General features: G+C 60.3%; 49 protein-coding genes, 1 pseudogene and 1 riboswitch (2 of these 51 cut by a window edge). Of the genes and pseudogenes, 4 read left to right on the forward strand and 46 right to left on the reverse strand.

The features are described from left to right. Window positions 1-122, reverse strand: the start of a protein-coding gene (locus tag ASH01S_RS06245; protein WP_067925236.1) for a hypothetical protein. The gene continues 172 nt to the left of window position 1, outside the view; 122 of the gene's 294 nt are visible here — the first part of the coding sequence; its start codon is at window positions 120-122; its stop codon lies off the left edge, out of view. A gap of 112 nt (window positions 123-234) precedes the next feature. Between ASH01S_RS06245 and ASH01S_RS06250 the strand changes: the two genes are divergently transcribed. Then, complete coding sequence (locus ASH01S_RS06250) at window positions 235-1,308, forward strand: CotH kinase family protein (protein ID WP_067925238.1); 1,074 nt, start codon at window positions 235-237, stop codon at window positions 1,306-1,308. Window positions 1,309-1,335: 27 nt separating this feature from the next. Here ASH01S_RS06250 and ASH01S_RS06255 read toward each other — a convergent pair whose 3' ends face one another. The 12 genes from ASH01S_RS06255 to ASH01S_RS06310 all read right to left on the reverse strand — a co-directional run bounded on the left by ASH01S_RS06255 (window position 1,336) and on the right by ASH01S_RS06310 (window position 12,993). Next, the gene (locus ASH01S_RS06255) at window positions 1,336-2,004 is read right to left on the reverse strand and encodes a GntR family transcriptional regulator (RefSeq protein ID WP_067925241.1); all 669 of its coding nucleotides are present in this window, start codon (window positions 2,002-2,004) and stop codon (window positions 1,336-1,338) included. A 186-nt stretch (window positions 2,005-2,190) separates the two neighbouring features. Further along, window positions 2,191-3,618 carry an MFS transporter gene (locus ASH01S_RS06260; RefSeq protein ID WP_217996301.1) on the reverse strand — a complete coding sequence of 476 codons (1,428 nt, stop codon included), beginning with the start codon at window positions 3,616-3,618 and terminating at the stop codon, window positions 2,191-2,193. Window positions 3,619-3,623: 5 nt separating this feature from the next. Then, complete coding sequence (locus ASH01S_RS06265) at window positions 3,624-4,826, reverse strand: cytochrome P450 (protein WP_067925244.1); 1,203 nt, start codon at window positions 4,824-4,826, stop codon at window positions 3,624-3,626. A 166-nt stretch (window positions 4,827-4,992) separates the two neighbouring features. Further along, entirely contained in the window at window positions 4,993-5,391 is a 399-nt protein-coding gene (locus ASH01S_RS06270; RefSeq protein WP_067925247.1) for a 5-carboxymethyl-2-hydroxymuconate Delta-isomerase, read from the reverse strand. 18 nt (window positions 5,392-5,409) lie between these two features. Further along, on the reverse strand, window positions 5,410-6,153 hold the full coding sequence (locus ASH01S_RS06275; RefSeq protein WP_067925250.1) for a fumarylacetoacetate hydrolase family protein: 744 nt from the start codon (window positions 6,151-6,153) through the stop codon (window positions 5,410-5,412). Then, window positions 6,150-6,995, reverse strand: a complete 846-nt coding sequence (locus ASH01S_RS06280; RefSeq protein ID WP_067925253.1) for a fumarylacetoacetate hydrolase family protein — start codon at window positions 6,993-6,995, stop codon at window positions 6,150-6,152. Before ASH01S_RS06280 ends, ASH01S_RS06275 begins: the two co-directional genes overlap by 4 nt. Then, complete coding sequence (locus ASH01S_RS06285) at window positions 6,992-7,330, reverse strand: Rieske (2Fe-2S) protein (protein WP_067925256.1); 339 nt, start codon at window positions 7,328-7,330, stop codon at window positions 6,992-6,994. Before ASH01S_RS06285 ends, ASH01S_RS06280 begins: the two co-directional genes overlap by 4 nt. A gap of 50 nt (window positions 7,331-7,380) precedes the next feature. Beyond that, window positions 7,381-8,268, reverse strand: a complete 888-nt coding sequence (gene hpaI / locus ASH01S_RS06290; protein ID WP_157067023.1) for a 2,4-dihydroxyhept-2-ene-1,7-dioic acid aldolase — start codon at window positions 8,266-8,268, stop codon at window positions 7,381-7,383. A gap of 125 nt (window positions 8,269-8,393) precedes the next feature. Then, window positions 8,394-9,395 carry a 3,4-dihydroxyphenylacetate 2,3-dioxygenase gene (gene hpaD, locus ASH01S_RS06295; RefSeq protein WP_067925259.1) on the reverse strand — a complete coding sequence of 334 codons (1,002 nt, stop codon included), beginning with the start codon at window positions 9,393-9,395 and terminating at the stop codon, window positions 8,394-8,396. A 10-nt stretch (window positions 9,396-9,405) separates the two neighbouring features. Next, entirely contained in the window at window positions 9,406-10,884 is a 1,479-nt protein-coding gene (gene hpaB, locus ASH01S_RS06300; RefSeq protein ID WP_067925262.1) for a 4-hydroxyphenylacetate 3-monooxygenase, oxygenase component, read from the reverse strand. Window positions 10,885-10,905: 21 nt separating this feature from the next. Next, a complete protein-coding gene (gene hpaE / locus ASH01S_RS06305; RefSeq protein WP_067925265.1) occupies window positions 10,906-12,402 on the reverse strand; it encodes a 5-carboxymethyl-2-hydroxymuconate semialdehyde dehydrogenase in 1,497 nt (498 codons plus the stop codon). Between the two features lie 99 nt (window positions 12,403-12,501). Next, entirely contained in the window at window positions 12,502-12,993 is a 492-nt protein-coding gene (locus tag ASH01S_RS06310) for a flavin reductase family protein (protein ID WP_067925268.1), read from the reverse strand. A gap of 320 nt (window positions 12,994-13,313) precedes the next feature. On the opposite strand from ASH01S_RS06310, the gene ASH01S_RS06315 reads away from it, so the two are divergent. Next, window positions 13,314-14,078 (forward strand): IclR family transcriptional regulator, encoded by a 765-nt coding sequence (locus ASH01S_RS06315; protein WP_067925271.1) that lies wholly within the window; start codon window positions 13,314-13,316, stop codon window positions 14,076-14,078. A gap of 110 nt (window positions 14,079-14,188) precedes the next feature. Here ASH01S_RS06315 and ASH01S_RS06320 read toward each other — a convergent pair whose 3' ends face one another. The 17 genes from ASH01S_RS06320 to ASH01S_RS06400 all read right to left on the reverse strand — a co-directional run bounded on the left by ASH01S_RS06320 (window position 14,189) and on the right by ASH01S_RS06400 (window position 37,210). Next, complete coding sequence (locus tag ASH01S_RS06320; RefSeq protein ID WP_245628955.1) at window positions 14,189-14,998, reverse strand: sirohydrochlorin chelatase; 810 nt, start codon at window positions 14,996-14,998, stop codon at window positions 14,189-14,191. Continuing rightward, window positions 14,998-16,257 (reverse strand): uroporphyrinogen-III C-methyltransferase, encoded by a 1,260-nt coding sequence (gene cobA, locus ASH01S_RS06325; RefSeq protein ID WP_067925277.1) that lies wholly within the window; start codon window positions 16,255-16,257, stop codon window positions 14,998-15,000. Before cobA ends, ASH01S_RS06320 begins: the two co-directional genes overlap by 1 nt. Before the next feature lie 47 nt (window positions 16,258-16,304). Then, window positions 16,305-18,134, reverse strand: coding sequence for an NADPH-dependent assimilatory sulfite reductase hemoprotein subunit (locus tag ASH01S_RS06330; protein ID WP_067925280.1), 1,830 nt, complete (start codon window positions 18,132-18,134; stop codon window positions 16,305-16,307). 33 nt (window positions 18,135-18,167) lie between these two features. Next, entirely contained in the window at window positions 18,168-19,352 is a 1,185-nt protein-coding gene (sat, locus tag ASH01S_RS06335) for a sulfate adenylyltransferase (protein WP_067925283.1), read from the reverse strand. 28 nt (window positions 19,353-19,380) lie between these two features. Then, window positions 19,381-20,160 carry a sulfite exporter TauE/SafE family protein gene (locus ASH01S_RS06340; RefSeq protein ID WP_067925286.1) on the reverse strand — a complete coding sequence of 260 codons (780 nt, stop codon included), beginning with the start codon at window positions 20,158-20,160 and terminating at the stop codon, window positions 19,381-19,383. A gap of 163 nt (window positions 20,161-20,323) precedes the next feature. Further along, window positions 20,324-21,022 carry a phosphoadenylyl-sulfate reductase gene (locus ASH01S_RS06345; RefSeq protein ID WP_067925290.1) on the reverse strand — a complete coding sequence of 233 codons (699 nt, stop codon included), beginning with the start codon at window positions 21,020-21,022 and terminating at the stop codon, window positions 20,324-20,326. 265 nt (window positions 21,023-21,287) lie between these two features. Further along, window positions 21,288-21,869 (reverse strand): acetate uptake transporter, encoded by a 582-nt coding sequence (locus ASH01S_RS06350; RefSeq protein WP_067925293.1) that lies wholly within the window; start codon window positions 21,867-21,869, stop codon window positions 21,288-21,290. 15 nt (window positions 21,870-21,884) lie between these two features. Next, window positions 21,885-23,840 (reverse strand): acetate--CoA ligase, encoded by a 1,956-nt coding sequence (gene acs, locus ASH01S_RS06355; protein ID WP_067925296.1) that lies wholly within the window; start codon window positions 23,838-23,840, stop codon window positions 21,885-21,887. Between the two features lie 231 nt (window positions 23,841-24,071). Next, window positions 24,072-26,393, reverse strand: a complete 2,322-nt coding sequence (gene yicI, locus ASH01S_RS06360; RefSeq protein WP_067925299.1) for an alpha-xylosidase — start codon at window positions 26,391-26,393, stop codon at window positions 24,072-24,074. Between the two features lie 125 nt (window positions 26,394-26,518). Continuing rightward, window positions 26,519-27,676 carry a xylose isomerase gene (gene xylA, locus ASH01S_RS06365; protein ID WP_067925392.1) on the reverse strand — a complete coding sequence of 386 codons (1,158 nt, stop codon included), beginning with the start codon at window positions 27,674-27,676 and terminating at the stop codon, window positions 26,519-26,521. 87 nt (window positions 27,677-27,763) lie between these two features. Further along, window positions 27,764-29,320, reverse strand: a complete 1,557-nt coding sequence (xylB, locus tag ASH01S_RS06370; protein ID WP_157067024.1) for a xylulokinase — start codon at window positions 29,318-29,320, stop codon at window positions 27,764-27,766. Window positions 29,321-29,421: 101 nt separating this feature from the next. Beyond that, window positions 29,422-31,062 carry a glycoside hydrolase family 9 protein gene (locus ASH01S_RS06375; protein ID WP_067925305.1) on the reverse strand — a complete coding sequence of 547 codons (1,641 nt, stop codon included), beginning with the start codon at window positions 31,060-31,062 and terminating at the stop codon, window positions 29,422-29,424. Between the two features lie 79 nt (window positions 31,063-31,141). Beyond that, window positions 31,142-32,116 carry an ABC transporter ATP-binding protein gene (locus tag ASH01S_RS06380; protein WP_067925308.1) on the reverse strand — a complete coding sequence of 325 codons (975 nt, stop codon included), beginning with the start codon at window positions 32,114-32,116 and terminating at the stop codon, window positions 31,142-31,144. Continuing rightward, the gene (locus ASH01S_RS06385; RefSeq protein ID WP_067925312.1) at window positions 32,103-33,092 is read right to left on the reverse strand and encodes an ABC transporter ATP-binding protein; all 990 of its coding nucleotides are present in this window, start codon (window positions 33,090-33,092) and stop codon (window positions 32,103-32,105) included. The genes ASH01S_RS06380 and ASH01S_RS06385 overlap by 14 nt, the downstream gene beginning before the upstream one ends. Continuing rightward, entirely contained in the window at window positions 33,089-33,982 is an 894-nt protein-coding gene (locus ASH01S_RS06390; RefSeq protein WP_157067025.1) for an ABC transporter permease, read from the reverse strand. The genes ASH01S_RS06385 and ASH01S_RS06390 overlap by 4 nt, the downstream gene beginning before the upstream one ends. 49 nt (window positions 33,983-34,031) lie before the next feature. Then, the gene (locus ASH01S_RS06395; protein ID WP_067925315.1) at window positions 34,032-34,994 is read right to left on the reverse strand and encodes an ABC transporter permease; all 963 of its coding nucleotides are present in this window, start codon (window positions 34,992-34,994) and stop codon (window positions 34,032-34,034) included. A gap of 158 nt (window positions 34,995-35,152) precedes the next feature. Further along, window positions 35,153-37,210 (reverse strand): peptide ABC transporter substrate-binding protein, encoded by a 2,058-nt coding sequence (locus tag ASH01S_RS06400; protein ID WP_067925318.1) that lies wholly within the window; start codon window positions 37,208-37,210, stop codon window positions 35,153-35,155. Window positions 37,211-37,722: 512 nt separating this feature from the next. Between ASH01S_RS06400 and ASH01S_RS06405 the strand changes: the two genes are divergently transcribed. Further along, window positions 37,723-38,340 (forward strand): polysaccharide deacetylase family protein, encoded by a 618-nt coding sequence (locus ASH01S_RS06405; RefSeq protein WP_067925320.1) that lies wholly within the window; start codon window positions 37,723-37,725, stop codon window positions 38,338-38,340. A 151-nt stretch (window positions 38,341-38,491) separates the two neighbouring features. After that, on the forward strand, window positions 38,492-39,118 hold the full coding sequence (locus ASH01S_RS06410; protein ID WP_067925323.1) for a YesL family protein: 627 nt from the start codon (window positions 38,492-38,494) through the stop codon (window positions 39,116-39,118). A 164-nt stretch (window positions 39,119-39,282) separates the two neighbouring features. Here the strand turns inward: ASH01S_RS06410 and ASH01S_RS06415 are convergent, their stop codons facing one another. The 16 genes and pseudogenes from ASH01S_RS06415 to ASH01S_RS06490 form a co-directional block, all read right to left on the reverse strand. Beyond that, the gene (locus ASH01S_RS06415) at window positions 39,283-41,040 is read right to left on the reverse strand and encodes a methyl-accepting chemotaxis protein (RefSeq protein WP_067925327.1); all 1,758 of its coding nucleotides are present in this window, start codon (window positions 41,038-41,040) and stop codon (window positions 39,283-39,285) included. A 135-nt stretch (window positions 41,041-41,175) separates the two neighbouring features. Next, a riboswitch (cyclic di-GMP riboswitch) is annotated at window positions 41,176-41,260 on the reverse strand. Window positions 41,261-41,418: 158 nt separating this feature from the next. Next, window positions 41,419-42,711: an MFS transporter gene (locus ASH01S_RS06420; RefSeq protein ID WP_169794190.1), complete on the reverse strand. Its 1,293-nt coding sequence runs from the start codon at window positions 42,709-42,711 to the stop codon at window positions 41,419-41,421. 121 nt (window positions 42,712-42,832) lie between these two features. After that, a complete protein-coding gene (locus ASH01S_RS06425) occupies window positions 42,833-44,284 on the reverse strand; it encodes a UbiD family decarboxylase (protein WP_067925333.1) in 1,452 nt (483 codons plus the stop codon). 304 nt (window positions 44,285-44,588) lie between these two features. Beyond that, a complete protein-coding gene (locus ASH01S_RS06430) occupies window positions 44,589-45,329 on the reverse strand; it encodes an IclR family transcriptional regulator (protein ID WP_245628957.1) in 741 nt (246 codons plus the stop codon). Between the two features lie 80 nt (window positions 45,330-45,409). Then, window positions 45,410-45,967 carry a UbiX family flavin prenyltransferase gene (locus tag ASH01S_RS06435; RefSeq protein WP_067925339.1) on the reverse strand — a complete coding sequence of 186 codons (558 nt, stop codon included), beginning with the start codon at window positions 45,965-45,967 and terminating at the stop codon, window positions 45,410-45,412. A 384-nt stretch (window positions 45,968-46,351) separates the two neighbouring features. Then, window positions 46,352-47,902, reverse strand: a complete 1,551-nt coding sequence (locus tag ASH01S_RS06440) for an extracellular solute-binding protein (protein WP_067925342.1) — start codon at window positions 47,900-47,902, stop codon at window positions 46,352-46,354. A 32-nt stretch (window positions 47,903-47,934) separates the two neighbouring features. After that, window positions 47,935-48,792, reverse strand: coding sequence for a carbohydrate ABC transporter permease (locus ASH01S_RS06445; protein ID WP_067925345.1), 858 nt, complete (start codon window positions 48,790-48,792; stop codon window positions 47,935-47,937). A gap of 11 nt (window positions 48,793-48,803) precedes the next feature. Continuing rightward, window positions 48,804-49,763 (reverse strand): annotated as a pseudogene (locus ASH01S_RS06450) (ABC transporter permease). Between the two features lie 140 nt (window positions 49,764-49,903). Continuing rightward, a complete protein-coding gene (locus ASH01S_RS06455; protein WP_067925348.1) occupies window positions 49,904-51,145 on the reverse strand; it encodes a hypothetical protein in 1,242 nt (413 codons plus the stop codon). A gap of 94 nt (window positions 51,146-51,239) precedes the next feature. After that, window positions 51,240-51,944 carry an enolase C-terminal domain-like protein gene (locus ASH01S_RS06460; RefSeq protein ID WP_067925351.1) on the reverse strand — a complete coding sequence of 235 codons (705 nt, stop codon included), beginning with the start codon at window positions 51,942-51,944 and terminating at the stop codon, window positions 51,240-51,242. A gap of 60 nt (window positions 51,945-52,004) precedes the next feature. Continuing rightward, window positions 52,005-52,706 carry a GntR family transcriptional regulator gene (locus ASH01S_RS06465; RefSeq protein ID WP_245628952.1) on the reverse strand — a complete coding sequence of 234 codons (702 nt, stop codon included), beginning with the start codon at window positions 52,704-52,706 and terminating at the stop codon, window positions 52,005-52,007. Window positions 52,707-52,708: 2 nt separating this feature from the next. Then, on the reverse strand, window positions 52,709-53,785 hold the full coding sequence (locus tag ASH01S_RS06470) for a Gfo/Idh/MocA family protein (protein ID WP_067925354.1): 1,077 nt from the start codon (window positions 53,783-53,785) through the stop codon (window positions 52,709-52,711). A 19-nt stretch (window positions 53,786-53,804) separates the two neighbouring features. Beyond that, window positions 53,805-54,968 carry a Gfo/Idh/MocA family protein gene (locus ASH01S_RS06475; RefSeq protein ID WP_067925357.1) on the reverse strand — a complete coding sequence of 388 codons (1,164 nt, stop codon included), beginning with the start codon at window positions 54,966-54,968 and terminating at the stop codon, window positions 53,805-53,807. Window positions 54,969-55,184: 216 nt separating this feature from the next. After that, on the reverse strand, window positions 55,185-56,198 hold the full coding sequence (locus ASH01S_RS06480) for an endo-1,4-beta-xylanase (RefSeq protein ID WP_067925360.1): 1,014 nt from the start codon (window positions 56,196-56,198) through the stop codon (window positions 55,185-55,187). Window positions 56,199-56,252: 54 nt separating this feature from the next. After that, complete coding sequence (locus tag ASH01S_RS06485) at window positions 56,253-57,239, reverse strand: NAD(P)-dependent alcohol dehydrogenase (protein ID WP_169794191.1); 987 nt, start codon at window positions 57,237-57,239, stop codon at window positions 56,253-56,255. A gap of 100 nt (window positions 57,240-57,339) precedes the next feature. Continuing rightward, on the reverse strand, window positions 57,340-57,671 hold the 3' end of the coding sequence (locus ASH01S_RS06490; RefSeq protein ID WP_067925367.1) for a glycoside hydrolase family 3 N-terminal domain-containing protein. It continues 2,023 nt past the right edge of the window; the window shows 332 of its 2,355 coding nt (coding positions 2,024-2,355); its start codon lies off the right edge, out of view; the stop codon is at window positions 57,340-57,342.

Consider the following 57,671-nt stretch of genomic DNA (forward strand, 5'->3'; position numbering starts at 1 on the left):
TGCCCATGGCCGCCGCTTTTGGTCTGGTGACCCTGTTTCTCCAATCCCCACAGCCGTTGCAACTCCTCACGGACGATCTCTCGGATCGTCTCCTGCAAACGGCTTTCCCGCCGAGTCGCCATTGGGGTACCTCCTACATACAATTTGGTACCACACTATGTCACGGAGACACGGGGGGAATGGGCAGCTGCGGGCGAATGTGTGCCCTATGTGTACGCCATGGAGGTGTTCAAGATGGACCTCCCTATCCGTCGGCTTTTCGTCTGGAGCGACGATGTCAAACGACTTCAAGCCCAACGCGGACAGACCAGATTTGTGGACGGCGTGTTGATTCGCGATGGCTACACCGAATCGGTCCGAGTGAGTTACCGTGGCAATCGCACACGACACGCCCCGAAAAAGTCCTATGAAATCCGGCGCCAATCAGGGACCCTACACTACAACGCCGAATACGACGATCCATCCTTAGTCCGGAACGCTCTCTCCTTTTGGTTCTTTAACCGAATTGGCCTCATTGCCCCCCAGACGCTCCACTGCCGACTCTATTTCAACGACGACCTACTCGGCGTGTACCTGGAAATCGAGGGCGTCGATGCGTCGTTTTTTCGCAGACGCAACCTCGCATGCCGAAGCCTGTTCTACGCCGTGAACCACGACGCCGATTTCAGTCTTTTTACAGGTGATGATACCCGCCGGCTCAAACCATCCCTGTTTGACGGATACGAACGCGTGATAGGCACCCACGCCAATCAAAAGCGCTTTGAGCGGTTCGTTTTGGAATTGAACCTGCGAGACGGTGAGGCGCTGCAACACCTGATCGCCCGACAGCTAGATATCCATCAGTATCTCCAGTGGCTGGCAGCGACAGTGTGCATTGGCCATGCGGACGGGCTCACACAAAACTATGCGGTCTATGAATTGTCAGAGGATGGACGATACCGATTCTCCCCATGGGATTGTGAAGGCACGTGGGGGCGGAACTGCTACGGTGCGCTCTGCCCCGCAGACACCGTCGACCCATTTGGTGAAAACATCCTTACCGCCAAGCTCATGCAACTACCGTCGATAAGGCGAGCGTATCGGATGCGGCTAAAGCGGCTTCTCAATACTACTTTCAGTGACGCGACCATCGTGCCCGTGGTACGGGAATGGATGCATCGCATCGGTCCTGCAGTGCTTGCGGAACCTACTCGGCGCATCCATACATCCCAGTGGATGAGCGAGATCGACGTTTTTCGTCACTACGTGCGTGAACGCCGTCAACTCCTCAGTGACGCGCTAGCCAGGGATGAGGCTGAAGACGAGTGACAGATGAGGGGATGGCGGTACCCCCTGCTACTCTCTCCGCGTCTTGCGCCAGCGTCGGAACGCCTCCAGCGTGGCCAGCTTGTGCGCGCGGGCAAACGACTCAATTTGGTCCGCCCCCGCTCCATCGGCCATTAACCGAATGAGTTCCTCATGCTCTGCGATGGAATCGGTGGTCCGGTGCGGGATAAGCATGAACACGGTGGCCCGCACGGTGTCCATCCGTTCTTGAACCGACTTGAGCTGATTGACCAAATAGGTGTTCGGGCAAGCCCTCCAGATGCGCTCATGAAACTGCTTGTTCAGGTTGCTGTACTCCTCCAGGGCAAACGAAACGCGCGCTTGTTCCATCTTGGTATTGATGGTGCGCAGCGCTTCCCAATCGTCTTCGGTCATGTGTGGAGCGGCCAGCGCCGTCGCATATCCCTCCAAGAGAGCGAGCACCGACAAGGTCTCCACATAGACCTGCTCATCAATGCGGGTGACCCGCACCCCGCTGAACCGCTCCACCTCGACGAGTCCCTCCGCCTCCAACCTGCGGACGGCCTCACGAATCGGAATGGCGCTGATGCCCAACTCCCGCGCCAATCTGTCAATTACCAATCGGTAGCCGGCGCCAAAGGTTCCGTCCATAATGCGCGATTTAATCCACTCATACGCCTGTTCCTGTTTGTTCGGACTTGCAGCCTGTGTTTTCATACATTTTATCATATATGGATACGAGGGGGCGGTCAATTCCGGTTCTTTCGGCTGGACACCATCCGGCTGTCGATCCGCACCCTGCAAGCAGCCCAACCGCTGAAGCGGTGGAACGGGCTGCCGGTGCCGACGCCCATGGCGTTGAGCTCAGTACCCGGCAGCCCGGTATATTGAGCCCCTGTGGCCTTACGGCGATATCTCTTCCAAGGTGCGGTCCTTCGTTCGCACCCCGAACAGTGCAATCACGGCCGCCACGAACAAGAAGCCGCTGATGAACAGGAACCCTTTCAACGCGCCAAGCGGCGCCACCAAGGGCGCGATGGCCCAGATGCCGATGCCGGCTCCGATGTGGCCCACGCCGTCCACCAGGGCAAAACCGCTGGTGCGGGCGCGCGCCGGGAAGTTCTCTGAGGTCCACGCGTAGGCGATGGGCACCCAGAAGTTTTCACCCAGGAACAGAATCACAGACCCTACCATCGCCAGCGTCAGATTGCTGCCGGCCAGACCGATGAGGACGCCACCGAGAATCGTCGTCAAGGCGGATAGGATCAGCCACACCTTTCGCTCCAGGCGTTCCCCAAACCAGTACGCAAACACAGCGGACAAAACCATCCCGAACACACCCACAGCGGTAATCATTCCGGCCTCGCCCTCGTCGTAATGCAGGCCAACCAGGAGCGAGGTCATGCCACCCGAAAAGCCGTACACAGTCACGTAACTGAACAGCCACACGCAGAACAGCAGCACAACACGACGGATGTACGTGGCGTTGTTTAGGATGTCGCCGTACGGATTGGGTTTCGCGGGGACCCACTGCACGGAGACGGAGACGGGTTGGGGCAGTGGCGCATGCCGCGCGGCTGTCGCCTCCATCTCGGCCACCACGCGCTCTGCCTCCTCGCCACGGTCCACGGCCAGCAGCCAACGCGGCGACTCGGGCAGGCGGAAGCGCATGAGGACCGCAATCAGAGCGAGCACCGCGCCAATCCAGTACATGATGCGCCACCCGTACGGAAGACTGGCGCCCAAGGCAAACGGCAGTCCGGCCGGGAATGGGGCTGCGGGCGTCGTCAGCCACAGCCCAATCCACACCGCCACGAGCGCTCCGAGCGCCGAGAAGATGAAAATGAGGGCAGTATACTTCGCTCGCGTTTTGGTCGGCGCCACTTCGGCGATGTAGGTGTTCACGACAGCTAGGTCAGCGCCGATGCCGATGCCGGTAATGCCTCGGAACACGACGAACGCCCAGTAGCTCGTGGTGAACGCGGTGCACAATGAGCCCAATCCGGTGATGAGCATGGTGATGAGAAGCATGTTTCTGCGTCCGATTTTGTCCGAAATCGGGCTGAGTACCAGAGTGCCGACCACATACCCAAGCAGGTTCATGAGTATCGGCATGCCCAGGTACTGCCCAGCCATCTCTGACTTGAAGCCCGGGATGATACTGACACAAGTCTGGATAAAGGATACATTGCTGTCGAAGATATCATAAAACGTGAACAGGAACCCAAGGCCAATCACCAGGATGAATTGATACGGCAGCGCCCATACCGGGATGCGCTCCAGACGCGCCACGGTTTGCCGCCAAGTTTCTGTATTCAGTCCCACTTCCACGCCAATCACCTCTCCCTTTCCCAACGGAGATTGAGTTGCACCGGCCCGCGAAACACCCAGCCGCGGATGATGGGCGGCTGGTCCAGGTCCAACTGCATCCCCGGCAGGCGCTCAAACAGCGCCGGCAGGGCGGCGTGCGCCAGTTCCTGTCGGGCCAGCCACGCCCCCAGGCAGTAGTGCGGGCCTGTGCCAAAGGCCAGGTGGCTGCGCGGCCGCGGGCGGGTGATGTCGTACTCGTCCGGTCGTGCGAAACGACGTTCGTCGCGGTTCGCGGAAGCCACCAGCACCGCCAGCTTGTCGCCCTTTTTCAGCGGTATTCCAGCCAACACCGTATCCACCGCCACTTCCCGGGGATACATCCCCAGCGGCGCCACCTTGCGCAGCGACTCCTCGACCGCGGCCGCAAACAGCTCAGGTTGCGCCCGGACCTGCGCCAATACGTCCGGGTGTGTCAGCAGGTCCCACACAGTCAGCGAAATGCCGTCCCTCGGCTCGTTTAAGCCACCACCGATGATGAGCTTGACGTTGGCGCGAATTTCTTCACGGGTGATGGCAGGACCCTCCACCTCCGTGTGCACCATGCTCGAGATAATGGTCCCGTCCGGCTGCCTGCGCACCCGCGTGAGGGCCAGGTCCACCGCCTCGTCAATCTCAGCCGCCGATTTCCGTGCCCGCTCCCACACCGACTCATCGTCCGCATAGTTGGACGTCCCGTCCATCAGGTCGCGCGTCCAACGCTGCATGTCCCCGTCGGTCGCGTCCCGGAGCCCCAGGACATGCTTCAGGCAGTGGGCCGCAAACGGATCGGCAAAAGCGCTGACCAACTCCACCTCCCCATCGTCAGCAAACTGATCAATCAACTCATGCGCCGTTTGCAACAAGTGCGGACGCCAGCGTTGGGCAACAGTGCGCGGCTTCAGCGGCTCTTCGCAGGCTTGACGCAGACGGGCGTGTGCAGCCCCGTCTAATCTCAGCATGGTCACCCCCATCACACGGGTTTGTAAGGAAGCGGTTTCACGCGCGGTGAACGTCTCGGGATGAGTGTCCACGTAGGCGCACTCGTCATAGCGCGTGACAAACCAGCGACCCGCACATGGCACGTAGCAGACCGGGGCTTCCTGCCGCAGTTTGCGGTAGATCGGGTAGGGATTGACGTTCAATTCATCGAGTGTGATGCTGGCTCCCAAGTCTGCCGCGAGAGTTGTCATAACCGTTCACCTCCAATTTCACTGTAATTCCATCAGCTCATGTTATTCGATATCATATATGATCAACTATATTTATGGAGCAGTTAGTACATCCCCCAACCCCGGCCCGGGTCGGGCCGCAGGTGTCCTGCGATCCGCCTGGGCTTCCTGGCTGCCACCCGCTGCCCTACGGCGGCGATGCGCCACGCAGCCGCTGGTGGATGTTGTTGTGCTTGTACGTTCCCATCTCGCTGAACTCAGCAACCTCCATCGAGAGCGCCAGGTATCGGCGCGCGTAGAGGTCGGCAAAGTGGTCCTTGATGACGGCAAACAATTCGTCCCCGACCTTCCGCTTCACCTCCTCCGGACGCCCACGGCCTATCTTCAGCGTGGCGTGCACGAACGCGTCATCGGCCAATCCATCCGCAACCCGGTACTGATGCAGCTCCATGGCGCGCGAGCGGATGCCGCCGGCGGGGAACACGTCAGGGTGAGCCAGCAACACGTCGTGCACCTTCTTCAGCAGACCCGCGATGTCCGCCTCGTCACGGATGTTGTCCGTGTATTCGACAATGAAATGCGGCACCTGATTAGCCTCCTCTCCTCACCCGTCCGCTGCGACGAAATTGACCAAGCGGCCGATTCCGTCAATTTCGGTCACCACCTCGTCCCCCACACTGACCGGCGTCGCTCCCCGCGGCGTTCCGGTGAGAATCACGTCCCCAGGCCGAAGCGTCAACCACTGGCTGATGTGGGCGATGAGGAACGGGATGTCGAAAATCATGTCCCTGGTGCACCCCTCCTGCCGCAACTCGCCGTTGACGTACGTGCGCAGACTGAGGTTCATCGCATCCGGTATGTCGTCCTTATCCACCAGGCAAGGTCCGATGGGGGTCGAGGCATCCCGGTTTTTCACACGCAGGTTGGGACGGTAAAAGTTTTCCAGGTAATCGCGAAACGCGTAGTCGTTGGCCACCGTATAGCCAGCGATGTGGTCGTACGCCCGTTCGCGCGAGATGTGCTTACCGCCGCGCCCGATGACCACCGCCAGCTCACACTCGTAGTGCATGAATGTGACGTCCCTTGGCTTGACCGTCTGGCCGCGATGACCGACCCAGGTGTTGGGGCCCTTCAGGAACACCAAAGGCTCCTTGGGCGGATGAAACGCCAGTTCTCCGGCGTGATCAGCGTAGTTCAACCCGAGCGCGAACGCCGTGCCCGGCGTAAACGGCGGCAACCAGACCACCTCCTCTTCTCCCACCAACCGACCGTCGGGCAGGCGCAGGCGTCCCTCCTCCACGATGGCGTAGTGAATCGCCCCCTGGTATGCGACACGTGCCCGTCTCACGGCAACCACCTCCCATCCGGCGGCAGGTCAAAGACTGGGGGCCGCGCGTCGGCCGCGGTATAGTGCGCGGCGGCCTGGGACTCGGCCACCAGTGGGTTTTCCAGCACACCTACTCCTTCGATGGCCGCGCGCACCCGCTGCCCCGCTCGTACCAGGGGCGCATCCGCCGGTACACCCGCCAGCAGCACATCGCCCGGATAGAGCGTCATGAAACTGGTCACCTCGGAAATCAGCCTCGGCAGCGTCCGCACCGCGCTAGCGGTCGAATGGGCGAGGCGCCGCTCCCCATCGACGAAAACCTCAACCCGTAGCTGGTTCGGGTTGGCGACCGCCGTCGACTCGACAATCCACGGCCCAATCGGACAGAACCCGTCCCGGGCTTGCTCGGCCACGGCCGGCCGGTACCAGTCCTGACGTGGGACGCTCACATCCAGCACGATGGTGTACCCGAGCACGTATGCCAAAGCCTCCTGCTCGTCAACGCGTGCGGCCGTCCGGCCGAACACGGCGCCCAGCGCCGGTGCTACCGTCAACTGCTCGACTCCGTCTGGCACGGGAATCGGCGCGTCCGGGCCAATCACCGTGTTCGCCGGCTTGATGTACAGCACCGGCGCCTGCGGCGGCCGGTTGTAGGGCGGACCGTGGAACACCGCATCCAGCCGGGCCAGGGCCTCGGCGTCGTTCAACGCAACACCGTACACTGTGCCGGAGACCGGGGCAGTCAAGGGTAGTTCAAACGCCGGGATGCGCCGGCCCTGCCACATGAGCTCCGTCGTACCCGGGATCACCTCGACCTCCTCGTTCCACGCCCATCCGTTCCGTCTCAGCCACGCCCGCGTCACGCCGTCCCCTCCTCATGTCCCGCACCGTCACTCTGTATCCAGACTCGACCGTCCTCCACCTTTGCTCGATACGTCGCCACCGGCCTCTTAGCTGGCGGGTTCAACACCTCTCCGGTACGCAGGTCAAACTCGCTGCCGTGGCACGGGCAAAGGATGGCGTGCCCGTCCATCATCCCTTCCGACAGCGCGCAATCCGCGTGGGAACACCGGTTGTCCAGGGCGAACACCTGGTCGCCCACCGCAGCCAGCACGATGTCCCGGCCATTTACGCGGACGGCGCACAAGCCCTGGCTGCGCAGGTGGTCAAACGCCAAACACTCGACCCAGCACGGCATGCCACCACCCCTTTGTTTCGCCACTGCCACCATCGCTCTCCCTTCGTCCACTACAGCAAGCCATACCGGCCTAATACCGCCCGCAGCCGGGCCTGCATATCATCCCCCGGCAGCGCTAAGGGTGGGCGCACCACCGGACGAATCTTCCCTTGCATGGCTAGACACGCCTTGAGCGGGCCTGGATTCGTTTCCCAGAACAGGGCTTCGTTCAGCTCCAACAACTGATAGTGCAGGTCCATCGCCCGCTTCCACTCACCTCGCTCCACAAGGTTGTACAGCTCCGCCACTTCGCGAGGCATCAGATTGGCAGTGGCGCTGACGTGCCCAGCTCCACCCAGGGCTAACATCGGGTAGCATAACAGTTCAATGCCCGAGTAGACGAGAAAGTCCCGACCGCACTGATGCAGCACGTGGCTGACCTGCTCGAAGTCCTTATTCGACTCCTTGACACCCACGATATTGGGACAGTCGCGGCGCAGCCTGGCCATCGTCGCCGGGAGCATGTTCACCCCCGTACGGCCGGGAATGTTGTAGATGATGATGGGGATGCGGACCGACTCCGCCACCGTTCGGAAGTGGCGGTACAGCCCCTCTTGGGACGGCTTGTTGTAATACGGGACAATCACCAGCGCGGCGTCCGCCCCGATGCGCTCCGCATGCTGGGTCAGGCGCAGCGTCTCCGCCTGATTGGTCGATCCGCTCCCCAATACGGTGGGCACGCGCCCGCGCACAGCGTCGACGGTCACCTCCATCAGGTACTCCCGCTCTTCGGTCGTCAGAGAACTGGGTTCCCCGGTCGTCCCGCAACAGGAGATGCCGTGGCTACCGCTGTCGATCTGCCACTCAATCAGCTCTCGGTACGCCTGCTCGTCAATCTGTCCATCGTCCCGGAACGGGGTCACCATCGGGACGATGGAACCGCGCAACTCTTTGGCCAAAGTGTGCTCCTCCCTCGCTGTGCCGAGGACCGCACTGCGCCGCAAGCGGTGCAGCCGCCGGCACCCGCGGCGCCCGCCCGGTGCGTCTCCGACAGCCGCCGGGTCCTCGGCGTTTGGTCATTCGCCTATCGAATAAATTCCTTCCACCGCGACGCCGCCGAACTCGCAGGCTGGACGGACACGCTCCGGCCTGTGGCCACGTCCAGCACGGGCGAGGCTTCCCGCCACCAACTGTCGGGAGTCCGGTGCCCCCACAGCGTCTGGCGTCTCGGGTCGGAAGCGCTCCAACGAATCGGCTCCAGGTCTGGATCGAGCGTGAGATAGTCGCAGGTGTACAGCTCGATGCGGTGTCCGTCCGGATCGCGCAGGTACAGGAAAAACGCGTTGGAGATGCCGTGGCGGCCTGGGCCGCGTTCGATGTGCTCATGCATCGCGGCACCGCCCAAGATGTCGCAGACATGGATGATGCTCATCATGTCGTCCATCCAAAAGCCGAGGTGGTGCACCCGCGGCCCTGGGCCCTCCATGATGGCCACGTCGTGCACGTTGGGCTTTCGGTGCAACCACGCGGCCGTCTTGCGGCGCGGGGCGTCGTCCGTCTCGACGTACTCGCTGAGGCGAAACCCGAGCCCCTCCGTCCACCAGGAGAACGCCGCGTCAAAGCCGGGCACAAACAGATTGAAATGGTCCATCCGCCGCACTGCTCCGCCCTTGTGCAAGTGATACAACTGGTGATGGGAGGGCGCCGCATCCATGGCGGCGAAAAACTCGAGCGGAAAACCAGCCGGGTCCACCACGCGCAGAGCCCGGCCCTGGCCCAGTTCCTCCCCGGCTTCCAGCCACACGGTGCGCAGTCCTTGGTCCTGGCATTGCCCGGCGATGAGGTCCAGGTCCGCCTCCGACGCGACGCGCAAGCCCAGGTGGTGAACCGCCGCCCTCTCCCCTTCCGTCAAGACCAGGCTGTGATGCACGCGCTCCTCCACGCCGCGCAGGTACAACCGTCCCTGGGTTTCCGCCGTGACGACGAAGCCCAGCACGTCCACGTAGAACGGCTTTGCTTTGGCCAAGTCGGTCACGACCAGCTCCGCGTGGGCGGAGCGCAGGATGTGAAACGGATGTTGACCCATGCCTCATCCCTCACTTTGCTTCCATGGTCGCGCGAGACGTCGGTTCACCACGGTGCAGCAACTCCTCCACTCGCGCCAGCATCGCCGTTTTGTCGTACGTGTTGTAGTAGACACCCGCCATGCGTACGGGATCGCCAAAGAAGAAGCGTTCATACAGCACCTGTCGCGATCCGAAAGCGCTGAGCGACGCGTCCCAAGCCAGCCGGAACAGCCGCAGCCGGTCTTCGGCCGGCAGATTGCGCGCTACCAAGTACTCGTCGATCTGCGGGCGAATGGGACTCTCCAGGTCGGCCTCGCTCGGTATGGCCATCAGGCCGCTGGCGCCCAATTGCTGGATGATTTCCACCAGACGCGGATACGTCTTGGGAAAGATGTGCCTGGCGGCGTTGAGCGGCGCCCAATCTGGGCACATCACCCCCCACTCGTCCACGGCTGCATCCGCCTCCGCCGCCTTTGTAAAGGCTTTCATCGTTTCCACGGCGAGGATGATCTCGGACAGCTTCTCCTGCACGTGTTGGAACTGCCCGATGCCAATGGCCTGCACGATGCTCTCGGCGATGCCGAGCAGAAACTCAGCTTTGGCGATGTTTTTCTGGACCACCTGATGGGTCATGTGGATGGTCGCGTGCGTAGCCATGTGCAGATTATTGCACAGATGCGCGTTCTCCAGCAGAAACACCCTGTCCCAGGGTACCAATACGTCGTCAAACACGACGACCGCGTCCATCTCCTCAAACCTGGATCCCAGGGGGTGATCGAAGTGGCTCTTGCCGTAGTCGAACGTCTCGCGGCAGATGTAGCGCAACCCAGGTGTGGAGTTAGGAATCGCGAAGGCGAACGAATACGGGTTGTCTTCCTCGGTGCCCTTGAGCACGGTGGAGGGGAAGACCATGATCTCGTCCGCAATCGGGCCCTGCGTCGCCAGCAATCGGGCGCCGCGGATGACCACCCCGCGCGGATTCTTCTCGACCACGTGCGCCGCCACGTAGGGATTCGCCTGCTTGGCGGTCGAGAGGGCGCGGTTGACCTGCGGATTGATCAGCGTGTGCGTGATGGACAAATCATTCTCCCGCACGTACTGGTAGTAGGCGCGGATGTTCTCCCCATAAGCTGGATTGTCCTGCGCAAAGTAGTCGGCCGCCTGGCTCATCGCCATCAGCGCGCTGTTCATGTAGTCGGGCGTGCGGCCCATCATGCCGCCGCTGTAGTCGGCCCAGCGCTTCATCGCCGTTCGCCGCCGCGCCAAATCGGCCCGCGTTCTCGGCACAAGGAACGAATTGCCATAGCGCACGCCGTCTTCGACAAACGTCATCTCTTCCTTGGTGTCCGCGTCGTGCTGCATGTCGTAGAGCGCCGCCATGCTGGCGATGACATTCTGGAACGCCGGGTGCTCCGCAATCGGCCCCTCCACGCGTTCTCCGCCAATCCATACGTCCCGCGCTTCCCGATTCAACCGGTCGATGTACTCCTGTCCGTTCCTGGCTCCCATGAGTACGCCCCCTTTTCCCGTTTATCGCCCGCGTCCAAACTTGGGAATCGGCTGTGCCCCCAGCGAAACGTGGACCGTCTGCAGCTCGGTGTAAAACTCGAAGCTGTAGTGCCCGCCCTCGCGGCCAATGCCGCTCATCTTGGCGCCGCCAAACGGCGTGCGCAGGTCGCGCACGTTCTGCGAATTGACCCAGACCATCCCCGACTGGATGCGCTGCGCCACCCGATGCGCCCGGGTCAAGTCGTTGGTCCATACATACGCGGCCAATCCATATTTCACGCCGTTGGCCAAGCGTATGGCCTCTTCCTCCGTACCAAACGGGATGGAGACCAGCACCGGGCCGAAAATCTCCTCCTGGGCGATGCGCATCTCGTTTCGCACATCGACAAACAGGGTCGGCGGCACGAAGTTTCCACCTGCCAGGTGCTTTGGCACCTCCGCCTGTGCGGCGATGCGCGCACCCTCCCGCACCCCCTGGTCAATGTAGGCGAGCACCCTGTCCCGATGCTCCGGGTGGATGAGGGCGCCCACCTCGGTCTGTGCATCCGCCGGGTGGCCCACGCGGATGCTCTTCACCCGCTCCGCCAGTCGTGCCTCGAACGTCTCCCGGATAGAACGCTCCACCAACAGGCGCGATCCGGCCGTGCACCGCTCCCCGTTCAACGAATAGACGCCGAAGATGACGGCGTCCACCGCCTTGTCCAGGTCCGCGTCCGCGAACACGATGACCGGCGACTTGCCGCCCAACTCCATCGAAAACCGCTTCAGACCGACTGCCCCAGTGCGCATGATCTCCTGGCCGGTCGTCGTTTCCCCGGTGAACGAGATGAGCGGCACATCCGGGTGGCGCACCAACGCGGCGCCTGCGGTCTCCCCGAAACCGTGCACGACGTTGAACACGCCGTCCGGCAGACCCGCCTCCTGCAGGAGCGCGGCCAGGCGCGTGGCGGTCAGCGGCGACCACTCGGCCGGTTTGAGGACCGCCGTGTTGCCCGTCGCGAGACAGGGAGCAATCTTCCAGGTGGCGAGCATGAGCGGGGTGTTCCACGGCGTGATCAGCCCGGCCACCCCCACGGGTCTACGCACGGTATAGTTAAGGAACATGTCGTCCACAGGGTACGTCTCCCCGGTCAGGCGCGTCGCCATCTCCGCGAAGAAGCGGAAGTTGTCGGCCGCCCGCGCCGCCTGCCCACGCGCCTGTGCAATCGGCAGCCCGGTGTCGAGCACCTCCAGTTGAGCCAGTTCATCCTCATGTCGCTCGATGGTGTCCGCGATGCGGTGGAGCAGGCGAGCCCGGTCCTTCGCCTTCATCGTCCGCCACGGGCCGGCCTCAAACGCTTGCTTGGCAGCCGCCACCGCACGGTCGATGTCCTCCGCCTGTCCGTCCGCCACCGTGGTCAAGACCTCGTTCGTGGTCGGGTTGACGGTTGCAAACGTCCGTCCCGACACGCTGTCGCAGAACTCGCCGTTGATAAAGTGTTGGGCCGGTCTCACAGTAACTTGTGATGACTCTGTCATGGTCGTCCTCCTCACCGCTTTCCGTCCTGAAGCCTAACCGCCCTTACTAACCTATCTAAAATCATATATGATTTGAGATAAAATACACAAGACCTTTCGCTACACTCCGACAGCATTCACCGACAAGTACCCGCCCTTCCAGAACAAGAGCGGACGCAGCGGTCGAGGTTCCACGTAGAGTCGCCGCACGTGCGCGAGCACAATCCCATGGTCGCCCCCTTCCATGACGTTCTCCACTTCGCAGGCCAGGGTGCACAGCGTCTCCTCCAGTCGAGGTACCCCCGCCCAATCGCGGAAGCCGAACTCAGGCCGGTCCCGGAGCCCACCGGCAAAATACCTCGAAAGGGACTCCTGCCCGGCCGCCAACACGTTGACACCAAACGAAGCACCCGGCTGCAGGAGTGTGCTCATTCGGCAACCGCGGCTCAAACACACGAGGATGAGCGGCGGATCCAGCGACACCGACGTAAAGGCGTTGGCCGTCATGGCATGCGCACGCCCGTCCACCCAGGTGGACAACACCGTCACGCCCGTCGCAAACATGCCCAGCGTTTCCCGAAAGCGTTTACTTTCCGACGGAGAGTATTCCATTCCCGAGCAACCTCCTCCTTGTTGCAGCCCGCGTTGTATGCGGACTGCGCCCTCGCTTTTACTGCCCAACCCCGTTCCTGGAAGGCCAACCTGCCCACACGGCGACTCGTTCGCTCAAAGAGTGAGCAAATGAATTCGTTTCTTTCTTGCACCCTATCCTACGCGGTGGCGCCCACGAGTGTCAACCCATTTTCTCTGAACCTTCCCGTCCGTTCGGTTATTGACGGCCACGGTGAGGGGTCGGCTATCATGGAGACAAAAGCGGGTTCCGCTTAGGCCGAAGGACGGCGAAAGGAGCCACTGCATTGAGAGAGCTGCGCATGACATCAATACGAGCGATTGACCGCGCCGTGGATGTCCTCAACGCGTTCAACCACCAGACACCGGAACGAGAGATAGATGAACTGTGCCAGGAGGTCGGCCTGCCCCGACCTACCGTGTATCGCATCCTCTACACCCTGGAGCGGCGAGGACTCATCCTTTACAACCCGGACACACACAAATACAGGTTGGGATACCAATTTTTGTACTACGGGGACCTGGTCGCGCACGCCCTGGATCTGCGTCGGGAAGCGGAAGACGTGCTGCTGGAATTGCACCGGCAGACCCAGCAGACCGTTCTCATGTCGGTGGCGCGGGAGGACACGCTGACGTATGTGTTCCGAAAAGAGGCACCGGAAGGCCTGAAGGTCTCCACCTTTGAAGGACCACGCCGGCCCATCACGTTTGGCGCCTTTGGCTGTGTCACCATGGCCTACATGGACGCAGACAATTTGGAGCGGTTGCTGGCCCAACCGCTGCCTGCTTTCACACCGGGGACGGTGACGGAACCGGATCTAATTCGTCGGCGCCTGCACCAGATTCGAGAGGACAAGGTGTTCGTGGAGACGCAGGAAGGGTACGTCGGGGTGACTGGCATCGCTGCCCCCGTGTTCGACGCCCGCAATCATTTTGTTGCCGCTGTCGGCGTCAACGGTCCAACCGTGCAATTGACCGGGGAGCGCCTATCCCAGGCCACTGCCGCGGTCCGCGACGCGGCCCTACGGATATCGGGCCGTCTCGGCGCGGGCCCGAGGCGCGGGTGAACCGGGGAACGCAAGCAGATACGCCTGGGCCCCGTCCAGGCAGTATACATCCAGCGTGGCCGTTGCGGCCCGACGAACGTAAAACCGCGCCTGACAGCCGTGCTCGGATATCAGCCACCGCCGCCGAGCAAGCGCGTCCGGATGCGCTCGCTGATCACCCTCACCAGTTCATCGTCCACACCCAGGTGGCGGCTCACGTGCACAGCAATTCCGGGGTGCCGCTCCCGCCAGGACTGCACCTGCGCGGGCAGCGCCTTGCTGAGCAAGCCGGTGAACCACAGGTACGGCATCACCGTGATGAGCCTCGCCCCGGTGTCGGCCGCGGCATCGAGGGCAGCTTCAAGTCGGCTGCCCAAACCGGTCAGAGAAGCGGGAATGACCGGGCGCACACCGCTGTACTCCTCAACCCGCCGGGCGACGGTGACCAGGTCTTGCCAGGCGTTCGGATCGTGGTTTCCGCGGGACAACAACACCGCTGCCCCGCCACGCCCATGGATGCCGGCCGGCGAGGCGTCGTGAATGCGGCGGGCTGCCACTTGGGCAAACCGCTCGTCGACGCCTACCGCCGGCATCACCTCAAATCGCAGGTCGGCCGCCAGGTGCTGTAAGCCCTGTTTGGCGGCGGCAAGCTGGGCGGGAATGTCCCGGCGCATATGACCGGCTGTGAACAAGAGCAGTGGACAGACCAGAACGCGGCACACCCGCCGTTCGGCCAGAGTACGCACCGCCGTTCCAATGTCCGGCGAAGTCAGTTCCAGAAAGGCGGGCTCAATGGAGAGCCATGGCCGCTGGAACGGCAGGCGGTTGCGTACCGCCTCCATGAACTGGCGCGCCTCCGCCGCCCCTTCTGGATCCCGGGTTCCGTGCGCAATCAGCAGCACACCGGTCTCCTCCCGGACTCCCGCTGCCCTCGTTTCCATCACCGCGCCGCCCCCGTCGGCTGGCCGCTGTACGCGAGAAACTGCGCCACTTTCTGCGCATCCGCCAGCACAGGCTGGACCGGGCCGGAGGTTTCATCATCGCCAGTGGCAGGGCGCATCCACAGCACCGGCACCCCGGCTACTGGGATGCCCATCGCCTGCAGTGCACACAGACAGCGAGTGGACTCCACCCAGACCGCATCCAGCGGGTATTCAGCCGTCTCCCTGCGCAGGGCCTCCCACACTCCGTGGACGGCAGCCTCGCCCTGTGCGGAGCCGTCGACGAACGCGCCGGCCGGCGGCCCAGCGCTCTCCACCTCGCGGCCGGATGAGACGTCCCCGCAACAGCCATTGGCAGGCAGTCTCTGACTGGACACGTGCTCGAGCGAAACCTCGTACACCTCGGCGCCCAGGTCTTCCAGCTCGTCCGCACGGTCGGTGGCCAACTCACGCGTCTCCGCCATCACCAACAGCCGTCGTCCGAATAGCGGCAACCGCTCGGCCCAGGCCAATTGGGACCTCAATCCGACCGTATCGCCGACCACAATCACCGCGGGCGCGCCCACCCTGGCTACCCGCACTTTATCCACAATGTCGACCAGGGTTCCGTCAACCACCCGTTGTTGCGCCCGCGTACCCCAGCCGACGACCGCAACTCGGGTGTGAGCCGGCCAGCCTGCGCCGAGCCAATTCTCAACCAGCTGCGGCAGGTGACCGACACCCATCAGGACCACCCGCGTGTGGTCAAGAGGAGAGGGAGAGGCACTGTCCGGGGCAGCGCAGGTATTGCCCTCGGCCGGATTGCCGCGGTGACCGGTCTCAACGGTGAAGCCGGCCGACACGCGGCGGTGAGTGACCGGAATGCCGGCATAAGCCGGAACGGACACGGCGGACGTGACACCCGGCACCAACTCCCAGTCGATCCCGGCCGCGGACAGAGCCAACGCCTCCTCGCCCCCGCGGCCGAATACGAACGGATCGCCCCCTTTAAGGCGGACCACCGTGGCTCCAGCCTTGGCGAGGCCGATGAGCAGGCGCTGGATATCGGCCTGCGGCAGGGTATGCAGGCTGGCCCGTTTACCGACATAGATGCACCTGCAGTCCGACCGCGTCCAAGCCAACAGGCGGGGAGAGAGAAGGCGGTCATAGACCACGGCATCGGCCTTGGCGAGCAACCGGCGGGCGCGCACCGTCAACAGCCCAGCCGCGCCCGGACCTGCTCCGACCAGATAAACCTTGCCTGCACCTTCTGCACCCACGCGGTCCCCCTCCTCGCAGCCAAAGCATGTGTTCCGGCCCCAGCGGGTCAGACCCCGGCCGGGGTGGAGTTCTCCGCCCCAGCCCCGGACGCGGCCCAATCCGCGCGAACTTTCTCCAGATACTCAAACCCGACGCGATGACAATAATTCCCAAACCGCTCTCCGGGCCGGCGCTCTTTCGCGTACACGGCGATGAGCGGGCGCATCGCTTCGACCAATCCATTAATCGGAACCAGCTCCAGGAAGCGTCGGTTGACACGTGTCCCGAGGGAATCCGCACCCAGGAACACGTCGTACTTGCCAATGGCGCGGCCGACGAAGCCGATGTCGGCCAGGTAGGGACGGGCGCAGCCATTAGGGCAGCCGGTCATGCGCACTGAAATCGGCTCGTTCTCCAGCCCGTACTCCGCAAACAACGCCTCAAACTGGGGCAAGACGCTAGGCAACGCGCGCTCCGATTCGGCAATCGCCAGGCCACAGGTAGGAAGCGCCGGACAGGCCATGGCCACCAGGCGGGTCCGCGGCAGGTCTTCGGCCAACTTGACACCCGCCGCGCGCAAGCGCGACTCGATGTCGGCACGGGCGTTTTGTGGCAGGTTGGCGAGAATCAGGTTCTGCTGCGTCGTCAAGTGAATGGTAGGCTGGTACTCAGAGACAATCTCCCGCAGCACGGTGCGCAGCCGGAGTCCTTCCCTGTCGAGCAGGCGGCCGTTCTCAATATAGACGCCGAGGTACGCTTTGTCCCCATAGACGCGCCAGCCCAAATGGTCCTCCGACGATTGCCAGGTGAGCGGACGGGGTGGGGTGAGCGACCGCCCGATGCGAGCCTCCACCTGCCCTTGGAACCACTCCAATCCCCGCTCATCAATCAGGTACTTCATGCGCGCGAACCGGCGGTTGGAGCGATTGCCGTAATCCCGCTGCACTGTCAGGATGGCCTCGCAGACCTCCAGCAGCTCATCGCGGGTGACAAACGCCAGCGGCGTCGCCGCCCGCGGATACGTGTTCGGGTCTCCGGCAGTGCGGCCCATGCCGCCGCCGACGAGCAGCGTATACCCCACCAACCGGTCTCCCTCGGCGTGTGCCACCAGCCCGATGTCATTCGAGTAGACGTCGCAGCAGTTGTCCCCTTCATAGGTCAGGCCAATCTTGAACTTACGCGGCAGATAGGTGCGGCCATACAACGGCTCTTCCTCGTCGCTCCTGTCCGGATTGTTACCGCCTTCGCCACGCTGGCCGGCCCCTGCCCCCACATCCGACAGAGAGCCTGCGTCGCCGCCATAGTTGGGGGTGACTTCCTCGCCATCCAACCAGATTTCGTGATACGCTTTCGTCCTGGCTCCAAACCGTGCCACCAACGCCAATTGATCCGCCCGCAATTGGCGAGCGACAGCATCGCTGCGAGGCTCGGGGCAACTGGTGATGTTGCGCACCTGATCGCCGCAGCCGCCCAAGGTGGTCACCAAGGCTTCGTTCAAGGAACGGATGGTCTCCTTCAAGTTCGCCTTCAGTATGCCATGCATCTGAAACGTCTGCCGTGTCGTGATGCGCAGTGTCCCGTTTCCGTACTCGTCGGCCAACTGGTCAAAGCGCAGATACTGGTCCGCCGTCAGAACGCCGCCGGGGATGCGCGCACGCACCATCATCATGTAGTGGCGCTCTTTGCCTTCCTTTTTCAATTGTTTGCGCAGGTCCCGGTCATCCTGCTGATAGACGCCATGAAACTTGAGAACCTGGATGTTTTCTTCGGAGAACGACGTCTTGCCGTCCTGCAAGGCCTCCGTGATGGTCCCGCGCAGATGATGGCTGTCGCGCTTGATGGTTTCAATCTTACTCTCGCCCGGTTGTCCCTGAAGCTCTCTCTGCGTGTCACTCATGTTGACGCTCCACCCCCGATTGCCGCTATCGGCTTACCGAGACGCGTGGGAACTCGTCTCAAGCTCCGCCATGCCTTGAATCAATACGTCGGCCACTTCGGGCCGCGAAAACTTCGGCGACAGCCGCTGGCCACTGCGCAAAATCTCCCGCACCTTGGTTCCGGAAAGCATGATGCGGTCCTCGTCCCCGTGCGGGCAGGTCTTGGTCGAAGCCATGCCGTCACACTTCACACAGTAAAAACTGTGCTCAAAGAACAACGGTGTGATGCCCAACTCCTCCGGCTTGAAGTTGCTGAAAATCTTCTGCGAATCATACGTGCCATAGTAATCGCCGACACCGGCGTGATCCCGCCCAACAATGAAATGGGTGCAGCCGAAGTTTTTCCGCACCAATGCGTGCAGTACCGCCTCGCGCGGCCCCGCGTACCGCATCGCCGCCGGATAGACGGCGAGAAACACTCGATCTTTGGGATAGTAATTATCCAACAGCACTTGATAGCTGCGCATGCGTACGTGAGCCGGGATGTCATCCGACTTCGTCTCGCCCACCAGCGGATTGAGGAACAGACCGTCCACAATTTCAAGTGCGCACTTTTGGATGTACTCGTGCGCCCGGTGCACCGGGTTGCGGGTCTGGAAACCGACTACCGTGCGCCAACCCAGGCGTTCGAAGGCAGCTCGCGTCTCGGGCGGATCGAGATAATACTCGGCAAACTCGGCGGGTTGCGTGCGGTTCAACAGGGTGATGGGGCCGGCGACGTAAAAATCGTCACGCTCGTACAGCTTACGCACGCCCGGATGCTGCTCCTCGGTCGTGCGGTAGACCGCCCCTGCCTCGCGGCGTTTGTCCGGTTGATACACTTCGGCGACCTCTATGGTCCCATATATCACCCCGTCCTCGCCAACCAACGCGGCTTTTTCGCCGATTTTCAGCGATAACGCGACCGACTCGGGAACAGCCAGCGTAATCGGAATCGTCCACACCGTTCCATCCGCCAGGCGCATCGTCTCCAGGATGCTTTCCCAGTCTCGCTCGCCCACAAACCCGGTCAGAGGTGAAAAGACACCAATTCCAATCATCTCCAGGTCCGACAGCGCCCAGTTGGTCAATGGAATTTTCGGCAGGGTGGCCGCTTCGGCCAGCGCCTCCTCACGCTCCCGACCCCGCAAGCGCCGATCGACCAAAGCACCGCCATGTGCTGCAATCAGTTCTGACATGATGTACCTCCCCGGGTAGAAGTGTTCGTCACTTGACTAGCAAATTCCAGCTCGACCACCCGAGCATCACCAGCAAGGCCGCCTGAATGGCCTTTTCCGGGACCCGCGCGGTCAAGCGACTGCCAATCAGGATGCCCGGAATGGAGCCGATGAGAATGCTGGCCGCCAAGCCGAAATCCACGTTGCCGAAGGCAAAGTGTACCAACGCCCCGACAGCCGTCACCAGCACGCCCTGAACGACATCCGTGCCGACCATCTTCGCCGCAGCCATCGGGTACAACAGCCCCAACATGGCGACGTAAATGGCACCGCTGCCAATCGATGTGGCCCCAACGATGGCCCCCGCCACCAGTCCGAGCATCACCAACCGCACCGCAGGCGGCTTGCTCTCCTCCTCGCCAGCCCCCGTCCGCGCCTGTCTGCGCGACTGCCACCAGCGCCAAATCATCACCGCAATCGCCAGAATGTAGACCGCGCCGAGGATGCGGCTCATCCACAAATCGAGCGCCGCCGTATCCAGGCGCCGCTCCATCAGCCCGATACTCAGCGATCCGATGGCCGCCCCGGGCACGCTGCCCAACGCTAGCCACAGGACCACGGCGAAGTGAACTGTACGCTGGCGAATGTGCTGAACCGCGCCGACCAACTTGGTGACTGAGGCGTACAGGAGATCCGTCCCCACGGCGACCGTTGGATGAACATTGAACAGGAAAATCAACATCGGCGTCATGAGGGAACCGCCACCCATGCCAGTCAGGCCAATGAGGGCGCCAACCACGAAGCCGCCGACGGACACGCGTAGGTCCACTCGGGCATCACTCCGCTCTCCTTGTGCCAGCGCAAAAAAGCCGCTGCGGCCATAACACAGGCCGGAGAACCCGGCCGCGAGCGAGGAGAATTTCTCCCCGCTAGGGACAACCTATGATGTGGCCGCGCGCTCTGGAAAGGCCATTCGCGCGAGGGAGCCGACTTTACTTATGCAGTCCGCACTCCGTCTTCGCAAACCCCGCCCAGCGACCGCTACGCGGGTCTTCCCCCGGCGCCACCGGCCGCGTGCAGTGCAGGCAGCCGATGCTGGGATATCCTTGGTCGTGAAGCGGATTGTAGGGGACATCGTGCGCCCGGATGTAGTCCCACACTTCATCGTTCGTCCAGCGCACCAGCGGATTGACTTTCACCAAACCGAATTTCTGGTCCCATTCGAACACCTTGGCGCCTCTGCGCGTGGGCGCCTGTTCTCGACGAATGCCGGTAATCCAGCCTTCATGCTGCGCCAGCCACTCCGTCAGCGGCTGCACCTTGCGTAGCGCGCAACACTGGTCTGGGTCTCGCTTCCACAGCTCATCTCCGTACTGACGCGCCTGCTCGTCCAAGCTCAGCTTGGAACGCACCTGGTGGAGATTGGGGATTCCGTACCGCTCTTTCGCCCTCTCCACCAGCTCGTACGTTTCTGGAAACAGCACATCCGTATCCAGGTAGAATACGGAAGCGTTCGGATCAATCCCCATCAGCATGTCGAGCAGCACCATGTCCTCGGCGCCAAAGCTGCAGGCAAACGTCAATCCATCAACCAGCCGAACGGCTTCGCGCAGAATCTCGTCCGCCGGGGCCGTCTCCAGTTCGTCAGCCAGGCGGACAATTTCTTCCTGCGATAATTTCGTCCTCTCCACGCCACGCACCTCTAATTCCGATACAAATAGTATATCTTCCAATGCATTCAGTCTACGCGATCTTGGAGCCAGCGTCAACAACGGATTCTCGCATAAAAATCCCCATCCTGCCTCTCCAGGCAAGATGGGGTCAACGCTCACACTCTCGGCGGAGCTGTGGAGATGAGGACAGGGCCGGCGCCGGACGCTCATGCGCTGGTCGTCTGTGCTGGGGCTTAAGCCGTAGTGCAGGCGACCTGAGACATGCCTGAGCTGTCGGCGGGCCTCAGGCGGACACGCCGGTTGCCGCCCGAGGCCGTGCGTAGGCCTGGCCCAGCGGCAGGACTGTCCGTCCAGCGGTGGTGTTGATGACTGTAGCGGCCGACGTGTACAGGGCCAGCAGGCCACACAGCTCGCCCATCCACCCGCCGGGCGACGACGTTCCCAGTACACCAAAATCGTGCAGGGCCAACAGGCCAAAGGTTATCCATAGAGTCAAGAAGACGAAAAACAGTGCGCGATTGAGATAGAAGGTGCCAAACCACAAGTAGAAGGTGAGGATGCCGAAGAACAGCAGAAACACCCCCATACCTGCCTTGGGTGCGGCCCGCACGATAAAGTAAAACGCCAGCCAGAACGCCCCGTACGACGAGAATGCCGTCGCGCCGAACGTATTTCCGTTCCGAAACTCCCACATACCGGCCAGCAACTGGGCGCCGCCCCCGTAGACCAACGCCAGGCCCAATACAACCCCCATCGCATCCGCGCTGGTGACGCCGGCGTTGATCAGACTGAGGATGCAGGTGGTCACGCCGAATCCGGCCAGGCCCAGAGGACCCGGATCGCCGATTTTCAGGTCGTTCGCCATCCTTCACGCCTCCCTCTATTCTTTGTCCCGATAGAGTTCCTTGAGCTGCTCGACGACGGACGGATCGGCCAAAGTGGTGGTGTCCCCGAGCACCCGTCCTTCCGCGATGTCGCGCAGCAGCCTGCGCATGATTTTGGCGCTGCGTGTCTTCGGCAGTTCGGCGGTGAAGACGATTTCCTCGGGCCGCGCCATGGCGCCGATTTTCTCCACCACGTGCTGCTTGAGTTCGGCCACCAGGTCGTCGCTGGTGGTGACACCCTCCTTGACAGTGACAAAAGCGGTGATGGCCTGCCCTTTCACCTCGTGGCTGCGCCCGATGACAGCCGCTTCGGCGACGGCCTGGTGGTCCACCAGGGCGCTCTCCACCTCCATCGTGCCGATGCGATGGCCGGAGACGTTGATGACATCGTCGATGCGCCCCAGAATCCAGAAGTACCCCTGCTCATCCACGTGCGCGCCGTCGCCGGGCAGGTACACGCCCGGAAACTTGCCGAAATACGTCTTTCGGAACCGCTCGTCGTCGCCCCAGACGGAGCGCAGCATGGACGGCCAGGGCCTGTCGATGACGAGGTACCCGCCGTGACCCGACGCTACCTCCCGCCCGTTCTCGTCCACCACCTTCGCGGAGATGCCCGGCACCGGTCGCGTCGCTGACCCTGGTTTGGTCTCCACCAGGCCGGGTAGCGGAGCAATCATCGCGCAGCCGGTCTCCGTCTGCCACCAGGTGTCGACAATCGGGCAGCGCCCACGCCCGATATATTCATGAAACCACATCCAGGCTTCTGGATTGATGGGCTCGCCGACCGTCCCCAGCAGGCGCAGGGAGCTAAGGTCATGCCTCTCCGGATACTGCGGCCCCCACTTCATGAACGTCCGGATGAGGGTAGGCGCCGAATAGAATATGGTCACTCCGTACCGTTCAACCATCTCCCAGAACCGCTCGCGGCTCGGCCAGTCCGGTGCCCCTTCGTACATCACCACCGTCGCGCCCGCCGAGAGCGGCCCGTAGACGATGTATGTGTGGCCTGTCACCCAACCAATGTCGGCGGTGCAAAAATAGACGTCGTCGTCCTTCAGGTCAAAGACGCTGCGCATCGAGGTATTGCAACCCACCAGATAGCCACCGGTCGTGTGCACGATGCCCTTGGGCTTGCCGGTCGTCCCGGAGGTGTACAGGAGATAGAGGATGTCTTCGGCGTCCATCGTTGCGGCGGGAAAAGGTGTGGTCGGGGCGCTGTCCATCAATTCGTGCCAGTACACGTCCCGGCCGGGCTGCATCTTGGCGCTGGCCGTCTCACCGACGCGTTGGACCACCAGCACCTGGCCCACGCCGGTGCCCTCGACCGCTTCGTCGGCATTGGCCTTGAGCGGCAAAAGGTTGCCGCGCCGCCAACCGCCGTCGGCGGTGATGAGCAGCTTCGCGTCGGCGTCCAAAATTCGGTCGCGCAGCGAATTCGCCGAAAAGCCCGCAAACACCACCGAGTGGATGGCCCCAATCTTGGCGCAGGCCAACATCGCTATCGGGAGTTCAGGGATCATCGGCAGGTAGATGGTCACGCGGTCACCCTTGCCCACCCCCAGCTGTTGGAGCATGTGCGCCGCCTTGTCGACTTCGCGGCCCAGCATGTCATAGGTGTAGACCCGGACATCCCCGGGCTCTCCCTCCCAAAGGAGGGCGGCCTTGTTCTTGCGCGGCCCCAGCCGGTGGCGATCCACGCAGTTGTAGGCCGCGTTCAGCTTGCCGCCGAGAAACCATTGGGCGTGTGGGGGATTCCACTCCAGCACCGTGTGATACGGCTCAAACCAGTCCAGGTGTCGTGCCTGCTCCGCCCAGTACCCCTCCGGGTCCGCCGCAGCTCGTTCGTAGACGGACGGATCGTTGAAATTGGCGTTGTCCCGGAACGATGGACTGGGGGCAAAGGTCCTCGTCTCCGCCAGCAAAGTGTCGAGGTCTTTCGGTTCACCGCTCATGAGTTATCCATGCCCCTCCTTGAAATGAGAGAATGATAGATACGCAAACGGTTTCATCTAAGGAACCAGTGATCTTTATTCATAATACTCCACCGATTTGGTATTGCAAGACACTACACCCGAGAGTGGAGGCGCCGGCCTGCAACTAAATGGAAGACACAAGCCCTTCGGGAGGCCGCACAACGAAAGAGAGGCCCGGGTACCCGGGCCTCTGTCAAACTTTGGTCACTGTCAGTGAGCAAGCCGAATCGCCAAGTAGGAAGCACCGTCTTCGGGGACAATGCGCACCCCGCGCTCCGTCCTTTCCACGCGACCTCCCTCGACCTCATCGACGCTCTGCACCCCGTTCAGCAGCACGATCCACGGCTTGCTGGCGCCGTCCACCCGGAAATCGATGCGATCCGCCCGCCGCTCGGCCACGGCCTGCACCGCCTGCAGAGTGTCCGGCGCGTACACGGTGGCTTCCGCCCTGCGCCCGTCCTCAAGGGCGAACACCTCGTAGCAGACGCCGTCAGTGTAGTCGTACTCGGCCGTGTCGGTGCGAGCCCCGGCCGCCACAATGCTGTTGCCGCGGACGAACAAGGGCAGGTTGAAGTAGTCGCAGCACGCCTGCAGCCAGCGCCCGCCCACCACCTGCTCACCGGTCAGGTAATGGGTCCACAGCCCATCCGGCAGATAGTAGTCGACCCGGCCGTCCTCCGAAAACACCGGCGCCACCAGCAGTGAATCCCCAAGCATGTACTGCCGGTCGAGCGTGTCACAGGCGGGATCGCCTGGGAACTCGAGGAACATCGCGCGCATCATCGGAACTCCCTGTTCATGCGCAGTCACGGCCTGCCCATATAAATACGGCATCAGCTTCAGCTTCAGGGTCGTGAAGTGGCGCAGGACATCCACCGCTTCCTCGTCGAACAGCCACGGGACGCGGTAAGACGAGCTGCCGTGCAGACGGCTGTGGCTGGAAAGCAAGCCGAACGCAATCCAGCGCTTGTACACGTCCGCCGTGGCGGTCTCCTCGAAGCCGCCGATGTCGTGGCTCCAGTAGCCAAACCCGCAGGCTCCCAACGACAAGCCTCCGCGCAGGCTCTCGGCCATCGACTCGTAACGGGCGTAGCAGTCCCCACCCCAGTGTACCGGGAACTTCTGCCCGCCGACAGTGGCCGAGCGGGCAAACACGACCGCCTCGCGTTCGCCGCGTTTCCTTTGCAACAGTTCGAACACCGTCTGGTTGTAGAGATAGGTGTAATAGTTGTGCATCTTGACCGGATCGGCCCCGTCATAATAGACCACATCAGTGGGGATCCGTTCGCCGAAGTCGGTCTTGAAGCAGTCGACACCCATGTCCAGCAGCCGCTCCAGTTTGCCCTGGAACCACGCTCGGGCCTCTGGGTTGGTGAAATCGACCAAGCCCATGCCGGGCTGCCACAGGTCCCACTGCCAGACGTCGCCGTTCGGTCGCTTGAGCAGGAACCCACGCGCCGCCGCTTCGTCAAACAGCGGTGACTTCTGGCCGATGTACGGGTTTATCCAGACGCACACGTGCAGACCTCTTTCCTTGAGACGCTGGAGCATACCCTCCGGGTCTGGGAACACCCGCTCATCCCACTCGAAGTTGCACCACTCAAACTCCTTCATCCAGAAACAGTCGAAGTGGAACACGCTCAGGGGAATCTCGCGCTCCGCCATGCCATCGACAAAGTGGTTGACCGTCTGTTCGTCGTAATCGGTGGTGAACGAGGTGCTCAGCCACAGCCCGAACGACCAAGCAGGCGGCAGCGCGGGTTTGCCGGTTAGGTCGGTGTAGCGACGGATGACGTCTTTGGGGGAGGGTCCATAGATGACAAAGTACTCCAACGCCTCGCCCGTGACGGAAAATTGCACGCGCGAGACCTTCTCCGACGCCACCTCAAATCCCACATGCTCGGGGTGGTTGACGAACACACCATAGCCGCGATTGGTCAGATAGAACGGAATGTTCTTGTAGGCCTGCTCCGAGCCGGTGCCGCCGTCTTCGTTCCAGATGTCGACCACCTGGCCGTTCTTGACAAACGGCCCAAACCGCTCCCCGAGACCGTACACACACTCGCCCACACTCAGGTCCAGTTCTTCCTTTACATAGGGTGTCCGGTCGTCCATCCGAATGTAGGCCATCGCCTTGCTGCCACTGCCTGTCAAGCGGCGGCCATCGCCGAAAAAGTCCATGCGGAAGCGCCGCTTGGCAATCTGGACGGTAAGGGAACCGGATGTGAGGCTGACCTGTTCATCCGTTTCCGCCACAGACACCGGAGCCTCGCCGTCACAGAGTTCAAAGCGCGGCCCCGTGTCCCGCGTCCCACGAAAGTGCTCAATACGCACCCGAATCACGTTGGCCATGGGAGAGGAAAGGTGAATCGTCAAGAGCGGTCCCTGCAAGGTGGCACCGCGATGTGCAATGTGCTGGCACGGCGCGTACAGGGTGAGTGCGTTGTCATGGCGGTCCAGCGTATGCACCTCCGCCGGCAAGTGCATCGTAACGCCCGCTCTGTTGAGCCAGTTTCCATTGCTGAATTTCACAGATGTCGCTCCTTTGCATGCGGACGCGGACGGCCGGGGGTCCCCCAACCGTCCGCTGTGTCCACCGTATAAGAGTACTACCTCATGTTCGGGCGGGACGTGGCACGTCACCCCAAGCGGGGTGATCACCGAACGCCGAGCAACAGTTCAACCACCAGTTGGTCGAGTTTTTCGTACTTGTGGCCCTTCTGCCCATACGCCACGCGGTCAAACGGCTTCTCCCGCAGGCTGCGTAGCGCCTCGCTCGAATAGGTGATGGGCTGACCGTCGTCCTCCTCCTGAATCTCCTGGAGCAATCCTTGGATCTCCTCATCGCGGCGGAAGCGTTCCACCTTGTCGCGCAGAATGAGATAGTTGCGGATGCATCCGCGGGCAAAATCTCGCACGCCTTCCAGGTCCTCGCTTCGGTAGGCGTGCGCATCGAAGTGGCGCATCCCCTGATAACCCGCATCCTCCAGCAGTTTAACCAAATAGAAGGTCGCTTTCAAATTCTCCGATCCGAACCGCAGATCCTGGTCGAAGCGGCCGATTTTCTGATCGTTCAGGTCAATGTGGAACAGCTTGCCCGCCGCCAGCGCCTGCGCTACCTGGTGGTGGAAGACCAACCCTGCCATCTGCTCGTGCGCCACCTCCGGGTTGACCCCGACCATCTCGGGGTGCGCCAGCGTCGCGATAAAGCCCAGCATCGCCCCGGTCGTCGGCAGAAACAGGTCGCCCCGCGGTTCGTTCGGCTTCGCCTCCAGGGCGAATTTCAGCCCATAGTTTCTATCCAATACGTACTCGCACAGAAAGTTGACCGCTTCCTGGTACCGCTTGAGCGCGTCGCGTGCGTCCTTCGAGGCGTCGACCTCGACGCCCTCGCGGCCGCCCCACAACACAAAGACCTCGGCGCCCAGCTCGTGCGCCACGTCGATGGCATCGAGCGTCTTGCGGATGGCGTATTCCCGTACCGGCTTCCGGTTGGACGTGAATGCCCCGTCGCGAAACACCGGATCCGTGAACAGGTTGACCGTCATCATTGGCACCTTAAGACCGAGCGCTTGCGCCTTGTCCTTAAACTTGGCCACAATTCGATCCCGCTCGGCAGGCGTCGCGTCAATCGGAATCAGGTCGTTGTCGTGCAGGGTGACGCCGTAAGCGCCGACCCCGGCCATCAACTCCAGGTTGTCGAGCGGATTTAGCTCCGGGCGCACTTCAACGCCGAACGGATCGCGCCCGCGATTGCCCGTGGTCCACAGTCCAAACGTAAAGTGGTCTTCGGGACGGGGGGTAAATGAACTCATCAGGTCATCCAACTCCTTCATCCGATGTGAAATATCGGTACTCACCGCATCCTGGGCGGCCGTCCGGGTCCGTCGGCCCGCACCGATTTAGGCTTGGCTCTCTCCCGCCAGCGCCCGCAGCGCCGGAAACACCGGCTTGAGGGCCTGATACGCCTGCTGATATAAACCGTACTGGCGGTCGTAAAGGGATTGCCAGGCGGAGTTTGGCTCCACCACATCGGCCACTTCTATCCAGTCGGCCATCCCCTGCGGCTCGACAACACCCGCCCCGACAGCGGCGAGAATCGCCGCTCCGAAAGCCGGCCCCTCAATGCCGTGGACAATCTGTATCGGCCGCTGCAGGACAGAGGCGAGGATCTCCACCCACAAGCGCCCTTTGGCGCCGCCGCCGGAAACCCGCCAGGTGTCGGCTGCGAGACCACTGTCGGCCAGACAGGACCAGCACTCCCGCAGGCTGAACGCGACACCCTCCAGGACCGCGCGCACCATCTCGGAGCGGCCGTGGCGCCAATCAAGCCCCACCCAACTCCCGCGCGCGTCCGCGTCCAGATGCGGCGTGCGTTCACCCAACAGATAGGGCAGGAACAGCACGCCCCCCGCACCTGCCGGTGCCTTCGCCGCCTCGCGGGTGAGCAGGTCGTACACGTCCTGGCCGGAGAGTAGAGCCGTGGCGTCCTCCAGCTGCGCCAACTGGCGCCGGTACCACTGCAGAGATCCGCCCGCCGCTTGCGTCACGCCCATCGTAAACCACTGCCCGGGCACCGCATGGCAGAATGTGTGCACGCGCCCGAGCGGATCGCGGACGGGACGGGCGGAAGGCGTGAGTACCACTCCCGAGGTGCCGAGAACAACTGAAACAGTGCCGGGATTGACAATGCCCAGACCCACGGCTCCCGCTCCTTGGTCGCCGGCGCCGGCGACCACCGGGATCCCGGCAGGAAGGCCCAGCAGATCAGCCGCTGCAGGGGTCACATGCCCAGTGATCTCCCCGGATTCAAACACCTGCGGCAGCCACGCTAGAGGGATGTCAAGGGCGCGACACATCTCCTCCGACCAGGTGCGGTGCGCCACGTCAAACAAAAGCGTGCCGGACGCGTCGCAGACGTCGGTGGCGCGCACACCGGTCAGGCGGAATCCGATGTAATCCTTCGGCAATAAGAACGACGCGATGCGCGCGTAGGCTTCCGGTTCATGCTGGCGCATCCACAACAGCCGCGTGGCCGTAAAGTTGGCGAGCGGCGGGTTTTCGGTCAGGCCAATCACCCGCTCACGCCCCAACTCCCGTTCAATCCACGCGGCCTGCTCGACTGTCCGCAGGTCGCACCAGATAATGGCCGGGCGGACTGGCCTTCCGTCGTTGTCCAACGGAACGAGTCCGTGCATTTGTCCGGACAGCCCTATGGCCAGGATGTCCATACCGCCCTCGGCGGCCTGCAGCTTTGCGGTCAAGTCGCGCACCGCCGTTATGGTGGCCTGCCACCAGTCCTCTGGGTGCTGCTCGGCGTAGCCGGACTTGGGAGCGTAGAGTTCATAGGCGGCGCCGGACACAGCCAACAGCCGTCCGTCCGTTGAGACGGCCACCACCTTCACTCCGCTCGTTCCGACATCGATGCCAATCAACGCGGAAGGCGCTTTCCCATTCACAGCCCTTCCCTCACTTTCAGCGGAAATCCGCAGTCTGAAACCCTGCTAAATTGATTCTTTATTAGTTTATTGAATAACCAAATGAAGATCAATGGACCATCTCAGATTTTGCTGGCATTCGCATAGGCCGCCACAAACACAGCAGGTGCATTCCAGTAGATGGCCACCTCGTTGGTGGAGTAGCTGCCCTCGTCATCCACGTAGCACCTGGCCGGCGGCGTGCCCTCCCGCAGTCGGGCGCGGGCCGCTTCGTCTTGGCGGTGCCGATTGGGGCCCCCGGCCACCATGCCGGGCACCGGTTCAAGCACCCCATCGGCCACCGATGGCCGGTGGTGAGGGTGGATCATCGGCCGGTATCCAAACCCGCTCACGTAGCATTGGGCCAGTGGGTTGCAACCCAGCAGGTAGTGCAGCTGCGCCAAAGCCTGCTCACGGTAGGTATCCGTTTGCGCCAGCCTGTCTGCGAAGATCAAGTGCATCGCGCGATGGAGAAGCACCATGTTGCTGCCCCAGATGTAATCGGGCTCATCCAAACACACCCCGTATGGGTTGGCCTGGCTCAGTGCCGCCAGCGACTGGGCTCGCTCTTGCCAAGCGCGGGACGGCCCGGCCAGCCAATCCGCGTCCGTCCCCAAACCCGACTCCCGTGCGCCGCCGAGCAGCAGGGCCAGCGTGCCGTAGCCGCCGACATCGGCCCACCCCAAACCGAGGCTGTCAAACCCGCCCTCAGCGTGAATACGCTGCGCCGCTGCCAGGTATTCCATGTCACCTGTCGCTCGCCACAACTCTGCACTCGCCCAGTACCACTCATCGGCCACCACGACATCCCCGTACTCTCCAGTGTGGATATCGGGAGGATTGATGAACCCTTGCGACGCCGCTTGCGGATTTTCCTCACGCCAATGGTAGGCGCGCCGCGCGGCTTGCAAACAACGAGTGGCGAGTTCAGGGTGAACCGTCCGATACACGCGGGCGGCCATGGCCATCACAGCCGCAAAGGCACCTGTCGCAGCCGCGGAGACAGGCGCAAAGTACAAGGGGGCCAGGTCGTTTTCGGGCATGACACCCAATCCCGGGAACTCCTTCGTCGTCACCTTGTGGTACACTGCCCCATCGGCGCGCTGCATCGTCCACAGCCAGCGGAGCTCATAAGCGACCTCACTGAGAATGTCGGGTATATCCCCGCCCGATTCCGGGATGCCAACCGGGATCGCAAACACCTGCGGAAAGCATTCATATGCCAGCAGCAAGTCAGCCACCGTGACAGCGGCGGCAACCGTATATTTGCCATAATCGCCCGCGTCGTGCCAACCGCCCGGCGACGGGCGCCGAAGCTGCGGCTGCTCATAGTCGATGCAATCCCCCAAGTGGCAGGCCGCATGCGTCCACGCCCCTGCGTATTGGGGCAGCAAATCAGTCCCACAGCGTTGGTAGTAGAAAAACTTCAACAGCGCCTGTTGGACATCGATGTACACGTCCGGTCCGATGCGGAACGCCGGACCGGTACCGACGCCGGGGATACGGATAGTGTACAGGCCGGCTTGGTCGACTGCACTGAGGTCGCCGACAAACACCGTCTCCGCCGAGGCGGGGAGCATGTGCGGTCCCTCCAGGCGGCCCATCCACACGCACGTTCCTTCCGCGTCCAAGACCTCGAATTCCTCAGCTTTCACATCAGTTACAAACCATTTGCGCATGCCGGGCAGATACCCTAACTGATTCATGCGGACCAGCGCGTTCATGCTATCACCTCCTGTCGACAACCGGACAAAGGCGCCGCCTTGGTCCGAAACTCGGGCTTAGGCGGCAATTGGAACTCCGTCAGATAACCTGGGCAGTCACACCGGCCTGATGGCAGGACACCTGATGCTGGTCACCCACCATCTTCTCCTCGGGTTTGGTCGTTCGGCAGATGTCGGTGGCCAGCGGGCAGCGTGGATGAAACGGGCAGCCGGAGGGTGGATTGATGGGCGATGGAATTTCGCCAGGCAATGTGGAGAAGGTAGATCTCTGGGCGAGCGATTCCGGCACCTTAAGCACCGATTGCATCAGCACACGCGTGTACGGGTGCTGCGGATGGGCAAACAGTTCGTCCACAGGCGCCCGCTCCACAATCTCACTCAGGTACATGACCGCTACAGCGTCGCTCATGTACTCCACCACCGCCAAGTTGTGCGAGATGAAGATGTAGGAAAGATTGTGTTCACGCTGCAGATCCTGCAGCAGCGAGATGATCTGGAGTTGGATGGACACGTCCAAAGCAGAGACGGGTTCGTCGCAGACAATGAGCTTCGGGTTCAGGGCCAGCGCCCGGGCAATCACGACGCGCTGCTGCTGACCCCCGGACAGCTCCGTGGGATAGGCGCGCGCCATATTTTCCGACAGCCCCACCCGTTCCATCAATTCGCGCACCCGGTGGGAGCGCTCCTTGGCATCGCCAATGTTGTGGATGATGAGCGGATCCTTGATATTGCGTTCCACGGTCATGCGCGGGTTGAGAGAGGACAGCGGGTTTTGAAAGATCATTTGCATGTCCTTGCGCTTTAACCGTAGCTCTTTGGTCGACAGGCTGCGGATATCCACACCGTCAAAGACGATGGAGCCACTGTCCGCTTCAATCAGGCGAAGAACCGCTCGGCCAAGCGTCGACTTCCCAGATCCGCTCTCTCCCACTAAACCGAGCGTCTTTGCGGGACCCAGCGTGAACGACGCGTTTTGCACCGCCTTCAACGTCCCGCCCGGCACCTTGAATGTCTTGCTCAGGTTTTCGACGACCAGCAATTCACTGTGCGACATGTTCCAGCACCTCTTCCGCTCGATGGCAGGCGACAACATGCTCCTGCGCGATGATACGCAGATCCGGTATCTCGTCACGGCAACGGTCGGTCACCAACAGGCACCGATCCGCAAACGGGCACCCGCGGGGCGGCTCAATCATCACCGGCGGATTGCCCGGAATAGGGGCGATTTTCCGGCCCCGGCTGCCGATTTCCAGAATGGAAGACTTCAAGGCGCGACTGTAGGGATGGGCCGAGTGGCGGACAAACTCCTCCACCGGCGCCGATTCCATCACCTGGCCGCCATACATGACGATGACGCGATCGCACAAGTTGGTCGCAACACCCAAGTCGTGGGTGATCATGATGGTGCTCATCTGACGGTTCACCTGCGCCTCGCGCAGCACCGAGAGCACCTGCATCTGGACGGTGACGTCCAGCGCCGTCGTCGGCTCGTCCGCAATCAGCAGCTTCGGCTGGCAAGCCAGCGCGATGGCAATCATCACACGCTGCCGCATACCGCCGGACAACTCAAACGGGTAGTTCTTCATCCTGCGGTGCGGATCGGCAATGCCGACTTCCTCCAGCAGCGCCACGGCCCGGTCCCAGGCCTCCTGCTTGCTGCACAAGCGATGCACCAGCATCACTTCCATAACCTGCTGACCCACGCGCTTGATAGGATTGAGACTGGTCATCGGATCTTGGAACACAATTCCAATCTCGCGCCCGCGCACCGCCCGCATCTCATGCCGATTGAGCTTGAGCAGGTCCACCCCTTCAAACTCTGCGGTGCCCGCCACCACTTTCCCGTTTTCGCCAATCAATCCGAGAATGGACAGCACCGACACCGATTTCCCCGATCCGCTCTCGCCCACGATGCCGAGCGTCTCCCCGCGGCGCACCTGAAAGCTCACACCGTTGACCGCGTAAACCAGACCGTCCGGACGCCGAAAATGGGTGGTTAGGTCCCGCACGTCCAACAGGATGTCACTCATTTCGACGCCCCCTTTGTGTTGAACGCCTCTTGCAGGCCATTGCCAACGAACAGAAAGGCCAGCAGCGTGATTGCAAACAGCACGGCCGGAAACACGAGCAGCCACGGATACCCCATCATGTCGGCAGCCCCGGTGGTCACCAGATTGCCAAAGCTCGGCATCGGCGGCCGCAGTCCCAGTCCGACGACACTGAGCCCGGCGTCCTGAATGAGCGCGTACGGGATGCCAAACGACAACGACACAATGACGTTGCCGATGATGTTGGGAAACAGGTAATGTAAGGCGATGTACCGTTTGGTAGCGCCGAGTGAGATGGCGGCTTCAACCATTTCGCCCCCGCGCAGCGACAACACCAGACCGCGGATCAGGCGGGCGTAGCCGGACCACTGGGTGATACCTATCGAGATGAAAATGGGCAGGATGCCGCGGCCCAAGTCAATGACCAAGATGAGGTTCAGAAAGTAAGCGGGAAAGGCGAACATCAAGTCTACGAGTCGCATGATGATATTATCAACGATACCGCCCATCATCCCGGCCAACAGGCCCAAAATGGCGCCGATGACAAAAGCCACCGCCGTTGCCCCAAAACCAATGATACAGGCAAAGCGGATGCTGTACAGTAACTCGCTGAGCATGTCATGACCAAGGCTGTCGGTGCCAAACCAATGGGTAGCGCTCGGGCCCATATTGGCGCTCCCATAATCGGTGGTGGTATACGAGTAGGGCGCAACCCAGGGGCCAATGATACCCACGATAATGAAGATGCCCACCCAAACGAGACCGGCGACGGCCAAGCGATTGCGGGCAAATCGCCGCCAGGCCAAAACTCGCCGCGATGCGGGTGGCTTCGGCCTTAAATCGGCCTGTAAAACGCCTTCCACTACCGACACGCGTGCTCTCCCCTTCCTTGTGGATTCTTTGCAGTCGACTTGTCAGAGATCACTTGAGCCGAATTCGTGGGTCCAGGATCGTATAACAGATGTCCACCAATAGATTCGTGATCATCACCAACAGGCAGAGGATAAAGATGTACGTGATGGCAAGCGGAAAGTCGTCCGCTCCGAACGCCTGATTCAGCAGTGAGCCCAGTCCCGGGATGGAGAACAGATTCTCAATCCAGACCGTGCCGACCACAGTGAAGGCAAACTGCGGTCCAATGACAGTGACCAGAGCAATCAATGAGTTCGGGAACGCATGCCGAAGGACAGCGGCCCACTCCGGAACCCCCTTGGCCCTAGCGGTGCGAATGAACTCCAGTCCCATGGTGTCAATCATGCTGCTGCGCATGTACTGGGCGACATTCCCGATGTTCCCGACGGCGAGCGCGATGATGGGCAAGACGGCCTGCTGAACACTCCCCCAACCACTTATGGGGAAAATTGGGATGAGGACACCAAACACTAACATCAAGAGAACGGCAAACACAAATGAGGGAATCGCCTGCCCCCCCAGGGAGAGCGTCGTCATCACGTAGTCCACCCAGGTGTTCTTCCGCACCGCGGCCAAAATCCCGAGTGGAATGCCGACAATGGTAGACAGGATCACAGAGCCGAGGGCCAGAATGAAGCTGATGGGAAAACCGGATTTCAGCGTATCCATTATGGGCGTCGTTGGATTCTCAAACGACGTGCCAAAGTTGAGCGTGAAACAGTGATAGATGTAACGCCAGATCTGGAGATAGAGTGGTTGATCCAGCCCATACCGTTCCTTCCAGTCGTTCATCATCGCCTGGAACGCCTGCGGGTTCTCAGCCGCCAGTGTTTGAGCTTGCTGCCCAACCTGCTGTTGATTAAAGAAGCTCCCCGGGGCAATGTACATGAGAATGTACGACAGGGCGATGATGACCGCCGTCGTGATAATGATGGCGATGATGCGCTTGGTCAGAAATTTGGCGATGGCCATCCTGACTCCCCTTTCTCATGGGTTATCCGGCGAAGCAGGTCCCCTGCACCAAGCTGCGATCCGTCCTCCAACCGTGCTCGCTGGCGGCAGGGGACGGGTGGTTGGGCGGTCGCGGAAGCACGGCCACCCACGCCCACTGAAGTTGCAAGCTCACCCGTTCAGCCGCTGGTATCCTTTCCATTGTCCACTGTCAGGTACTGCAACTGGAAGAAGTTCGCCCACGCAAATCGGTTGGCCACCACATTGTGCACCCAAGGCTTGGCCAAGTAGGTATTCATCGAATCATACAAGGGCACCATCCACGCGTTGTCGATAATGGACTGAGCAAGCTTGCCCGCATCGGCGGCTGCCTGAGCGTCGTTGTCGTAGAACTGCTCCTTCGTGTTCCACACAAACCAGTTGTATTCGGTCTGATTCCGGTGCTGATCTTTCCATACCTGTATGTCCAGTCCGTCCGGGTTTCCACCGCTATTGGAAGCACCACCGACCCAGTTCCATGCGTCGGCCCAAGCCTGGTGCTTGTCAGCATCCGTCTTGGCGTCCTTCCAGCGCTGCACATAGGCGTTCCAAGTCTGCGAATACGGAACAACCGGGGTCAGATATTTCTTGATGTCTGGATCTGTCTGTCTATTCCTATAATCTGTGAGGTACTTGGCGTCCTGTTCATACGCTTTCTGCAAGGGCACCCAATCCGACCACGAGATGCCCTTGCTCTTGTCGTCCGGATTGCCATACTTGGCCACAGAGTAGGGGTTGTGGTCAACGATTGCGGTCTTTCCTACATAATTCCGAAATTCATAGTGAAAGTCGTACCAACTACCCTGCGCAGCACCCAGGTCCGCGTTGGCCGGGCTGGGCCAGTTGAGCGCCTGATTGAACATCATGTAGCCAGGATTGACGCCTTTCTGGTAATTGCCCCACACGTAGTCGCCATACACCTGACTGGATAGCGGTTCAATCTTGAAATTGATGTTCAGGTTTTGCTTGAGCTGCTGCTGAACGGACTCTGCCGCCAGCACCGCATTGCGATTGTCGTTCTGGGTCGGTGTGTACAACTCAAATGTGGGCAGCCCTTTGCCATTGGGGTACCCAGCCTGCGCCAAAAGCTTCTTGGCGTCCTCGACGTTCATCTTGATGCCCTTTTGATACTTCGTCGGCGTCCAGGAGGAAGGCCCAAACACGTCTGTCGGATTAGCCATGCCACTTAGCGCCTCGACAACCTTGCTGCGGTCTATCGCTTCGGCGATGGCCTTGCGCACCAGCGGGTTGTCCAACGGTGACTTGTCAAGGGACTTGTCAAACGCAAACGCGTACACGTCATAGTTGGGAACCTCGTGCAGCTCCCCCTTCAGATTACTCTGGGCATACTTAAAGTCGGAAGGATTATTAATCTGAACCACATCCAACTGATTGGCCTTGTAGGCTTGCAGGGGAGAGCTGGGCGCCGGCACAATGTTGATGGTTTGCACATTGCCGACATTCTCAACCTTCTTATTGCCGACGTAATTCTTGTTCCGCGTCAAGACGATCTTGCCGTTCGGCTTGAAGGAGGACACCACATAGGGGCCGTTCCCGACAAAATACTGTGGCAGGTACCAATTGGTAGGGTGCTTTTCCACCACCTTCTTGTTCAACGGCATGGCCGAAGCCAGCGCCAATTGAGTCGGCAGGCCGTAGTTCGGCGTCTGCAATTGAATCTGAATCTCATAGTCGTTGATCACCCTGATTCCCACGTCGCTCGCCTTGGCGCTGCCGGTGTGATAGTTTGTCGCATTCTTGACCGACGTCACGAAGCTCGCCCACAGCTGAGCGCTCGTGTTTTTCGGGTCCAGCATGCGCATCCAGGCGTAGTAGAAGTCATTCGCTGTCACCGGATCGCCATTGCTCCACTTGGCGTCCTTGCGCAGATAGAACGTCCAGGTCAATCCGTCTTTCGACACCGTCCAGTGGTCCGCCACCTTGGGGACAATCTTCAGGTTCTTGTCGTATCCGGTCAATCCTTCCAGGACCGTCCCTTGATCAATGAGAATCTGCGCCTGCCAAGCGGTCGGGTCGAGCGATGTTATCGGAGGCAACGCCACCGTCACCGAATCGTGCTTCTGCGAGCTGCCATTGGATGAACACCCAGCCAAGGACAGGCCAGCCACCATTGTCAGCGTCACCGCGGCCGCTCCAGACATTGTCGTGTACCTTTTTGCACTCGGCTTCTTCGACATCCTTTCCCCTCCTCGAATCGGCCATGGAACCCAACATGCGAAGCGATTAGTTTTGATAACCAACAAACAAATATAGGTACACCGACCGCCACTGGAGAGATAAAAGCATCGTTCACATGCAGCGGGCACGTGTTGTGATGATGTTCCTCATCAGAGACCCCCGTTGTACTTCCACATTGATCATCCCGACAGGCTGCCACCTCCTCACAACATTGCAATTAGTTCGCAAATACAATGATAGCGATTACTTCTTGATTCAACCATGTAAAGAGGTAGATTTTTTTGGTCTAAATGTGTGATTTTTTGCATAACAATCGACAACAAGCACCATCCCCCCACGTCTGACGAGGAAGTCAGAATCTCCAGGAGATGCAGCGGGCGGTTGTAGATACGTCTGCGACCAAGATGCCCCAGGGCGCCCCTTCTCCGCAGGCAGCCACGGGTGCTCGCCGATGCGCGTTTTTCGTGGTATCTGTATAAGAAACCGACCAATGGGTATGGGAGGAGCCGCGATGGAGGTAAACGCTCATTCCGCTGGCCAAAGGCGACGGGGCTTGGCTCTGACGTTTGACGATGGCCCCGATGAGGAGTATACACCGTTCATTATTGACATCCTGAACCACTACCGTATTCCGGCAATATTCTTTTGTCTGGGTCAACAGGTTGAAAAGTACCCGGACGTCCTGCGTCGGATGGCGAACACCGGTCATACAGTTGGCAACCACTCCTGGAGCCATCCGGATCTCACCAAGCTGAGTGCCGACGACGTTTGCTCTGAACTCATGGACACCGACGCGGTAATCCGGGAATGCCTTGGCGTCTCTCCACGATTTGTTCGACCACCCTACGGAAGTACGCACGATGCGTTGGATTCGTACATTCGCAGCCTGGGTTTTGAAGTGGTGCTGTGGGATATCGACTCCCACGATTGGACAGGAATTCCCGGTTCGGAGATTGCGCGCAATGTTGTCCCACGGCTGCGGCCTGGATCCATCATTCTGCAACACTGCTCGGGGCGTGTTAAGGGCACCACGGAAGCCCTACCCTATATCATCGAAATTGCGCTCGGTATGGGCTACACTTTCACGAGCCTTGAGCATATCATCGGATCACCCCCTTATCGGCATTGAATCCTCACCTCACCGGCGTACCGAGAGATTTGCCGGTTGTCTTGGCGACCCGTTTTCGCGCATACTACTAGTTATACGGCGGATGCCAGGCGCGGATGAAAAGGGATTCATGCGGTTCAAGAAACAGAATTGCGAATAGGATGTGGAAACCGTGTTTCAGTTGGACGGATTCCTCTATCGGGCGTGCAAGTGGATTTACAACCTGTTCCTCCTGAATCTACTGGTACTGGTCAATTGCATCCTGATAATCACCGTCTACCCGGCAACGGCGGCGGGGTTTGCCATCGTCCGGCAGTGGTTGAAAGGGAACGATCCGCCCGTGCTCCGCACCTATTATCGATATTACCGGGAGAACTTCAAGCAGAGTCTCATCACAGGGTTGGTGATGACCGCGGTTGGCGTGATTTTGTATGTGGACCTTCGCATCGCTGTCCACCTGCAGAGTTCGTTCAATTTGATAGTCATCCTGTTTTTTGGCATCCTCACTGTGATCTACAGTTCCGCAGCAGTGAGCCTGTTCCCGCTCATGGTTCACGGATACTACACGCACGGGCGGTTACTCGTCACCAGCCTCAAACTGGGTCTGTACAAGTTCCACCTCACGTTTCTCAACCTTGTCTGTCTCGGTGCCCTGCTGTTCGTGTCCTTGCGCTTCACATTTCTCCTGTTTTTCTTCTTCATGAGCGTGTGCATCTTTATCACGTATTGGTTTGCGGAGCGTAAGTTTGCGCAACTGTGGGCGGCGCAGCAACAGATAGCGGACAGCCACAGCGCATAACTGGCGGCCGCTAGACAAGGCGGCGAACGATGCGGGGAGAATGGTGCCTCAGAGCCGCCAGAAGCTTGACAAAAATGCTCCAGCAAAGGCTGACCTTTCAAAGGCCGACCTTTGCTTGGAGCCAGAATGGCTTCCGCCAGGTGTTTCCTGTGTGGAATAGACGGTCACATCTTGAACTGACCGACCAGCGTCTGCAATTGCTCCGCCATCCGATTCAGAGACTGGGCTGAAGCCGAAATCTCCTCCATCGACGCCAATTGTTCCTCGGTGGACGCGAACACCGTCTGCATCCCGGCCGAGGTCGAGTCGGTGACGGTGGATACGTTGCCCATTAGTGTCTGCAGCTGCTCCGCCCTATCGGTCAATTGCCGTACTGACGCAAACACCTCTTCGAACTGCCGTACCACTTCCGAGACCGATTCACCAATTTGCCCAAATGATTCGCCCGCGTCGTGAACGGCGTGGAGTCCGGCGCTGACCTCGGACGTGCTGGCCTCCATCGACTGTACGGCAGCCTGACTCTCCTGTTGAATGCTGGAGATCAAATCAGCAATCTGCTGCGCCGACTGACTGGAGTGCTCCGCCAGCTTGCGCACCTCTCCGGCGACGACGGCGAAGCTCCGCCCATGCTCTCCGGCTCGCGCGGCCTCAATGGCGGCATTCAGCGCCAACAGGTTGGTCTGCTCCGCAATGTCGGTGATGACTTCAACAATCCGACCGATCTCCTGCGACCGCTCACCGAGACCTCTGACGACGACGGCCGCCTGATCGACAATTTCCTGGATGGAACTCATCTGCGCGTGCACGGACTGTATGGAGTCGTTCCCCAACTTGGAGATTTCTACCGCCTTCGCAGCCGATGCCGACGCCTCCTGCGCATTGTGGGCAATCTGTTCCATGGCGCCCGCGATGTGGTTCACGGCGTTTGCCCCTTCTCCAACGGTGTGTACCTGCCGCTCGGCGCCCGCGGCTACATCCTGTGCAGTCTGTGTCACCTGCTCCGTCGCCCGCATGTTCTCCTCCGCGCTTGCCGACAGTTCTTCGGCGGATGCCGCCAGTTGCTCGGAAGTTTCGCTGATGTTCTTAATCAGGTCGCGCAGGTGATTCATCATGCGGGAAAAGCCGGCCGCCAGGCGAGAAATTTCGTCATTGCCGCGCTTGACCAGAGGTTCCACACTCAGATCTCCCGCGGCGACACGCTCCACCTGATGCGCCATTTTGGTAATCGGCTTCGCGATCCGCCCGGCAAGCCACAGACTCGCCAGGGCACCCAGAACGACCTCCAGCACCAGGACAATCAGCAACATGTGCAGCACCTGGTTGGCAGGAGCCTCAAAATCCGCCATATACGACCCGGCGGCCACATTCCAACCCCAATCCGGGTCTTTTTGAACGTAGACAATCTTCTTGGCCACGCCCTTGGAATTCGGCAGCGGCCACATGTACGTCAGATACCCGCCGCCTTTGGCAGCCAACCGGACCATCTCCCGACCCGACATGACACCGTCGACGGTCTTCTGGTTCCAGTTGTCCTGTCCCTCCACCAGAGGATTCATCAGACTGACGGCGTGATCATTGATGGCGATGATGTATCCGTTGGACCCTATCTTAAACCTGGGATTGATAGGCCGGTGCCCCTGCTTATCCTTTGGGCCCAGAACCTGTTCCTTCACCATTTCTTGAGCAGCCGCCAAGGTCATCCTGCCGGCCTTCACCTGCATGTTGGCTTCGTCAATCAGTGCGAACACATGCAGGACATCCTGTTTCAACTGCTGCTCACCGGCAGCCTCCAGTTGCTTCTTCGTGATCTCATAGGTTACAAGGCCAATTACCAGGCTTGGAATCATCAGCATAGCCAGCGACATGGCTAGGAGTTTGATGCGCAGCGACGACAAGAAGACACCCAGCCTGAGGTTGTTCATGAATGCAATCCCCCTACCACCATGGATCTTCATTGTTGTCTAGTCCCCAAGTGCCGAGCGTCAGATGCAGCAAAAAAAGCAACCTGCGCATGGACGTACGGTTGCCTGACCGATCACCTGTAATTGTCTGGATGATGTGGCAACCCGGCTGCCATAGACATACGTCCGTAGACCCGTGGCTTTGCGTCCCAGCGTTTCCGCTGGTTTGCCCTGTTCACAATCTGTAAAATATAGATTTTCCTATCGGAACACTCTGCCTCGACAGTGAATCTGACGATCCGTTATTTCTTTCGTCAACCTACACCCTGAACCCACACTTCGATTATGTAAATCCAGGTCTTCATAGCAGGAATTCAGGCACAATTTCAGATACTGATTTCAATCTTCAAGCGCCACAGCTCCAGATACAGGTTCCTCCAATGCCTCCACCTCGTACGTACGCTCCACCTTGCCCAGCAGAATGACGTAGGCGAGTGCGCCCAACAGCGCTACAGCTCCGGTGATGATGAGCGGGATTCGGAAGCTGTGAAACGCGCCGTACAGCGCACCGGTGATGAGGGGTGCGAACGATGCACCCATGTTGCCACCGAAGTTCTGCAACGAGCTGACCGAGGAGACCACCTTGGGCGGAGCCAGGTCCATGGGCAGGGAGTTCACGCTCCCGGTCACGAGCCCCATCGCAGCCATGGTGAGTACCAAAAACACCACCGTCATCGTTGACGAAGTGCTGTAAGCGGCAATGAGCACGCAAACGGTGCTGAGCACAAGACCGCCTCCGATGATCGTCTTACGTACCATGGTCCGGTTCCCGCCACGGTTCACCCAGGCATCCGCCAACCATCCACCGAGAATGGTCGTGACGATGGACACAATAAAGGGCAGCGCACTGAGAGAGCCGCTCTGACCGATGCTCAGGTGTTCCTGCAAAACCAAAATCCCCGGCAGCCAGGTCAAGAACACATATAGCACGTACAGATACCCAAATTGACCGATGATCATCGCCCACGTGTTGCGATATGCGAACAGTCGCCCCCAGGAGACGTTTCCCCCGGCCACAGGCGTGTCCGATGCAGGCTGGATTCCCTTGTCTTTTCGATAGATGAGCAACCAGACTATCGCCCATATCAGGCTAAGGGCGCCTGTAACGAAGAACACCTGCCGCCAACCAAGCCATACCAAGACTGCGGCTGCCAGGGGAAGACCGAGCGTCGGGCCCAATTTGTTCCCCGTGAAATAGAGGCTGATAGCCTTGCTACGGTCGCGCGCCGGAATGTTTTCAATGACAATCCGCGGCGCGGAGGGTAGCAGGGCCGACTCGCCGAGACCGAGCAAGGCTCGAAATGCCGCCAGTACGGGTATCTTCAGAGTGATGGCGGACAGCCAGGTCGCCACCGTCCACAGGACCATGCCGATGGGGAGGACCCGGCGCGGGTGAAAGCGATCAGCGATAGGTCCCGCAGCCAACAGGAACAGTGTCAGCGACCAACTGAAGATGGACTGCAGCAGACCCAGTTGCTGAGAGGTCATGATGTGGTGCTTAACCCAATAGGCTCCAACGATAGAAATGTTGACTCGGTCGATAGCCGAGATGACCAACGCCGCGAGAAGCATCAATACAATGGCCCACTGATACACGGACCAAGTTGAACCGCGAGACTCAGGCCTCTCCATAACGTACGTCCTTTCCATGGTTCCCGTTTATTTTCCGTGCTGAACGAGACTTCACTCGTCATGACACGGATGTCAAATCCTCTGTCATGAGGCAGAGTGGCGCCAGCACCAGAACGTCCGCTCACAGTGGCAGGACGTCACGCCACTTGGCCCTCACCTCGTCTTGCAGGCGAGCACTGACCTGTGCCACCGGCGGAAAGTCCTGCAGGTGATCAAACGGGCGGCAGGCGTCGATGATGGCTCGCGAGCTGAACATCGCCTTGGACGTGTATGCGACGGACATCGGATCGTTCTTCGAGCCCATCGCGTTGTGGATGATGTCGATATCTCTGGCCGGGTCTGTACGAGTAGCGACCGCCCACATGACTTCGGACAGATTGGACGGATCGATGTCGTCGTCCACCACGACCGAGTAGCGTCCCATGTACGCCCCGACCCCACACTGGCTGAGGACATGGCCACACTGGCGAGCGTGACCGGCGTACCGTTGTTTGATGCTGGCCACGGTGAACATTCGCGCTCCGCCGATTTCGTGCGCCCACACCGACTCAACGCCAGGCACTCCGGCGGCCACCAGGGCATCAAACAGCAGAGCCGAGCGCATCACCGCCTTGGAGTACGAGTAGTCATTGGGTGGTTTGGCCGGCGGACTGCCGACGATGATAGGATGGGACCGGTAGTACACGCGTTCCACCGTCACAACCGGTGCCGATTTCGCCCCAGCCTGGTAATACCCGTGAAACTCGCCAAAGGGACCTTCCAATCGTTCGTCGCCAGGGTAAATCCACCCCTCAAGGACAATCTCCGCGGCAGCCGGGAACGGCAGTCCCGTCAGTTCTCCGTGCACTACCTCCACCGGTTCGTTCAGAATGGCGCCGATATAGTTGAACTCGCACATCCCGTACGGCACCTCGATGCCGGAGATGAGGTAACACAGCGGATGGGCACCAATCACAATGCACACCGGGAATGGCTTGCCCGCCGCTGCATGCTTCTGAAATTGGATTTGCCCGTGCTTCCCGGAGACCATATCCAGGCCCACGTGAGTAGAGTCGTGCACCATCACTCGATACGTCCCCACGTTGATCCAGTCCGAATCGTAGTCCTTCGTCACGACCGCGCAGCCGGTACCGATGTAGCGGCCCCCATCTCCCTCGTGCCACAGAGGAGACGGGAACTTCAGCACATCGACCGCGCCGTCTCTGTCCACATGCTCGAAAACGGGTCCATCCTTCACCGAGATGTAACCAAAGTCGCCAGCTCGTGACTCCCACTCCTTCGGTTTACCCCGCAGCCAACGCACCAGCTCGTTGTGGTCACGAGTGAGCGGCGCACGGAGGAGGGAAGCCAGGCGAAACGGGCTGCTGGTGGTGCATGTCAAAACCCGGAACCCTCGCGGATAGCCCTGGATGTCGTCGAACAGCAGCGCTTTGTTGCCGTCACACCGCACGTTCAACTCACTGATGGCGCCGAGTTCAAGTTCCCAATTGGCGCCCTGGACCACCTGGAGCTCTTCACGCGCCTGCATATCAGCCAACCATGCTCTCAGATCCAACGGATTTCCGTGCGACATGTAACCTCGTCCCTTCCTGGGCTGGGTCCGCGGGCGCCAAAGGCGGCCACACAGACACTTGCTCCCCCAAAATCTCCATAGCCTTGTCCACCGCGGCGATGCCTGGAGAAGCCTATAGGATGACAGTCGTATCCAAGTACATCTGTGACACCGCCTCCGTGTGATGTGGCATCACATGCGGTGGCAACCTCGCCCTCACCTCTCTCACCTCCCTGTCAGGTCGCATGTCCGAAGGATGCTCATGAGCCATTTGGCTGAAAGATCCCAATTGGGAAACGGCCAATGGGACCAGGAACGCGTGAGATCACCAAATGAGCGAGAGCTGCTCCGTGAGAATACCGGCCGCTTTCATCGCTCGCGACTTCACAGCATCAATCCTCTCACCCGTGGCCTCATACATCGGCAGGGTGACCACCACGGCGGCCCGCACCATCCCCTTTCGGTCATGTACAGGGACGGCCAGGCCAAACACGGTTGGATTGACCTCTTCCCGCGATACGGCATACCCTTGCTGACGCACCTGTGCCAGCTCGCGCAGCAATGCGTCCAGATCCGTGATGGTGTGTTCGGTAACAGCCTCCATGCCGCGTTCCTTCATTAACGCCACAACTTCCTCTGTGGGCAGGCTGGCCAACCACACCTTCCCCGCCGCCGTGGCGTGCAGGGGAGCGCTCAATCCGAGCATCGACGCCACCCGTAGGGGTTTGGTACCATCCATCCGCTCCACGTAAATCAGTTCGCGGTTTTGCTCCACTGCAAACTGCACACTCTCTCCGGTCTGACGGACCAACTCCGCGAGCACTGGCTGCACGATGTCCTCCAACTCTGTGTGATCCTTGTACCGCAGCGCCATCGCCACAAACTTGAATGAAACGGTGAATCGGTCTGTCCGCTCGTCCTGGATGACATACCCCATGTCTTGGAGCGTGGAGAGAATTCTCGACACATCCGCCTTGTGAATCTTCAAGGCATTCGCCAGCTCCATCACGCCCATGCCATCCGGCGCCTGGACCAGCGCGTCCAACAGTTGCATCGTGCGAATCACGGCCAGCAATCGACCATCCCCATTCCAGTTAGATTTTGGTGCCGCGTCACCATAGATCGCAGACTGGCCACCCTCCGTGACTAATCCGCTTTCCATCGTTTGATCAGATTGGACTCTATCCCAAACTGATCGAGTGCTCGGGCCACGATGTGATTCACGATGTCATCGACACTCGTAGGTCGATTGTAAAATGCCGGCATGGGCGGAACAATGGATACGCCAATCTCCGCCAAGCTTAGCATGTTCTCCAAGTGAATGGCGCTAACAGGCGTCTCGCGCGGAACCAGCACCAGCTTCCGTGACTCCTTGATGGTAACGTCGGCTGCCCGCATAATCAGATTGTCCGCGAGTCCCATACGTATACTGGCGAGTGTCTTCATGCTGCACGGGACCACAATCATCCCGTCGACGGGAAACGAGCCACTCGACACGGCCGCAGCTTGGTCGGCCGCTGAATAGACATGGGTGGCCAGCTGCTTGACATCGGCCAGCGACCAGTCGGTCTCCTGATGAATGGTAGCTTCCGCCCACTTGCTCAGAATCAAGTACGACTCGACATGTAACGCTCGCAAAACTTCAAGGGTGCGAATCCCGAGGATGGCCCCGGAGGCACCCGTGATTCCCACGATCAGACGCATACCACCGCTCCTAAAAACTTCTACGCTTTCGCGCGTTTATGGTCTCCGCGATTCCGGCGACCTCCACCAACACGCCGCGCGAGCCATGCCGGTGATGATGCGCACTCGGAACAGATATCTGTAACTTCGGTATCAATGACACCGAGAGCAATACCGTTCTTCACAATCAGATGTGAAACCAAGTTGACGCAACTGAGTTACAATTATATTAGCAAGATAGAATTGAAGATGCAACGGACTTTTCCAACTTGCCGCAGCCATAGGGGGTGGTGGCGTCAACCGTTGCCGTATGGGTGTGGAAGAAACCGACGTTCCAAAGGCAAAGGGTTGCCACATGGGCAGCCCTTTGCCTTCACGAATAACTCATGTTTTGCCTGGTCATGGTTATTTCTGTTGCTTCGCGTATGCTTCAGCATACTCCTTCGCGATCTGGTCTCCGCCCTCCTCATGCCATTTCTTGACCTGCGCCTTCCACTGCTGCACCGTGATCTTGCCGAGCAAGAACTGCGTGTTGGCATCGGTCAGTATTTTGTCGAGCTGCGCGCCGCGCTGTTGGTACGTCGGCGAGGTCAGCGTATAGGTCGGGTCCGTGACGACATACTTGTCGTTCTCTTCGACCAGCTTGTTGGTTAGCTGGTCAATTGCGCTGAGATTCGCGGCCGGTATCGCATACGTAGTCGGATCCACAACGCCTAACGGAAAGCGGTACGGGTATGCCACCGTATCGTTATAGTCCGAGTTCGGGTTAATAACCGCCTTTCCGTTCTTGACGGTATAGTCCTTGCCTTTAATTCCGTAGGCGAGCAGGTTGGCCATCGGACGGTCGTCGAGTTTTTCAAAGAAGTTGAGGATTTGCTTCAGCTGCGCCTCGGTCTTCACAGCCGACTTCGGAAACATGAGCTCCCCATTGTAGCCAGGACCTGCGGGTACACGGATCTGGCCATCCGGGGCCGCGAGCGCGCTAAACGCGGTAATCTCCGCCTTAGGGTTATTCTGCTTCAGGCTAGCCAGGTACGCGTCGCCCGTGTTCGATGTGTTGCCGATGGCGCCCGCCTTTCCGTCAAAGAAGTACCCTTCCCATTGGGGTCGCTGGATGACCGCCGAGTCGGAGTTGACCAAATGCTCATCGTACAATTTCTTCTCAAATTCCAATCCCTTCAGGTACTGTGGCGTGTCCACATCCTTAATGAACTTCCCGTTGACGACTTTCCAATTGTTCGGCGCTCCGAAGGCGACGGCGAATGAGTCGACAGTCGTCGAGAATGCAGTCGTCACCGACAGGCCAAACGTGTCATTCTTGCCGTCCTTGCCCGGATCGTCGTGGGTAAACTTTCGCAGCATGTCCAGGTACTGGTCAAGGGTCTTCGGGACCTGGAGGCCGAGGTTTTTCAGCCAGTCGGCGCGCACAAAGGTGACGTTCCGCGCCAGCGGACGGACCCGCGGCAAACCGTACAGGTGACCATTCACCTCCGCGTTCTTCAGGATAATCGGATTGATGTTGAACAACTTCGGGTACTGCTTGATGTACGGAGTGAGATCCCAAAACTGCCCCTGCTGAATCGCATTGAGCAGCCAGGATGAACCTTGCGCGTGCGGATCGGCCGCGATGACATCCGGCAAATCGCCGGAGGCCACCATCACCGGCAGCTTTTGATTGTACGTCGTGCTGGGCAGCTCCTGAATCTTCAACTTGGTATTCGTGTACTTCTCGATGGCCTTCTCTACTTCGTTTCCGGGCTTCGGCACCTCCTTGCCATCGAAGTTCAGGGACATGGTGATGGTCACCGGTTCGCCAGAGTTGGAGTCGGAGGACGCTCCGCTGTTGCTGGTGTTTCCGCCGGAGGAACCCCCGCAACCGCTTACAATGGTCGTCAAGAACAGCGCCCCTGCCGCAACCGCACTACCTGTCATCACCGACTTCTTCTTTGCTTCCATTTCATCTTCGACCTCCTTATTTTTCTGTCAGCTCAGCCTTTGACTGAACCTATTAGCATACCTTTCGCAAAATGTTTTTGCAGGAAAGGATATACTATCAAAATGGGAATGGTGGACACGACGATGACGGCCATGCGCACACCTTGTCCAAAGACTTGTACTGCATCGGCTGAACCGGCGGCGTTGCCGAAGCCGCCTGAGGCCAACACCACGATCTGTTGCAGCAGCACTTGTATGGGCCACTTGGTCTGATCATTGATATAAAGAATGGCATTGAAGTATTGGTTCCAGATGCCAACCGCGTATAACAACCCAAACGCGGCCAACACGGGCAGCGAGAGCGGCAGCACCACCCGGAACAGAACGCCCAATTCGGTGCACCCGTCTATCCGCGCCGCTTCCTTCAAGTCCTCTGGGATTTCGAGGAAAAAGTTTTTCATGATAATGAGATAGAAGCTGCTGATAAGCCCTGGAATCATGAGCGACCATAGGGTATTTATCATCCCCAGGTCTTTCACCACGAAATAGGTAGGAATCATGCCGCCGTTGAACAGCATGGTGAACAGGACCAGCAAGAGAAAGAACCTACGGCCCGGCAGTTTCCGGTGGGAAAGGGCGTAGGCGGATAACGCCGTCGCAACCAGACTGAGCACCGTGCCGACGACCGTGATGTAAATGGATATACCCAGACTGCGCACAAACGTGTCGGTCGAGAACAGGTATCGGTAGGCGCTGAGCGTAAACGACTTTGGGATGATGTCATCCGTCGCGGAAAACGAGGCGACCACCACGTAGACAAACGGCAGTAAAGTGGCGAGCGACACCAGCGTGAGCAAAACAATGTTGGCTGCGTCGAAGGCGCGCCCGGCAAAGGTGCGTTCATTCACCACGCTATCCCCCCTCAATAGATTCCTTCCTCGCCGAATAATTTCGCCAGCTTATTGGCGCCGAGCACCAAAATCAAACCGATGACCGACTTGAACAGCCCGATGGCGGCACTGTAGCTGAATTGCCCCTACTGCAGGCCGAGCGTGTACACGTAGGTATCGAAGACCTCGCCCACGTCTCGGTTCATAGCGTTGAGCATCAGCCAGATCTGCTCAAAACCGACGTCCAAGAAGCTGCCCAAACGAAGAATGAACATGACGATGATGACGCCGCGGATGGCGGGCAGCGTCACATGCCAAAGCTGCTGCAGTCGGTTGGCTCCGTCGATGCGAGCGGCCTCGTACAGTTCCACGTTCACCCCGGCCAGCGCGGCGAGAAAGATGATGGTGCCCCAACCGGTTTCCTTCCAAATGTCCTGAATCACGATGAGCGGCCGGAACCAGGCGCTATTCTCCAAAAAGTTCACCTGGTGCAATCCCACCATCTTGAGCAACTCATTGACCAAGCCTCCCTGCGTCGTCAACAGCATGTACGTGATGCCGACAACGACGGTCCAGGAAAAGAAGTGCGGGATGTAGATGAGCGTCTGCACAGCGCTTTTGAACCAGCGCAACCTCAGCTCATTCAGAAGCAAAGCCACAATAATCGTGCACGGAAAGAAGAACACGATGTTGTAGACCGCCAAAATAAACGTGTTGCGAAACAGCTGCCAAAAGGCCGGATCTGAGAAGAAGCGTTGAAAATTTTCCAATCCGACCCACTGGCTGTCTAGCACCCCCTGAAACGGTTGATAGTTTTCAAACGCCATGATCACGCCCCACATCGGCCAATACTTGAAGATGATGAAGTAGGCAAAGCCGGGGAGGAACAGGGCGTATATCCAGCGTTCCTTCCACACGCGTCGCCACAACTCGTGCACTTGACGGGGCTTCGCCTTAGGCACCGGCTGTTCGGAAATCACTGGGCCTGTCATGACATCGCTCATATAAGCCACCACCTCCATACTAGTATGTAAGAAGATGTCGAATGTCGAAATGTACAGGTTTCTCATTGGTACCCGGACCAGCGCCGCGAAACCACGGGGCTGGCGTTTCCAGGTGTTCAGCCGGAAGACTAGGCCCATCCAACGAATTGCTTAAAGTTCCCCGAGAACAATCGCTCGACGTCGCGGCGGACGACCTCTTCAGTCACCGGCCAACCGGAATCCTGTAGGGACTGATACTTGTCGACCAGGACGCGCGTGAGCACACGGCGGGCTCGCTGCCATTTGTAAATCAGGTGTTCCAACACCCGAGCGTCCGAATGCTGCGCCACGAAAGTGGGACCGAGAAGCTCCAGTCGCATGCGAGTGATTTCCTCCACCAGGGTGTCGGTGTTGACAAACCACCAACAACCAAATGGCATCAGATTATGGAACTTGCGCGCGGCGACGACCAAGGCGTGCTGGTTCTCGCGGGCCAACATGCTGACCAGAAACCGGTTATCTGGGTAATCCGCGCACAGCGACTCCACTGGCCGCACATCCGCCTGGACCACGCTGTCCCCCGCGTCGTGCAGTGCTGGATTCACCCGTCGCCGGGCGCCAATCATCAGGGACAGCGGGATTCCCCGCTCTCGGCAGAACGGCAGCACCACCTCCCGCAGGATGCGCCCGCGCGGCCCAGTTTCCTCCGGATAGGTCAGGTCGTCGGCCGCCGAAAATGCGACATACACAGGATGCACGGCATCGGCACAGTCCTCCAGGAAGCGGCGTAATTCGGCGATGGAACGTCCGGACAGAGATGGGTCAACGTCGTAACCTTTCCCCGCGAGCACAGGCGCCACTGTAGAGTACTGATTCATCAGCCTGTCGATCCGTAGGGACGCGAGAAACCTCTTGTCCATCGTGTCCATTGCCTGCCAAAATGCGGTTTCTTGGTCATCGAACGGATCGTTCGTCATGACGATGTGCGTCACGTTGGCCAGGTTCATGATGCGGGAAATATACTCAGCCGTGGGCACGTCAGACAGCGTCTCGCGCAGAGCGGTCAGCGTCAGTCGGTCGGTATCACAGCCCATCGCCCGCGCCATCTCAATGACGCCAGACGCGGCCTCGCTCACGGGTGAGGTATCGCGAAACAGGGCGTTCCAGACCACCTCGGCCCGCTGCGCCTTGGAGAGCGCCCAAAACTTCCGGTAGGGCATATGATGAACGCGGAACGATTCGGACACCAAATAGTGAAAGTTTAAGGCTGCGTCCGCCCCGCACAACAGCAGAGATCCCATCTCCGGCGCGTACAGGTGCGTGTGCATATCGAACGCTGGGGTTTCGGACACCACGCGGGCCACCAGCGACGCCAAATCCTCATTCACCACGAATCATCTCCTCCTTTCTTCTGGGCACCGGTTACACGTAGCCGTTTGCCAGCAGAACGCCTCCGTCGACAATCAGCGTGGTGCCGGTACATGTTCATCCCTCCTCGACGGCCGTGCGCCCGTATTCGTTGTTCGGGTTGGCCCACCGGTCGTTCGGAATCAACGGGAACCAGCCAGGGCGGGCGGGATCGCGATCATACGGGTAGCCTCCCAGCCGTTTGAATTCCTCCGCGTACTGGCCGAGTTTGTCGGGATCCAGCGTCACACCCAGCCCGGGCCCGTCGGGAACCTCGATGCAACCGTCCACATACGAAAACTTGCCGCCGGCTATGATGTCGTCCCGCAGGTGATGGTAATGGGCGTCGGCACTGAACGTCAGGTTGGAAAGCACCGCCCCCAGATGCAACATGGTGGCAAGTTGGATACCCAGTTCTCCCCCGAACAGCTGGTAAACAGGTACCCCCAGCGCCTTACCCATGATGTCGAGGCAAGCAAATTCGATGGCCGCCAGGACCTGCGTCCGGTTGTTGTAGAGACTGGCGGTTGGATTGGCGATTTTGAACCCCAGCTCCTCCAGAGAAAACGGGTTATGCCCAATCAGATACGGGCGGAGAGCCCGAAACGTCTGCTCGGCGCTCTCGCCACCGCCACCCATCTCTCCGAGACCAACGAGACCCTCGTCGGTCTCCACCTGGACAATGGTCCGCACAAACCGGCCCCAATGGGCGCCGTTGCTGTGGCGCAGCGGCGCTTCCAACGGTGCGCTGACAGTTGTCGCGCGGATGTCTGAAATGCGCATCCACATCCACCTCTTCGCTGTTCCACCTCTTTGCTGTGTCCTTTGTCCCCCAAAACTCCTCTAGTCGCGAAAGTACAAAGGGTATTGGCTCCGCACGACGGCCACGTCCTGTTGCAGCCGGCGCAGGTGGTGCGTCAACAGACTGACCGCTCGCTCCTCGTCGCCAGCCGTGAGCACGGACACCAGCTGTTCGTGTTCCTCTATCAAGGTCTGCACATTCTTCAACTCTTGCAGCGACAGGGTGCGCACGCGGTTGAGGTGGGCCCGCATCTGGGCGACAATCGAGACCAGGGTCCGGTTGTCCGCCGCGGCCATCAGCAGTCGGTGAAACCATTCGTCTGCCTCCAGAAATCCCAGCACGTCGCCGGTCTCGGCCGACTTTCGCTGTGCAGCCAGTGCCGCCTGCACCTCGTCCTTCAGCCGCGCACCCCACTCGTTCGTGTGCCAGCCAACGATGGCCGCTCTGAGCGCACTGACCTCCAAGCTCTCGCGGACAAAGCGGGCCTCTTCCACCTTTTTCTCGGAAATGAGCGCCACCTTCATCCCGCGCTGTGGAAGCACCTCTATCAGTTCCTCGACCAAGAGGGTCCGCACCGCCTCCCGCACCGGCGTCCGGCTCATGTTCAACATGTTGGCCAGCTCATTCTCATATACCGCGCGGCCCGGCTCCAACCGGAGCGACAAAATCGCCTCGCGAATCGCCTCGTACGCCTGTTCACTGAGCGAGCGGCGGTCGGTCTCCATTCCAAACGGATTGGCCACGCTCAACCCTCCAGGCGAACGGCTTGCAGCTGGGCGAGCACCGCCAACTCCGCCGCCCTCAGGGCATGCTCTTGGCTCATTGCCCTCTCTGTGCGCTCCAAGCAATCCAAAATGAGCTCTCCAAAGAACGGGTAGCCGACACGTCCGGATACCGGGATGTGATGCTCGCCTTCATCGTTGACCAGGTAGACGTGGTCACCCTCTGCGTCGCGACCGACGTCGATGTACTTCCGCAGCTCAATGTACCCATGGGTGCCGAGGATGAACGTGCGGCCGTCGCCCCACGTGCGCAAACCGTCTGGCGTAAACCAGTCGACGCGGAAGTATCCCGTGGCCCCGTTGCCCAGATTCAACGCGCAATCTCCGAAGTCCTGAAACTCCGGGAATTCCTTGTACCGATAGTTGGCCACCCGGCTTTGCGCGATGACCGCATCATCGCACCCGGTGTAAAAGAGAACCTGTTCAATCTGGTGACTGCCGATGTCGCACAGGATACCGCCATAGCGATCAGGCTTAAAGAACCAATCCGGCCGTCCGCCGAGGCCGATTCGGTGCGGGCCCATACCGATGACCTGCACCACACGGCCAATCGCACCGTCCGCAATGAGCTGCCCGGCAAAAACCGCGCTCTCCACGTGCAGCCGCTCGCTGTAATACACCGCGTACTTGCGCCCCGTCTCCGCCACCGTCTCGCGCACCTGCCGGACCTGATCCAGGGTGGTCAGCGGCGGCTTGTCGGTGAAGTAGTCCTTGCCGTGGCGCATCACCTGGATCCCAAGCGGCGCCCGGTCGGCGGGCACCTTGGCGCTGGCGACCAGATGCACGCTCGCATCCTGCAGGACCTCCTGCACAGACCTGGCGGCACGGGCCGACGGGTAGGTCCGCTGAAACGCTTTCACCTTTTCCTCGTCTTCGTCATACACCCATTTCAGTTCCCCGCCAGCCTCCAACAATCCGTTGCACATGCCGTAGATGTGGCCGTGATCCAGCCCCACGGCGGCAAACACAAAGTCCCCCTTTTCACAAACCGGGTTGGGTTTTCCTTTCGGGGCATAGTTCATCCCGTCCGCTTTCGACATCGTGACGCCTCCCATCTGCCTACGCGTTGCGCCCATAGGTGCCGCTGGTCGTGATCTCGTTGTCTGCGAAGGAAACGACGGAACTGGTCTTCTCATGAAAGTGCGGCGCCCGCGCCAGCAGCCCATCGTGAGTATAAAATCCATCATCTTCAGCAAGCGGCAGGGTGGCTGGCTCTTCCGTGATGGCTGACTTGTAGATGGCCGTGATGAGCTCTAACGTCCGCCGCCCCTGGATCCCGTCGATCAGCACAGGCTGCCCGGTTTCCAGCGCCGTCAAGACGTTGTCGATTTGCCCCGTATGGCCTTCATAGCGAAGCTCTGGCAGCGAGTCGTAAAAGCCTTGGATGTCCGCTTCCACGTCTGTGGCCCGCTTGGGGAATCCGTTTTCACGCGAGACGGAGGCGTACAATCGCCAAGGCATCGCCACCATCGCCTTCTCCGCCTGAAACACGAGCTGCTGCTCCTCGCCGTGGTGGACGACCGAACTCGTGATATGCGCCAGAGCACCGTTGTCAAACCGCAGCAACGCCAGCGAGATGTCCTCAACTTCCGCATTGTCGTGCGCGAGGTTGGCCATCACCGCCTGTACCTGTGTCGGCATCCCCATCATCCACTGCAGGGCGTCGATATGGTGTACGGCGTGGTTCAAAGTGCATCCGCCGCCCTCGCTCGCCCAGGTGCCTCGCCACCACAGGTCGTAGTAGCTGTGCCCCCGCCACCAATGCGAATCCACCTGCGCGTGCAACACCTTTCCGGCTACCCCGGACTCCAGGACCTGCTTGAGTTTCATCATCGGCGTGCGGAAGCGATTCTGTGCCACCACCGACAGCACCTTGTTCGCCTTCTCAGCCGCCCGCAGCATCTGGTCGCACTCCGCCAGCGAGGCAGCCATCGGTTTCTCGACCAACACGTTCTTGCCAGCCCCGAGACATGCGCAGGTAATCTCCGCGTGCGTCCCCGGCGGCGTGCACACGGAGACCAATTGAATCTCCGGATTGGCCAAGAGTTCGTGATAATCTTTCACCGCCCGCGCCTGCAAGTCGTAGCGCGCGATCTGCTGTTCTGCCTTTTCCGGGTACACATCCGAGACAGCCACAATCTCGGCCCGATTTGGAAACGCAAGATACGCCTCAATGTGGCTGCTGGAAATCGCGCCGGCGCCAATGATGGCCACCTTGATCATGCCAATGCCTCCTTGTTGTATGTAAACTTGCATCCCTCGATAAAGCCTAAAGAGACGAAATCCTTCCACGCAGAATTATACTTGAATTATACTTGTATTCAAGTCATGATAGAAATTTTTGGCCATTTGGCAGCGCCTTAGGAGCCCGCGCCTGCGGCCGGACAGCCCATCCGCAGGTGCGAAGACGACCGACAGACAAAGGCCAGGGCTGTCTCTTTATGGCGCGGTGGAAAGCACACGCCAAAACACCGGTTTCGGCCGCCCATCGGACGCGAACAACAGCGGCCAATTGCCGCGGCCCCGCACGGGAAAGTCGTTCAGCCAGCTGAGATCATCTGTGGTACCCCAGAAGGTCACCGAATCGATGACATTCCGGTACTCGCGGAGCAGCCCGAAGATGGCCTCATACCGTTGGGCCTGGCGCTCCAGCCGCTCGGCCGGGGGTTCCGCCCAGCGCACATCCGTCTCGTTCCAGGCAAACAAAGACACGTCCAGCTCCGTCACCTGCAAGCGTAGGCCCAGACCCGCAAACCGCTCGATGGTGCGGCGAATGTCATCGAGACAAGGACTGTTCAACCCCCAGTGCCCCTGCATTCCGATGCCGTGAACCGGAACTCCGGAGTCCTTAAGCCAGCGTAGGAGACGGTAGATCTTCTCGCGCTTGTCGGGATGGCATTCGTTGTAGTCGTTGTAAAACAGCTGCGCGTGCGGATCGACCTCGTGGGCTATGGCGAACGCCTCGGCGATGTATCCGTCTCCCAAAATGCTGCGCCATGGAGATTCGCGCAGCCAATCCCCACCGCTGTCCGCCACCGCCTCGTTGACCACATCCCAAGCGTAGACTTGGTTCTTCCAGCGGCCCACCACATGTTCGATGTGATCACGCAGACGGCGCCGCAGCTCCGGGGCTGATACAATCTGTCCGCTGCCGTCCTGGAACACCCAATCCGGAGTCTGGTTGTGCCAAACGAGGGTGTGTCCGCGCACCGCCAGGTTGTGCTGTTCGGCGAAACGGACGAGACGGTCGGCTTCTGCAAATGTGTACTCGTCCTCACGCGGATGAACCTCGCTGAATTTCATATGGTTTTCCGCCGTCACGCTGTTGAAATGATGCGCGATGAGCTCCGCATGGCGGGACAGGGCCTGCGGACTCACCGCGGCGCCAATGCGAAAATCCCCGGCAAACGCCTGCGCCAACGACGGCGCCGCCGCGGGCTCATGTTCAGCCATCGCCGTCTTCCCCCTCTCGGACCGTCGCAGTCACGGACATCCCCCACCTGGCGGTCACAAGATGACCAAGGTTTTCACGTGACTCCTGAACGATCCGGTACGCAGACACTCGGGCAGCTCCGCCAGCGCAATTCGATGCCCCGTGAATACGGGCAGCACATCGCGGCGCCGCCGCAGGAGTTCAATCGCCGCAGGGAACGTGTTGGCATAGCGAAACACGCCCCGCACCGACACTTCGCGCAGGCACAGGTCCAAACCGTCGAGCTGTACGGCTCCGGCCGCTCCCATTCCGACCAGAATGATGCGCCCGCCTGGCCGCACGACTCGCTGCCCCCAGGCTACCGCCTGACCACTGCCGCTGCAGTCGATGACGGCGTCGTACGCGGCATCCCGCTGGGCGTCGAAAACCAGCGTCGAAAACCCTAGCTGCTCCGCGACCGTCAACCTGTCGACCTGCACGTCGCACAGTGTCACCACCGCCCCCTCGGCGTCGGCCGCCAGTGCGGTCAACAGGCCGACTGGACCGGCGCCCAGAATGAGCGCCCGCTCTCCCAGATGCAGCGCCGCCTTGCCCACCGCGGCAATCCCGACCGACAACGGCTCCGCGAGGCTGGCCTCCTCCGGGGTCAAGCCATTTGCGGGATAGGTGAACGCAGCCGGGTGGTTGACCCGCTCGGTCATCGCTCCGTCCACCGGCGGCGTGGCAAAAAACTGCACGTCCGGGCAGAGATTGTAACGACCCTGCCGACACTGGGGACACTTTCCGCAGGGGATGCCGGGCTCCAGGGCGACAACCGTCCCGACGGGAAGGTCCACCCCTTCACCCACGGCCGTGATGACACCACCGACCTCGTGCCCGAGAATCATCGGCTGCCTGAGCACGAAGGAGCCGATGGCCCCCTCCTGGTAGTAATGAACGTCCGAACCGCAGATGCCCACAGCCCGCACGGCCACCTGCACCCAGCCGGGAGCCGGTGCTTCGGGAGCCGGAATGTCGTCAATCACCAAATCTTCAACCGCGCGCAATACGGCTGCCTTCAAAGGCTCCTCACCTCGGTTGTCCAGGGAAGTCAAACCCACCCTGGAGAGAATGGGCCTGCCAGACTGCGTCCACACGCAGCCCGGCAGCAAAGAAAGGGATTCAATGGACGGATGGATGGACCCGGACACGGGTGGTGAACACCTTTTCGTCTTCCACCCTGGCCGTCTCGCCGGTCAGCGTGAAGGCGCCCTGAAGCCGGATGTCTTCACTGGAAGTGCCTACCATCACCTCGATCTCACCCGGTTCCACAACAAACTCCATGGCTCGGTTGTAAAACCCGAGCTGGTGAGCGGACAGCGTAAACGTCACCCGCGCCGACTCACCGGCCGTCAGGTGGATGCGGGCAAAGCCCTTTAGCTCCTTCACCGGACGGGTGACGTCCGCCTGAGGGTCTCGAATATAAAGCTGGACCACCTCGTCACCGTCACAAT

It is taken from the genome of Alicyclobacillus shizuokensis NBRC 103103, assembly GCF_001552255.1.
Lineage (GTDB): Bacteria > Bacillota > Bacilli > Alicyclobacillales > Alicyclobacillaceae > Alicyclobacillus_G > Alicyclobacillus_G shizuokensis.

Excerpts from the sequence above, each read along its gene's own strand:
- acs (WP_067925296.1), bottom strand. The coding sequence starts at position 23,840 with ATGAGCGGTGAACCGAAAGACCTCGACACTTTGCTGGCGGAGACGAGG.
- ASH01S_RS06265 (WP_067925244.1), bottom strand. The coding sequence starts at position 4,826 with ATGACAACTCTCGCGGCAGACTTGGGAGCCAGCATCACACTCGATGAA.
- ASH01S_RS06310 (WP_067925268.1), bottom strand. The coding sequence starts at position 12,993 with ATGGAATACTCTCCGTCGGAAAGTAAACGCTTTCGGGAAACGCTGGGC.
- ASH01S_RS06400 (WP_067925318.1), bottom strand. The coding sequence starts at position 37,210 with ATGTCGAAGAAGCCGAGTGCAAAAAGGTACACGACAATGTCTGGAGCG.
- ASH01S_RS06255 (WP_067925241.1), bottom strand. The coding sequence starts at position 2,004 with ATGAAAACACAGGCTGCAAGTCCGAACAAACAGGAACAGGCGTATGAG.
- hpaE (WP_067925265.1), bottom strand. The coding sequence starts at position 12,402 with ATGACAGAGTCATCACAAGTTACTGTGAGACCGGCCCAACACTTTATC.
- ASH01S_RS06395 (WP_067925315.1), bottom strand. The coding sequence starts at position 34,994 with ATGGCCATCGCCAAATTTCTGACCAAGCGCATCATCGCCATCATTATC.
- ASH01S_RS06425 (WP_067925333.1), bottom strand. The coding sequence starts at position 44,284 with ATGTCGCACGGAAATCCGTTGGATCTGAGAGCATGGTTGGCTGATATG.
- hpaD (WP_067925259.1), bottom strand. The coding sequence starts at position 9,395 with ATGGGTCAACATCCGTTTCACATCCTGCGCTCCGCCCACGCGGAGCTG.
- ASH01S_RS06440 (WP_067925342.1), bottom strand. The coding sequence starts at position 47,902 with ATGGAAGCAAAGAAGAAGTCGGTGATGACAGGTAGTGCGGTTGCGGCA.
- ASH01S_RS06460 (WP_067925351.1), bottom strand. The coding sequence starts at position 51,944 with ATGCGCATTTCAGACATCCGCGCGACAACTGTCAGCGCACCGTTGGAA.
- xylA (WP_067925392.1), bottom strand. The coding sequence starts at position 27,676 with ATGAGTTCATTTACCCCCCGTCCCGAAGACCACTTTACGTTTGGACTG.
- ASH01S_RS06385 (WP_067925312.1), bottom strand. The coding sequence starts at position 33,092 with ATGAGTGACATCCTGTTGGACGTGCGGGACCTAACCACCCATTTTCGG.
- ASH01S_RS06285 (WP_067925256.1), bottom strand. The coding sequence starts at position 7,330 with ATGCCGTGCTGGGTCGAGTGTTTGGCGTTTGACCACCTGCGCAGCCAG.
- hpaB (WP_067925262.1), bottom strand. The coding sequence starts at position 10,884 with ATGGGAGCCAGGAACGGACAGGAGTACATCGACCGGTTGAATCGGGAA.
- ASH01S_RS06375 (WP_067925305.1), bottom strand. The coding sequence starts at position 31,062 with ATGAACGCGCTGGTCCGCATGAATCAGTTAGGGTATCTGCCCGGCATG.
- ASH01S_RS06380 (WP_067925308.1), bottom strand. The coding sequence starts at position 32,116 with ATGTCGCACAGTGAATTGCTGGTCGTCGAAAACCTGAGCAAGACATTC.
- ASH01S_RS06330 (WP_067925280.1), bottom strand. The coding sequence starts at position 18,134 with ATGAGTGACACGCAGAGAGAGCTTCAGGGACAACCGGGCGAGAGTAAG.
- ASH01S_RS06320 (WP_245628955.1), bottom strand. The coding sequence starts at position 14,998 with ATGGAAACGAGGGCAGCGGGAGTCCGGGAGGAGACCGGTGTGCTGCTG.
- sat (WP_067925283.1), bottom strand. The coding sequence starts at position 19,352 with ATGTCAGAACTGATTGCAGCACATGGCGGTGCTTTGGTCGATCGGCGC.
- ASH01S_RS06420 (WP_169794190.1), bottom strand. The coding sequence starts at position 42,711 with ATGGAGAGGCCTGAGTCTCGCGGTTCAACTTGGTCCGTGTATCAGTGG.
- ASH01S_RS06480 (WP_067925360.1), bottom strand. The coding sequence starts at position 56,198 with ATGGCTGAACATGAGCCCGCGGCGGCGCCGTCGTTGGCGCAGGCGTTT.
- ASH01S_RS06415 (WP_067925327.1), bottom strand. The coding sequence starts at position 41,040 with ATGAACAACCTCAGGCTGGGTGTCTTCTTGTCGTCGCTGCGCATCAAA.
- ASH01S_RS06405 (WP_067925320.1), top strand. The coding sequence starts at position 37,723 with ATGGAGGTAAACGCTCATTCCGCTGGCCAAAGGCGACGGGGCTTGGCT.
- ASH01S_RS06250 (WP_067925238.1), top strand. The coding sequence starts at position 235 with ATGGACCTCCCTATCCGTCGGCTTTTCGTCTGGAGCGACGATGTCAAA.
- ASH01S_RS06470 (WP_067925354.1), bottom strand. The coding sequence starts at position 53,785 with ATGTCGAAAGCGGACGGGATGAACTATGCCCCGAAAGGAAAACCCAAC.
- ASH01S_RS06435 (WP_067925339.1), bottom strand. The coding sequence starts at position 45,967 with ATGCGTCTGATCGTGGGAATCACGGGTGCCTCCGGGGCCATCCTCGGG.
- ASH01S_RS06315 (WP_067925271.1), top strand. The coding sequence starts at position 13,314 with ATGACATCAATACGAGCGATTGACCGCGCCGTGGATGTCCTCAACGCG.
- ASH01S_RS06350 (WP_067925293.1), bottom strand. The coding sequence starts at position 21,869 with ATGGCGAACGACCTGAAAATCGGCGATCCGGGTCCTCTGGGCCTGGCC.
- ASH01S_RS06475 (WP_067925357.1), bottom strand. The coding sequence starts at position 54,968 with ATGATCAAGGTGGCCATCATTGGCGCCGGCGCGATTTCCAGCAGCCAC.